Below are 57671 nucleotides of genomic sequence, written 5' to 3' on the forward strand. Positions count from 1 at the left end.
CTAACTTTAATCACCAAAGTTGAATAGGGTTATTTTACAAAGCGATAAAAATTGTTTTAATGGAAATTTTAGGATTGGATATAGGAGGCTCTGGCATTAAAGGTGCTCCAGTTAATATAGAAACAGGACAGTTAACCGCCGAGAGATTCAGGATCCCAACCCCTTTACCTACCAAACCCGAAAGTGTAGCTAATACCGTGAAAGAATTAGTTGATCATTTTAACTGGAAAGGACCTATTGGTTGTGGCTTTCCAACTGTAGTTAATAATGGCAAATGCATGACCAAGAGCAACATTCACAAAAGCTGGGTTGGTGTGCAGGTTGATCAATTGCTTTCAGAAAAAACAGGCTTGCCTGTTACGGTTATTAATGATGCAGATGCTGCTGGTTTGGCAGAAATGACATTTGGCGCCGGCAAAAACAAAAAAGGCTTGGTGGTTACCGTAACAATAGGTACCGGCTTAGGAACAGGTGTTTTTTATAATGGTATCCTTATCCCAAACTTTGAGTTGGGAAGAATCTATTATAAAAACGGGGAAATTATAGAATATTTCGCAGCTGATTCTGCTCGTAAAAAGGACAACCTTACCTACAGTGAATGGGGAAAACGCTTCAATAAATTCTTAAAACACACTGTAAGAATAATCTCACCTGATCTATTTATTTTAGGTGGAGGTGCAAGTAAAAAAATGGACAAATTTGAAAATGAGATTACTGTAGATGTCCCAGTAATCGTCGCAGAAAACAAAAATGAAGCAGGTATTATAGGTGCTGCCGTTGCAGCCTATTTAAAAGACAAATAATACAGACAAAAGGCCAGCATTTTTTAATTTAGATCCATCCATAAAATCTAATATAAACCCATGTTTTATAAAGGGTTTATATTAGATCATACCCCTTAGTTAACGCATTGGCACTCTCCTTTAAACGAATGGGTTTTTATCAAACTTTTTAAAGCCTTATAACACCCCTCGACAATCAATTAAGCCATGGTGAATTGCCGCAAAAAGCAGTCTATTGAATTAGGAATTCACCATAGAAATCTATTAAGTGGTTACATAGTCAGAAAACGTTAATTGGTAATAAGGTTTAAAATCCCAGGTCATAATTTAAAGCTCTTCACCAACCTCATAACTTGATCTAAAATAAAGAATATATTAAAGAAAAGGTCATAATTTGATTTAACCCGGATTATGTAATAGGATTCGTAATAGCCTGTCCCGTGTTTACGGGAAGTGTTGCAATCTCAAGAAAACCGGTCTGTTTGGAGATTTTAGCATAGCACCGCTATGGTGAAATTGAAAACAACAACGAAGTGGCTGATTTTGAAGCGATTTCAGCACGTAGATTGTCTATTGCCTATTTCGGGATTAAATAAGAATTAGCCACCCCCCTTTTAACCCATCTACTTTTTTGAGTGGCCTATATTTCTAAGTAATTTTTATTATTATTGTCTACCTGAATTTGAAATACTCCCCTTTAAAAGATTGAAGGCCGAGAGAAAAACAAAACAAAATCTAATAAAACCTAAATAATACCACAATGAAAATGAAATACCTACTCCCTAGTCTTTTAATGATTATTTTGATCGCCAATCAGGGCTTTGCACAAAAAGTCAAAATGAAGTCGATCTTTAATGGGAAAAACTTAAAAGGATGGACTGTAAACCCTGAAGACAACATCTGGTGGGAAGTCAGAGACGGAAATATCTATACAGAAAATGACCCTACAAAAACAGGTTCTACCCTTTGGACTGAAAAGGAATACGGTGATTTTATTTTAGAGCTGGATTTCCTAATGGGTAAAGGAACAGTAGATTCTGGTGTATTTTTGAGAACAGACAAGGACCAAATACAAATTGGAATTTCCGGATCATTAAAAAGAGACATGACCGGTTCACCTTATATCCCTGGAAAATCATACCCTAAAGAAGCAAAAGGAGTTAAAGACCTGCTTAAACAAAAGGATTGGAATACCATGAAAATTAAAGTGGTGGGACAAGCCTATACTGTATGGCTAAACGATCAAGAAGTAGTTACTTACCAGTCAGAAAACATGCCTGAGAAAGGTCCAATAGGCCTACAGTTACACCCAAGTAATGAAATGAGCATTGAGTTCAAAAACATTAAAGTGGGTAAATTATAACACCTCTTCAATGAATGTCTTCTGTAAGAAAAATATCATGAGCTAAGATGATTTTTATCATGTATTGTTAATTTAAATTTTGTTTATTTTGAGTAATTACCAAATTAAAAATTCATTATTTATGATTTGGCGCTATTATCAAGGTTTTAGAAATTTAGAATATACTGGTCATGAAAAGAATCATTGTCCCAATTGATTTTTCGCCCTATTCAGAAAATGCATTTTATAGTGCCGCGAAGGTTGCAAGTAAAGGTGATGCGACTATCACTTGTCTAAATGTCATCCAATCTGATCTAGATTGGAACAATTTGTCGACATCTGAAAAAATAAAAAACCAGGAGATCTTAGATCTTGAAGCAGAAGCAAAGGATAAATTAAAAACCTTTGTCGCTACACATAAAATTAAAAACACACCAGTAGAAGCACTGGTGGAGGTGGGTGTCCCTTCCCAGGTTCTCGTAGACCTTGCGCACAAACAGAAGGCTGATTTAATTGTCATCGGTGCATACGGTAAAAATCGAGAACCTGGGAAATTTATTGGGTCTACTACCCAGAAAGTCCTCAGGAATGCTCCATGCCCTGTCTTGGCTGTTCAAAAAATCGTGGATGGCCGAGCAATGAAAAAACTGGTTTTTGCCTCCTTGTTCAATGAAGTCAGCAAACCAGCATTTGTCAGGTTAAAACCCTTTATTAAAAACATACGGACAGTAGTTCATTTTTTATTTATTAATACCCCAGAAAAATTCATTGACACAGGTACAGCCGAAGCCCGTATGGCTGAGTATGCTTATGGGCAGGAAGAACTATTGATTCATCGTCATATTTATAACCACGAAGAAGTAGAGAAAGGCATTATCGCTTTCGCAGAAAAAGAAAAGGCTGGAATTATAGCCATTGCATCTAACTTACGAAAGTCAAATTCAGCCTACCAGATAGGTGTTACTGACACCCTACTCTACAAAACTGATATACCAATCTTAAGTGTGAAGTTTGAATAAAAGATAAGATTATATTTTCAGGCACTTTTCGTGAAAATTTCTTTCTCCAACTTTGCCTCAAGAAAGGCTAAATAAGTAACTGTTACTAGTAATAATCAAGCCATTCCCTGACAAAAAACCGATTCCATTTTATGGTGGTCAGTTTTTGTTGGGGAATGGACTATTTAGCAAATCATGATTGTTAAAAACTTAAGCTGAAACAATTTTGAAAGCAACCATCCTTGACTTATTCAAAAGTACCTCATAAAAAATCTCCTCTCTCCCTAATAGCTTTACACTTTGATGCAGAAGGTTTATTTTAAAAGGTAGAGCCATTTCAAAGCATTTAAACTCCTTCCAGCCTAGGTCCGTAAAACACTTCATTACATCAAAGGGCATAAAACATGAATACCCTTTGGCAAATAGCATTTATACCTTTCTATTTACAGATTGCAATCGATTGCCTATAAATTATATTTTTATGAGATATTGCTTATCTTTACGCTCCTTATATAATTTACAATTATTGAATCAAATTGAAATTTATACAAAAAAAACCCATAACATGAACAAACAAATTTTAAGTCTTTTTGCTTTGGCTTTTTTCATTCTAGCTTCTTGCGGAAAACCAACAGCAGAAACAGAAGACGGATGGATTAATCTATTTGATGGAAAAACCTTAAACGGTTGGCATCAATTGGATGGCGTTGCAGAATTCGAAGTAGTTGACGGTGTGATCGTAGGTACATCAGTTCCCAACACCCCCAATTCTTTTCTTGCTACAGACAAGACCTATGGTGATTTCATCTTAGAACTAGACATTAGAGTAGACGATGAATCAAGTAACTCAGGCGTAATGGCCAGAGGGCAACATAATCCTGATGCCAATGATGGCGCAGGAAGAGTATTTGGTTACCAAGTAGAATGTGACCCCAAAGAAAGAGCATGGTCTGGTGGTATTTATGACGAAGCCAGACGAGGATGGCTTTATCCACTAACTTATAACCCTGATGCAAGAAGTGCTTTCAAACTAGGAGAATTCAATACATATAGAATTGAATTTATTGGTAATAACCTAAAAACGTGGGTAAATGGTCAAGAAGTAGCTTATTTAGTAGATGACATGGACGCTACAGGCTTTATTGCTTTGCAGGTTCACGGAATAGGTAAACACCCAGAAAATGCTGGTAAGAAAACTTACTTCAGAAATATCCGAATTAAGACAGAAAACCTTACTCCTACACCTTTTGAAAAAGATGTATTTGTAGTAAGTACCATCGACAATAAATTAACTTCTTATGAAGAAGATAATGGATGGAAACTTCTTTTTGATGGAAAAACCAGCGAAGGTTGGAGAAGTGCCAAAGGAGAATCTTTCCCTGAAGGAGGCTGGACCATTAATGACGGTGTATTAACAATAGAGGCTACAGACGGCAGGGAATCAGCTAATGCAGGCGATATTGTCACTATGGACCAATACAGTGCTTTTGACCTGGCCTTTGACTTCAAAATCACAGAAGGAGCTAACAGTGGTGTTAAGTACTTTGTAACCCTTAATGAAAACAACACTGGCTCAGCTATTGGATTAGAATACCAAATTTTAGATGATGAAAGACACCCTGATGCTAAGAAAGGAAAAGATGGAAACAGAACACTTTCTTCTCTATATGACTTAATTAAAGCTGATAAGCAAGACCGTTTCGTTCGACCAGTTGGGGAATGGAACAAAGGAAGGCTTATTGTCTATCCAGACAACAAAGTTGAACATTACATCAATGGTCTAAAGGTGGTAGAATACACCAGAGGATCTGATGAATTCAGAGCATTGGTAGCTGAAAGTAAATATGCGAAGTGGGATAATTTTGGAGAAGCAGAAAAAGGCCATATCCTCCTACAAGACCATGGTGATGAAGTTCATTACAAGAACATCAAAATCAAGGAATTAAAATAAAAGAATTTTATAAAGTAAAAAAGGTAAGCTTCACTACAGCTTACCTTTTTTTTATTTAGTCCCCCACCTTCACTCTAATCTAAGGCTTTCTTAACATCTTTAAGGAAATTTTTCACCTTTTCAAAAGGATCACCTGGACCTAAAGTCTCTATCGGTAGGTAGCCATTGTAATCACTACTTTTTATAATTTTCATCAAGGTTTTCAAATCAACTGGTTTTTGAGTTCCTAAGTAGTTTACATTTTCTTTTATTTGCCAATTTACAGCATGGTATACGTTTCTACTGATTTCCTCATAGGGATCTTTCAAGGAATAACTCCCCACATCCAACACCAATCCAAACCATTCTTTATTTACATTTTCCATTATATAGTTCACCTGGTCAGCAGACTTTATAAAATCATTGTGGTTTTGCATGGCTACAATCACACCATTCTCAGCACCGAATGAAGCGCATTCCTGCATTGCTGAAATCACACCATCGGCAACCTCTTTCCACGCTGCACCTTCCACCTTGGATTTTCCTGCAAAAACCCGCAATACTGGAGCACCCATTTTTGAACTGGCTACAATCCATTTTTTTACTAGATCTATTTCTTTTTTCCTTAGGTCCGTATTTTGTAAGGTAAAGTCATTTCTGACACCCGAACCACTAATATCCAAGCCCCAGTGATGCGCTTGTTTTTTAATACCATAGAGCACCTTATCTTCAGGCACCTCTGGATAATTAGAAATATAATAAGCTGTCAGATCAATAGCTGGAATACTATTTTCGGCACAATATCTAAATAACCTTTCTAGTGAAAGCGTTCCGTCACGCAATGAAGCATTAAAAGAAAAAGCATTTAAACTAAGCTTAAGGTTTTTCTTTGGGTCTTTAGGAAGTGGGTTTCTAGAGCTTAAACCCAATAAAGGCAAAGTAGCCAATCCCACTCCTTTTTTTAAGAAACTTCTTCTTTGTTTACTGTTCATGATTTTTAAACAACTAGATAGATAATATGGAACTTTCACTTATGACGAATGTTTTTACTGTCAATCAACCTTTAAATAAACAAACATACCGCTTACACACTAAGATAAACAACAAAACAAGATTCTCATTAGATTTGAGACAATTTTAATTTATGCAATCGATTGTCTAAATCAGCTAAAAGTCTGGAATAAGCAAAAATAAATTTTTAATATTACTATTAGATTAAAAGAATAGATAATGCAAAACACAGCAAAACCTTCAAATAACACCTTCCTAACTGAGGATTTTCTTTTAAAAAATGATTTTGCCAAAGGCCTATATCATGACCACGCAAAGAAAATGCCGATAATTGATTACCACTGTCACCTTTCGCCTAAAGACATCGCCGAGGACCGTCAGTTTGATAATATGTCTTCAATCTGGCTTCATGGTGACCATTATAAATGGCGCGCCATGAGAACGCTTGGAGTCAATGAAAAATACATTACAGGAGAATCCACTGATCAGGAAAAATTCGAGAGTTGGGCTAAAATCGTCCCTCAAACAATGAGAAACCCATTGTTTCACTGGACTCACTTAGAATTAAAGGGGTACTTTGGTGTTGATCAATTGTTGAATGAAAATACAGCATCTGATATCTATGCGCACACTACTAATCTCCTTCAACAAAAAGAATACAGTACTCGTGGGTTGCTTTCAAAAATGAACGTAGAAGTGGTTTGTACCACAGACGACCCTATAGACAGCTTAGAATATCACCAAAAAGCCAAAGCGGACAAGCTTGAGATAAAACTTCTTCCAGCATTCCGTCCAGACAAAGCGTATGCTGTAGAAAGCCCCGCTGATTACTTGAAATACCTGGAACAGCTTACAGCAGTAAGTGGCATTTCTATCAAAACATTCGAAGACTTATTGGCTTCATTGGAAAATAGAGTAGCTTATTTTCATGAAAATGGAGGAAGGCTATCTGACCATGGCCTTGAGCAGTTGTATTTTTATGACAGTGATAAATACGCAATAGATGATTTATTTGCTACTATCAAAAAGGGACAAAAAATCCAACCCGATGAGGTAAGGTTCTTTAAATTTAAAACCCTCACTGCATTGTCTAAAATGTACCATGCAAAAGGATGGACACAACAATATCACCTTGGCGCACTTAGAAACACTAATGAAAGGATGCTAAGGGTATTGGGTCCTGATACAGGATTTGATTCTATCGGGGACTTCCCGCAAAGTGTAGCCCTTGCGAAATACCTGAACAACCTCGACAGTACGGATCAATTGTCAAAAACCATATTGTACAACTTAAATCCTGCTGACAATGAGGTAATGGCTACAATGGTTGGGAATTTCAATGATGGATCTGTCAAAGGAAAAGTACAGTTCGGATCCGGCTGGTGGTACCTTGACCAAAAAGATGGTATGGAAAAGCAAATCAATACGCTTTCCAATATGGGAATCCTTAGTTGCTTTGTCGGCATGCTAACAGACAGCAGAAGCTTTCTCTCTTTCCCACGCCATGAGTACTTCAGAAGAATTTTATGTAACCTCATAGGTCAGGATGTCGCCAATGGTGAACTGCCAGCTGATGAGGAATGGTTGGGACAGATGGTTGAAGACATTTGCTACAGAAATGCTAGAAACTATTTCGGTTTTTATTAAATAGCATCTGATGCATTAGCAATTTAACCCGGATTATGTAATAGGATTCGTAATGAGTGTTGCAATCGCAAGAAAATCAGACTGTTTTTAAAGTGAATTCGGCACGTAATAGATTGTCTATTGCATATTTCGGGTTTAATCTCCTAGCCCTTGTTTTTTATCCGATGATATTACACTAGTGTACAATAAAAAAGCTTCATGCGGTTTATGCATGAAGCTTTTTTTATAGATCAAGTAGATAGGTCAATTAAGCTACTTCCACTTTCTTATTATCAGATTTTTGGAAATAGTGTGCAAGACCAAAATACATTACCACAACAAAACATAGCATAGGTACATAATAGGATAAACGAATACTTCCACTGATATCAGAAACTTGTCCCTGAATAGCTGTGATGAGAGCTCCTCCCAATATGGCCATAATCAAACCAGACCCTCCAAGTTTGGTGTCATTACCCAAACCTTCTGCTGCCAAACCATAAATGGTAGGAAACATCAAAGACATACAAACGGATATTAACACCAATGCTATAACGGCAATCATCCCACTACCATATATTACCACAAAACTAAGTAGAATGGCTAATAATGAAGAAAACGCCAATAATATAGATGGCTTAAAGTACTTCATTAGTATAGTAAATAGAAAACGACTACCAGCAAAAAGCACCAAAGAGATCAAATAATAATCAGAGGCAGCACTTTCCATCACATCAAGCTCTGTCATTACATACCTTATGGTAAATGACCAAACGCCAATTTGGGCGCCTACATAAAAAAACTGAGCCATTACCCCACGGACATAATTCTTGTTCTTAAACAATCTTCTAAAACCACCGATCACACCATCTTTTTCTGTCTCTTCAGAAGCTACTGGCATTTTAACAGCACGAATAACAAACCATACTACTATCAGAAATAAAGCAACACCAACATAAGTACTTACAACACCTGCCAGTTCATCAGCTTGAATAGCCGCAAGCTCCTCTGGAGCCATGTTTGTTCGGTCTGTTGCCTCAGCGGTATTGAGTTTAGAGAGAATAAATATTTTACTTAAAAACACACCAATAACAGACCCAATTGGGTTGAACGATTGGGCAAGATTAAGCCTTTGAGTGGCCGTTTCTGGTGGACCTATCACTAAAATGTATGGATTGGCTGCAGTCTCTAAGATAGAAAGACCTCCTGCTAATACATATAAAGCCAGGAGGAAAAAGCCGTAGGACATCATCATCCCCGCAGGATAAAATAACAGAGAGCCCAAGGCAAAAAGCCCTAACCCCAGAAGAATCCCAGATTTATAAGAATATTTTCTAATGAAAATTGCTGCGGGTAAAGCCAAGCAAAAATACGAACCATAAAATGCCAACTGAATCCAGGATGTCTGAAAATCAGTCATGCTCATTATCCTTTTAAAAGCTGCCAAAAGGGTATCGGTCATGTTGTGGGCTACTCCCCACAACATAAACAGGCAGGTAAGTAAAAGGAATGGCCAGAAATTCTTTTTGGAAATTAATTCTGTCTTTACTGGGTTTACTGTTTGGCTCATTGGTGATTTAGATTATTTGGTTTCTTATATATAAGGGAAATCCGAAATTAAGGATTTATCTTTTAATTCCTTCCAAAATTCTTTAGGCAAGGATGTTTCTGAGGCAAGAATATTCTTTTCTACCAATTCGGGTTTATTGACACTTAGGGCTACACTTGACACGCCGGGTACCATAAGTGAAAATTGTATGCATGCATGAAAAGGAGCTACATCGTATTTTTGACAAACTTCAAAAAATGCAGTTCTCCACTGAATTTTCATTTGGTCTTCGGGATCGGAAGAGTTAAGTTTTTTATAATCAAAATAATCCTCCCCTGTTAAAAAGCCGGATTGAAAAATAGCTGCTATGATTATGCCTACATTATCCTTTCTCAATAATTCTAAAAAATCCATTAATTCAGGAGGATGTTGAATGAGTGAAAGACTATTGGCAACCATCACATAGTCCAATGGCACCCGCGAATAGATCTCTCTGATAGTCTTCCAGTCCTTAGCCCCCACGCCGACACCATTTACCTTACCTGCCTCTTTCAATTCCTTCATGGCGGTTATGGCACCTATTAGCTCTTCCCATAATAAGGCTCGCTCTTCCTTAGTCTTTGCCTTAGCTAAAAATTCATCAGGATCATGGAGGGAAATCAGCTGTGGAACATATCCTTGCAGGAGGGCATTGTCTTTTTCGAAACATTCCAGAATTCCCTCATAACTTATCTTTTGAACCGCATCATGATGAATGCCTTTCCAAATATTGGGTTCAAATTGGGGCTCAGGAGTAGTAAGAGGCACTCTGGTCCAGCCGAGTTTATTTGTAATAATAACATTACTGCGAGGAATACGCTCCTCCGCTAAAAACTCTCCCAATACCTCAAGAGCCAAACCCGCCCCATATTTACCTGCAGTATCGAAGACCGTATTAGGGCTCGTTCTATTGAAAGCTTCCTTAAGGATGGCTTTTTTATCTGCTTTTGAATAGGCTTGGAAAAGGTTTCCCAATGCACTGCTCCCAAAGATAATTGATGGAAAATATAAGCCTGTTTTACCAAATGGCTTCGCATTCATTTCTCAATGGGTTCAATGCTTCTCAATTTTTAATTTTGTTTTGCACCATAGTGCTTGTCTCTTGCGAATGTTTCGAGATGGCGATGTTTTTTTGATTCGTATATATCTGCGATAGTAATAAGAATCCCAGTCTCTTCTACAGCGCCAAATTCATAATTCATTGCTGTACCAAAGGTCTTCATCGTTGAGGACAAATTCATATAGGTATTGATCAAAGGAGGAATGTTCTCTCCTAAAGTTCTCACCCTTGAATTGAGTAATTTATACCCTTCCTTATAAGACAGCCCATCAAAAACTCCTTTAAAATTCTGGAGATCTGTTTTATACTCTAAAGGCACTATAGGTAAAATCAACTGGTCATTGTCTGGAAAATAATGATTCATGAAATAAATCAATAAATCTCTGGCCTCCGCATTATAATGTGGGTACATGGTAACCTTTCCAAAAAGATATTTGACATCGGGATTGATCATAACCACTGCTCCCAATCCATCCCACAAATTGTCAAGAGAAAATATCCCTCTTCTATTGTCAACACTTGGTTGGTACTTTGGTTGGACAAAAGATCTGCCCAATTCTATGGTATATGGAAGGTAATCCTCAATAAACGAATCTGAGAAATTAAACAGGTGTGCTGTAGATAGGTTAACAGAGCCCTTATCTGTAAAGCCTGCATCCGAACATTTGATCAATCTGTACCCTGCAATGATTTCTTCGTCTTCAGGATTCCATGCGATCAACTGCTCGTAGCACTTTTCGCAAGTATCATTTTCGTCTATATCTATTGACAGTCCTGTGCCTCCTCCTGCTGCCCGAAAGGAAATCTCCCGTAGCCTACCGATTTCTTTCAACACATTTGGTGCATTGTGCTGATTAATCAGATAGATTTCATTTTCCCCATTGTTTACATATCTTAAAAATCGATCGGGTGTCAATTCATTCTTAATCGCATCCCTCTCAATCGGGTTGATAATGTCTTGCATAAATCCTACTTGTCTTGGACAATATTGTAAACTATATTTTTGACCTCTTGTGCCCAATATTTATCCGTCTTAGAAGCATCAAAATACTTGTAAGAAATCGGTTTTCCTATATGGACTACAATTTTTTTGTTTTTTTGGGCAAACATTTCGTCCGCCAAATAAAACATTTCAATATTGGCCTTTACTCCCAACTTTTTCCTAAGGTTCGCCAAATTATAAAAAAAAGATGAATTTCTCCCTTCTATATATATAGGAACTACATCTTTTTTATACTTCTTTGCTTTATTTATAAAGCTTTTTTTCCACTCTAAATCTTCAATACCATTCGGCTGTTTGCGAGAAACAAGACCAGCAGGAAAGATAATAACCCCATTATCTGATGCATAGGTAGCCTCTATAATCTCCACGCCTCTTTTGCCATGCCCTCCATGTTTGTTGACCGGCACAAATAACTTACCGAAATTGGGGATATTCATCAACAAATCATTGACTAAAAACCTTAAATCTTCCCTGTAGGCACCTAATACATGCATCAACACAATGCCATCTAAACCTCCCAAAGGATGATTCGCAGCGAAAATAACATTGCCCTCCAAAGGAATATTTTCTGCATTCCTCACCTCTATCTTCATCCCAAATTCAACTATTAATGCATTCACGAAATCCAACTCCTTTAAGTTAGCATTCCGTTCCATCACATCATTGACCTCGGTTTCGTGAACAATTCTCTGGATATACGATAGAAGAAAGCCCGGCATCCACTTTAATAAACCTGGATTTTTATCACCTATAACCTTCTTTATTTCAATGAATTTTTTCTTTGCCACCTACAACTTGTTTAATTAAGGATGTTATCCTTTTTCTTTCTGAAGATATCTACCTGAAAAACAGATCCATAAACTTCCTACTGAGAAACTTAGACACTAACCATTGAATATCTTAGTTGAAATCAATAACAAAAATACAGAAATTAATTTATCAGTTTCAATTGATTTGGGATTCCCCGCCTCGAATTTTACGCTCCTTCCTTTTAATTATAGTTATAATATCTTTAATTTCACCTACATTCATTCCGCATTATTGAAAATTCAACAACCCTAACAACCTACTTTATGAAAATAGCAATAACTGGAGCAACATCTGGAATTGGTGCAGAAAAAGTAAAAGCCTTGGCTCCCTTATGTGAACAAATATTTCTTTTGGTTAGAAGTGAAAAAAAAGCCCTGTCTCTGATAGAGTCACTCCCCTCTCCATCAAGTAAATTCACAATCATATATTGTGACCTTTCTGATTTAAACTCTGTTGCCAAGGCTGCGAGATCCCTTGCCGATAAGACCAAAAACCTTGATGTACTTATCAATAATGCGGGAGGGATTTTCCCTGAAAAGGAAATTACTAAAGACGGGCATGAACTCACCTTCTCGGTAAATCATTTGGGACATTTCCTATTGACCCAGCTAACCCTACCCTTACTTATCAGTGGAAATGGTGGGAAAATAATTAGCGTTAGTTCAGAGGCACACAAAGCAGCAGGGATCAATAAGCAGGATCTGGAACTTAAAGAAAATTTCAGCTCATTTAAAGCCTATGCCAATGTAAAACTCTATAACATTTTATTTACAAAAGCCTTGGCGGAGAAATACAGTCATGAAAAAATAGCTGCCTATGCATTACACCCAGGAGTGGTCAATACTAATTTCGGTAATCAAAGCCTTGGACTATTCAAAGTGTTAATTTTCCTCGCTAAACCATTTATGATAAGCCCTAAAAAAGGTGCTCAAACAGGTATCTTTTTAGCTACAAACGAACAAGACCCAAGTAAAAATGGTGCATACTATAAAAAATCAAAAGTCGCAAAAGACAATTCCTTGACCTCTTCCAAAGCTCTAAGAGATCTTCTTTGGGATTACAGCGAAGCCCAAATTCAACCATTTCTCACAGAAACCGGCACTAAATAAGCTTATTTTTTTCTCCGCCTATTGAATTTCAGCGAGTAATAGATGGCCTAATTCAGGCTCACCTATTGCTCGCTTTCTTCAATGGTTATGGTTTTCGAAATAATTGAACCTGTCATAAAATACCCCAATACTTGCCCCTCACCCTTAGAGGCTATAATATTCGATATGGGGTTTTCAGGTGGAGGGCTAAAAAGGCCTCCATCATTGGACAACAAAGACACGAATTGGACTAAGTAATCATAGGCATTCTCATTCAATCTGATCAACTGAAGCTTAACCTTATCATTCTCCTCAAAAGCAAACCCATTCAATTCGAATCCATTGTCCAGAATATTGGTGCCAAAGGTATCATCAAAGAGGAAATAATCGTCAGTACCATTTAAAAGCGTATCATTTTTTGTCACTAGTAACCTATAGAAATTACCATCTTCAAAAGGGATTTTACCGTATAAAGTCAAGTAATAGCCTTCCTCAGCAAAAAACCTCTCTTCTCTAAACCTTGAAGTAATGCTGTCTAAAACTGGAGGTTCTTTTGTAATTCCCTCACTTGTATATGCTACATCATCTAGCAAAACCTTCATCGTATATTGGTGTCCGGTAATTGCTACCTGATTATTTATTGGTAGATAATAGCCCAATTCTTCAACATAATTAAAGTCAACCGTTTCGCCAGAAGAATTGTCCTTAATACTGACGGAGGCATTTTTGGCCACCTCATTGTCTAAAGTATCATAGTAATCTCTGGTATAGGTAATCCTAATAAAATTATCCGAAGCATTGTCCGTCCATATTGCCTCAATGATAGGCTTTTTCGGGATATCCCCTAAATCAAGTTGCACTTCTTCCTGGCAGGACAAAAGTGAAATTAGGCAAATTATTATTCCAAAATTTTTCATATATCTTAAAAAGTAAAATTGTAGGTTACCGATGGCAAAATCCCAAATAAATAAGTTTTGACTACTCCTGGTCTTTGTGAAACTACAGGTATACCTTCACTGGAATCAAAATTAATGTCATTGTTTTTAATGTCTGAAAATTGGTAGGAAAATGGATTCTTCCTTCCATAGGCATTGTAAACACTAAAGTTCCAACTCCCCTTCCACCATCTACCTTTGTCTTTGTTCTTAAGCGTTAATGATAGATCCATCCTATGATAATCAGGGAAACGGCTATTGTTACGGTAAGCATCATATAAAGGTATGCGTTGATTGTCCAGCACATACGAGCCGACAGGAAAGGTTACAGCTACTCCTGTGGTGTATACAAATGTCCCTGAGAAAGACAATCTTTCATTAAGCTGATGGGTAAGTACCAAGCTCAAATCATGAGGTCTGTCATACCTCGGATTATAAGGCAAATCCATGTTGATTCCTTCAATTTGCCTATACACCCTTGACCAGGTATAACTTAGCCAACCAGTAGTTTTGCCAATGTTTTTTCTCAACATAAATTCCAAACCATAAGCCCAACCATCTCCAGTTAGAATCTCAGTTTCCACATTGTCTTTAAACAATACATTTGCATCCTGTTTGAGATCAATTATGTTTCTAAAATCACGGTAATAACCTTCCAATGACAATTCCCATCTATTATCATTAAGGTTTTTGAAGAGTCCTAGAGAAACCTGATCACTTCTAATAGGTTCTATATATTTACCAGCTGGAATCCACCTATCTATAGGGAGTCCTGCTGAAGAGTTTGATGCCACCTGAATGTATTGGTAATTCCGGTTATAACTTCCTTTCAATGCTAAACCGTCGGTAAGGAGATATCTAAAAGCTACTCTAGGTTCAAGTCCATCAAAAAACTTCATCCTTTCTCCAAAGCTATAATTTAAGGTGTCTGAAATTGCAGCATCTCCAGTTGGTTCACCTCCTTCGTATAGGTAATTTGTACCATTGCCAATCTGTTGGTAAGCACTCCAACGAAGGCCAGCCTCAACGCTCAATTTTTCTGAAACCTCTGATTTTCCCGCTATGAAGAAACTGTTCTGAAAACCAATTCTAGTAGTAGACTCAAAGGGTAGCAAGTTTTCATCATTGCTAAATTGTAAGTCTACAGGTGCAAAATAATACAGTTGGCTATGCATTCCGAATTTCAATTCTGTATCGTCTTCAGGTAGATAAGTAAAGGCAATTTTGCCCCCGGTTTCAGAAAAGTAATTGGACCAATCAAACCCATTGTCCTCGTCGGAAACAGTGATTTTATATTTGTAAAAACTGTAATAAGCTGTTACATCAAGAAACAATTTGTCGTTGATTTGCCTATCCCAATTGAAAGAGTTTATCCAGTTGTTCCAACCCAAACCAAATTGTTCTGACAAACCCAAAAAATCGCTTCCATAATAGGTGGAAAAGGTGAATTTATTTTTTTCTCCTTTTCTCCACATAAGCTTACCGCTCAAGTCATAAAAATACAATTGATTTTCTCTGAGAGATTCATTGGAAGAGAGACCTAAAAAAACGTCTGCATAAGTTCTCCGAGCTGAAATTAGAAAGGAGGCATCATCAGAAAACAAAGGGCCATCTACAGTAATCCTCGAACTAATACTTCCAATTCCTCCATCTCCTTTCAATTTCTGTGTATTTCCTTCTTTCAAGGAGATATCAACTAAAGAAGAGGCTCGTCCACCAAAATTAGCAGGTATATTCCCCTTGTAGAGGGCCACATCACTAATGGCATCAGGATTGAAAACAGAGAAAAACCCAAAGAAATGAGAAGGGTTGTATATTGGTGCTCCATCTATTTGAATCAAGTTTTGGTCTGAAGACCCGCCTCTTACAAACAATCCTGTAGTTCCTTCCCCTGCAGTGTTTACCCCTGGAAGAAGTTGAATACCTCTTAGCAAGTCCACTTCACCAAATAGGGCTGGAATTCTCCTCAATTCATCGCCAGAAATCTCACTCTTTCCGATAGCTGTACTTTTCACATTATAATCCTCCCTCCTTTCGGAAACCACCACCTCAGAAAGATTCATTTCATTGGGGCTTAAAAAAAACTTCAGCTCAGCCAATTCATCTTTTTTATTAAAAGATCGGCTAACAGCTTCATAACCTAAAAAGCTTATTTTTAAGCTATTTGGAAGAGGCTCTACTGGAAAAGAAAAGAATCCATTTACATCCGTCACTGTACCTTTGGTGGGCTGGTTTTCCCAATAGATAGCTGCTCCAGGCAATGGTTCACCAGACTGGCCATCTAGGACCTGCCCACTTATCTGGCCTATACTCTGAGCAAATGAATCGAGCTCCGCTGATAAAAACACAAAAATGAATAAAATACAAACATACCTGAAAGCCACAAAGTTAAAACCAAGCATTATTTAAATCGAAAGATTATTGGTGGAAAATCCCCAAAACATTAATAAAGGATATACGAACATAACGGTATCACAACAAAATAGTTAAGTTTGCAATAAATATTTAACAGCAATTAACTTTATGGTTTGAAAAAATCAATAATTCTTCTTCATCCATTTCGTTTTAAGTTATAATGATTAATTTCAACCTATGATTTGGGCATATCCTGACAATAGTTTTATAATAACCTTGGCAATAGTATTCATTTTGTTGTACGGGTTTTATCTATATCGATTTTGGAAAATTAACCAGAAGATCACCGTTAAAAAGCGGCGGTTGGTATGGAAAATGGTTTTAAGAAGTCTGTACTTTTCTTTATTTCTTATCGCTTTGGCTGGTCCCTCAATAGGCAATGCAATGAAAGAAATTAAGCAAGAGGGAAAAGACCTTTTTCTCGCCATAGACCTTTCCAGGTCTATGAATGCGGAAGACATTAATCCAAGCAGATTACAAAGGGTCAAGTTTGAATTGAAAAACTTAGTGAAGAATTTCAGTTCGGACCGCTTAGGAATAATTATATTTTCATCTGAGGCATTTATACAATGCCCTTTAACTTTCGATCAAAATGTGATTCAACTACATTTAGACGGATTGAATAGTGGCCTAGTTCCTAATTCAGGGACGGATATAGCTGCTCCTCTAAAATTGGCGCTAAGCAAATTTCAAACAGATGAAAGTCAAGAACCAAAATCCAAAGCCATCGTTTTGATTAGTGACGGAGAAGATTTTGGAGATGGACTGGAGCAAACCCTTAATGAGTTGAATACAGCAGGGATAAAAGTCTTTAGTATGGGGGTAGGTACATCCAATGGGAGTACTATCCCAAGAGGCAGTGGTGTAGTGATTGATCAAACCACCAATAGGCCAGCTATCTCTAGACTTACTTCGGACAATCTTAGAAAAATAGCCAATGATACAGGTGGAGACTATTTTGAATTAAGTGGGGAACAGAACGACATCCCTCACTTAATTGACACCATCTCAAAATTAGAAGGTACTGTGATGGCGAGCAGAACTGTAGAAGCCTCTTCCAACAAATATTTCTATTTTCTTTTGGCGGCTCTCCTTTTGGCAATTATTGATGCCGTTTTACCCGTCAGAACCTTATCATTTTAATTCAACTGAAAAACAACCAACACAATGGTATCCAGATATTTACTATGGATTTTGTTATTATTACCGAGTGACTGGAAGAATATAGCGATTACCAATGAAGCGATCGCTACAGCAGAAAGGTCTTTTAAGGAAGCTGATTATGAAAATTCAGTTAGACACCATCTTGCCCTAGTTGATGAGCATGGGCTAACACAGCCTGAAATAAAGTTTAACCTGGCTTTAAGCTACCAAAGTAACGGGCAAGAAGAGGATGCAAAAAAAACATATGAAAGCCTTTTGAGTAGTGAGAAAGCTCAAATATCTTCTTATGCTTCCAATCAGCAAGGAGTAATGCTGGGTAATGAGAAAAAATACAAAGAGGCACTGGCCTTTTTTAAAACCTCCTTATTAAAGGATCCAACCAATGAAAAAGCACGGTATAACTATGAACTACTAAGCAGGTGGTTAGATGGCAATGAAGAAAATCAGGAAAACGAGGAAAACCAAGATCAGGAGGACAAACCAGAACCCTCCAACTACGCCAAGAGGATGAAGGCTCAGGCAGACGATTTGGTGGATAGGTTCCAGTTTGACGAAGCGCTTAACACAATGAATCGGGCTTTAGAAATCGATGAAACAGTAGCTTCTTATCAGCAATTTATAGACCATTTAAAGGACATCAATGAAATCAATAAATAAACTATTTCTAATCATCCTTCCTTTAATCGTGTTATTGCCGTATGAAGGAAAATCCCAATCTCAAGCAGATTATTTCAATAAAGCTGCAAGACAATACGTAAATGACGACATACAGGGCACCAGCCAATTGCTGGCAGAAGGTCTTGAGAAATACCCTCAAGATGCCAAGCTCAATGCACTTTGGGAGAAATTAAAAAAAGACCAGGAAGAGCAAGAGAAGAAAGACCAGGAGAATCAGGATCAGCAAGACCAAGAGCAACAAGAACAAGAGCAAAACCAAGATCAGCAGGAACAAGAGAAGCAGGATAGCGAAAAGCAAGAAAATGGTGAGGGGGAAGAACAAACCCCAGAGGATGGTGCTGATGAGTCTGACGAAATGGAAGAAAAGCGTGGGGAGAAAACAGAAGAAAATGAAAATTCTGAGGAGCAGAATAGCATGGAAAGTGATCTGAGCGAACGGGAAAAGGCGATGGAAGAACTGAAGCAAAGGTTAGAGCAAATGAACATTACACCTGAACAAGCTGCACAGATCCTGGATGCCATGAATAGTAATGAGCTTAGGTACATTCAACAGAACAAAAAGAAGCCTACTCAACAACCTAAAAGAGGGCTTCCTGATTATTAAAACAAATGACCCATAATATGAGAGAAGTATATATTATAGCCGCCACAAGAACTCCTATTGGTGGATTTGGGGGACAACTCTCTTCTCTCTCGGCCACCGAACTGGGAGGATTTGCCATTCGATCCGCCATAGAGAAATCTGGGATAACAGACCTTAGTTTAATCAGTGAGGTATTGATGGGAAACGTACTCTCCTCAAACTTAGGACAAGCACCCGCCAGACAAACGGCACTAAAAGCTGGTCTAAGCATTTCAACACCCTGCACGACAATTAACAAGGTATGTGCATCCGGCATGAAAGCAGTAATGCTAGGCGCTCAAGCCATAATGTGTGGGCAAGCTGAAATCGTAGTTGCCGGAGGGATGGAAAGCATGAGTAATGTCCCCTATTACCTTCCAAAGGCTCGTTTTGGCTATAAATATGGAGATGGAAACCTGGTAGATGGACTTCAAAAGGATGGCTTACACGAGGTTTATCACGATTTTCCTATGGGGAATTGCGCTGAAAACACAGCCAAAGAAATGAAGATAAGTCGTGAATCTCAGGATCAGTATGCCATAAAAAGCTATCAACTGGCCGCTGAAGCATGGAAAAAAGGCTTATTCGATAATGAAATATGCCCCATTCAGGTCAAAGGCAGAAGGGGTGAAAAGAACCTTATTTCAGAAGATGAGGATTTCAAAAAGGTCAATTTCGAAAAAATACCAACATTAAAACCTGTTTTTTTACTGGAAGGAACAGTTACTGCAGCCAACGCATCAAACATAAGTGATGGGGCCTCAGCGCTTATTTTAGCGGATAAAAAAACAGCCATGTCAATGAACTTACCGATAATCGGTAAAATACGTGGATTTTCTGATGCTGCCAGTGACCCATTATGGTTTACAACAGCGCCCTCCTTGGCTATTCCAAAAGCACTAAAAATTGCAGGAGTCAATTCAAGTGACATCGACTATTATGAAATCAATGAGGCCTTTGCAGCGGTGGCTCTAGCCAATCAAGAACTGTTGAGTATTCCTGAAAAAAAATTAAATGTTTATGGTGGAGCTGTGGCTTTGGGCCATCCACTTGGGTGCTCAGGTAGCAGAATCATAACAACTTTACTTTCCATTCTTCATCAAGAAAATGGAAACTTGGGAGTTGCTGGAATATGCAATGGTGGAGGCGGTGCATCTGCTATTGTCATAGAAAAAATGTAATCAGCAATAAAACGCTAGGCTTTTAAAGGAAAATGGCACCAAATGAAACTCTTCACTTTTGTATTCTTTCTACTTTTGCTTTACTCGGTCACTCCTGGATTTGCACAAGTTCACACCACTTATTATGATGCAGGTGAGACCATTATAAAAGAGAATTTTGAAACCTCAGAAGGAATGGCACATGGGGCCTATAAACTTTACAATACTTTAGGCCAATTGATTCAAGTAGGCCAATATGAAAATGGACAAAGGATGTCAGATTTTTATGACCTACACCCTATAACACAAGACACGCTTAAAATAACACCTTACTATAAAGATTTACCTCATGGTGAAGCCAAGTCTTATTATCCAAATGGGAGTCTCTCACAAATTGCTTCGTTTAAGAGCGGAGCTATTGAAGGTTTATTAGAAAGTTATTTTCCTTCCGGAAAACTTAAGAGCAGAACTGAGTTTTCAAATGGAAAACCAAATGGCTCCCATATCAGCTATTATGAAAATGGCGAAATTCATCAAAAACAAACTTTCAAGGACGGAACCTTAGATGGAATTCAGCAGGAATTCACTGAATCCGGACAATTGATAGAGGAAAGTAATTATAATAAAGGAAGTCTTGAAGGGCCTTTTATCACCTATTTCCCTAATGGATCGAAGGCCACTGAAATCAATTACAAAAACGGTATCAAGCATGGAGATTACTTAGGTTACCATGAAAATGGAACCATTGCCATAGAGGGGAAATACAACAGAGGATTAAAAAACGGCCGGTTTGTCACCAAAGACGAGTCTGGTGCAATCATAGGAGAAATGACTTACAAATCAGGAAAAAAAGAATAACAAACCTTACTTGGACAGGGTGAAACCCGCTAAACAAAGGTAGTTCTCAGCTAAGAATTTTCGGGATAGATTTTCAGGAAGATTGAAAAATTAGAACAAGCATCAGATTATTTTCTATTTTTGTGTTTAAAATCTAAGGCACAATGAACCAAGGTATAAAAAGCACACAATTCGAATTCCCAGGACAATTAGACTTTTACAAAGGAAAAGTAAGAGACGTCTATATATTTGATAAATTAATTGCTGTAGTTGCAACAGATCGCATATCAGCATTTGACGTAGTGCTACCAAAACCAATCCCTTTTAAAGGGCAGGTTCTTAACCAAATCGCGTCCTACTTTCTTGCCTCCACCGCTGATATTGTGCCTAACTGGGTCACCTCTACCCCTGATCCTAATGTCACCATTGGTAAAAGATGCGTTCCTTTTAAAGTGGAAATGGTAATAAGAGGCTACCTAGCTGGACATGCTTGGAGGGAATATAGGGATGGCAAAAGAAGTATTTGTGGTGTTGATCTTCCTGATGGTTTAAAAGATAACGATCCACTTCCAACACCAATCATCACTCCTACGACTAAGGCCGACCAAGGACATGACGAAGATATTTCAAGGGACAAAATCCTTAGTCAAGGTATTGTCAGTGAAAAAGATTATATCCAATTAGAAAAATACACCAAAGACCTATTCCAATCAGGCACTGAAATGGCCAAAAGCAAAGGGCTAATATTGGTGGATACCAAATATGAATTTGGGAAGTTTGGAGATCAGATTCTCCTTATTGATGAGATCCATACACCTGACTCTTCAAGGTACTTCTACCTAGAAGGCTATGAAAAGCGACAAAAAGCCGGTACTGTACAAAAGCAACTTTCCAAAGAGTTTGTCCGACAATGGCTTATAGAGAATGGATTTCAGGGAAAAGATGGACAAACTATTCCGGAAATGACACCTGAAATCATTGAATCGATATCAAAGAGATACATTGAGTTGTATGAACACATCACAGGGCATGATTTTCAGCCTGCAAAAAGTCAAGGTGCACGTGAAAGGATAGAAGAAGCTATACTTGCAAATATTTAAAAGAACCGAACATTTTGGCCGCATCAATTTTTAAGCTAATTTTAAATCGGTATCGAAAATAACCACCTATTTGGAACAAAAAATTTTCACTGATGTTCAAGATAGGTAAACACACTAAAAATAATGAAATACGCAGTAGATAAAAAAGAACAATTTGTTGTTTTTACCATAATGGAAGAAAAGCTTGATAGCTCACTCTCTCCCCAATTAAAATCTGAATTACTTACCGTTCATGCTGAAGGCTATAAAAATCTGATATTGGATATGGGAAGTGTGAAGTATGCCGATTCCAGTGGGCTAAGTGCCCTTTTGGTCGGGAATAGAACCTTTAATGAAGATGGAGGTGTCTTTGTATTGTCTTCTCTTCAGGAGCATGTTGTCAAATTATTAAAGATATCTATGCTGGATAAGGTCTTCAAAGTAGTGGATGATAATGAAGCAGCAGCAGAAGCTATTTTTATCCACGAAATAGAAAATGGCCCTGAGAAAGATGAAGAAGAATAACTGATAAAAGCCTTTGGATTTCAATATCACCATTCTGGGTTCAAATTCAGCCATTCCTGCGCATGGCCGTAACCAAACATCTCAATTGATTACCTGGGATGGTGAATCTTTTTTGATTGATTGTGGGGAATCTACTCAACAACAACTGAGAAAATTCAAGATAAAGTACTCCAAAATCAACCATATATTTATTTCCCACCTTCATGGAGACCACTATCTGGGATTGATGGGATTACTTAATACTTATAGCCTCAATAACAGAAAGCTCCCTCTTCATATTTATGGACCTAAGGGCCTTGATGAAATTATTACCATCCAGTTAAAGTACTCAGCCAACGTACTGAATTACCCATTAATTTTTCACGCAACTGTTCCACAAGGGAAAATAAAATTGGTGGATTTTCGAAATCTATCCATTTATTCCATCCCTTTGCAACATAGGATACCCTGCACAGGATTTATCTTTGAAGAAAATAAACCAAGGATACACCTGAATAAAGAGATGATGAGTAAACACCGACCTAGCGTTACGGATATTCACATCCTACAATCAGGCCAAGATGTAAAAGACAAGGCTGATAATGTGATTTATAAAGCCTCTGATTTTTGTGAAATTACCCCTCCTCGGAAATACAGCTACTGTTCGGACACAGCCTTTAATCTAGATTTGGTCCCTTTCATTAAAGAGACCGATTTACTCTATCATGAGTCTACCTTTATGGAGTCAGAAAGAAAGCGAGCCAAACAAACCAAACACAGTACCGCCAAGGAAGCAGCCCTAATTGCCAAAGCGGCTAATGTTAAAAACCTTCTACTGGGACACTATTCGAGCAGGTATGATAAGTTGGATCTACTCCTTAATGAGGCCAAAGAAATTTTTGAAGCCAGTTTATTGAGTGAAGAAGGGACCACCTACACTATTAAATAAATATGGACATTAGCGAAAAGGTTTACCAATCCAAGAAAACCAATCTATTTATCATCCTAGCCGGAATCTTTCTAACGAATGCAATCCTGGCAGAAATAATCGGCGTAAAGATCTTTTCAGGGGAAGGTACAATTGGAGTGGCACCTGCTAATTGGACTTTTTTTGGAGATTATATTTTAGATTTCAACCTAACTGCAGGGGCAGTAATATGGCCTGTTGTTTTTATCACTACTGATATTATCAATGAATATTTTGGCAAAAAGGGGGTACGGCAAATCAGTTTTATCACAGTAGCCCTAATTGCTTATGCATTTATTGTAATCTCCTTAGTCACAAAACTCCCTCCGGCTACTTTCTGGCTTGAAGTAAACGCCGAAGACAACACTGGCAACCCTTTCAATATAGATTATGCATTCAACACCATCTTTAGGCAGGGCCTTGGTATTATCATAGGTTCTCTTATTGCTTTTTTAATTGGTCAGCTTCTTGATGTATATATCTTCCAAAAATTAAGGCGCATTACTGGGTCCAAAATGATATGGCTTAGGGCTACCGGCTCTACTTTAGTTTCCCAATTCATTGACTCTTTCGTAGTACTGGGAATTGCTTTTTATGTTTTTGGGAATTGGTCAATTGAACAAATAATAGCGGTAGGGATAATTAATTACTTGTATAAATTCTCAGTGGCCATAGCTTTGACTCCACTACTTTACCTAGGTCATGGACTTATTGACCGTTATTTGGGCAAATCTTTTGCCGAAAGATTAACTGCCGAAGCTTCCGGAGATGAGTCTTTCACCTAATTAGAATTAAGCCCGTCTTACCATCATTGACAGCTAAATATTTAGGTGTTTACCTGCCCTAAAACAATGCCATTAACCCACAATATTATTTTAAGGTGTCTTTCCTTGAAAGTGCCAACCTTTCGGCCAATGCACTACCAAGAATCAGCTGTAAGGTGTGATAGAGCATCAGTGGAAGCAACACTACGCCGAAAATCACAGGGTCAGGAAACAAAATCTTCCCCATTACAGCCCCTTGAACCAATGATTTTTTGGACCCACAAAACAAAACAGTGACCCTATCCACCCTTTCAAAAGAAAGCCATCTGCCCAATAGGTACATTCCTCCAGCCATAAAACAAAATAATAGTAGCATCCAAAAGCCTAAACTCAGGATGTTTTGACCTTCGAACATATTTCCACCAAAAGATTGCGAGAAGGCAGAAAACACGATCAACAGGATTACAAGTTGGTCAAAGTTTTTAAGTAGTTTAAGGTACTTCTGCACCCAGTTGATTAACCAATTGTGTAGAAAAAAGCCAATGACTACAGGTATGAGAATTTGCTTTACAAGCTCCCACACAGTACTCAACAGCTCAAAACTTGCCTGTTCAGCACTTAGAAAAAGCCCCATCCATAATGGGGTGATTACGATACCGATTATACTTGAAATACTGGCATTAAATATAGCCGCAGGGAGGTTACCTCCTGCAATAGACACCATCACTACTGAGGAAGAGACAGTAGAAGGTAGGGCTGCCATATAAAAAGCGCCCAACCAAAATAAGTCTCCCTCTATTCCAAAAAAACCATAGAGTAATAAAATAAATAATGGGAAAATTATAAATGTAGTGCCTTGAATCAATAAGTGGAGCTTCCAGTTGGATAAGCCAATCTTTAAGGTAGAAGGACTAATCTTTATCCCATAAAAGAAAAAGATCAAAGAAACACCGTAGTAGGTTAACTTGTCAATAGTAAAATCACCTTTTAGTTCCCCCCATTCAGGAAACAGGTAGGCCAATAGAATAGTGAAAAGCAACAAAAAGAAAAATGTATTGATCCCAGCCCTCGCTAGTTTTGTTTTAATTGAAGCCATATTTTCAAATAGTGGGAATTAAGGTCCGGTCTCAAATCTGGAGTGATTTACCTAAAACATTATAACTGTTTTGCCAATTGATTTTCCAGACTCCTGCATCTCATGGGCTTTTTTAAAATTTTCCACTGAGAACCCTTTCAGCTCTGTTTTCAAGGTTGATTTCAAAATCCCTTTGTCCACCAAATCAGCAATCTCATTGAGAATTTCATGTTGTCTAATAATATCTTCTGTGGTGTACATGGAGCGTGTGAACATGAATTCCCAGGAAAAAGACACACTTTTATTTTTAAGCAACATCAGATTCAAGGGCTCATTGCTTCCAGTAATCGTTACGATATGACCCTGCGGTTTGATAATATCGTTTAGCGCTTCCCAGTACCCATTTATATCTACACAATCCAAAATATAATCTACCTCTTTGTGCCCAGTCCTTTCCATCTCAGATTGAAGGTCATGGTGATTTACAACAAAATCCGCCCCCATTGACTTGCACCAGTCTTGAGTTTCATCCCGTGAAGCGGTGGCAATCACTGTGAGTCCAGCAACCTGCTTTGCAATTTGTATCGCTATGGATCCAACCCCTCCAGCACCTGCAAGGATTAGAATTGACTTCCCCTTAGCTTTATTTGGATCTACCTTCATTCTGTCAAAAATAGCCTCCCAGGCTGTCAGTCCTGTCAACGGAATTGCTGCAGCCTCCTGTATACGCAAAGATTTTGGTTTGGTTCCTACAATTCGCTCATCAATCAATTGAAAAGCAGCATTGCTCCCACTTCTGGTAAGATCTCCTGCATAATACACTTCATCTCCTTCTTTAAAAAGGCCAACCTTCTCACCTACTGACACGACTGTTCCTACTGCATCATATCCGATAATCTTGGGTTCATCCAAGATGATATCTTTTGCAGCACTTTGTCTTACTTTAAAATCGACGGGATTCATAGATACAGCCCCAACCTTTACCAACAAATCAAAACCTGAAGGGCTTGGTTTGGCTGTTTCAAATTCAATAAAACTATCCTTTTCAGCTATGGGTAGCGATTTTCTGAATCCTATGGCTTTCATATTATTTCTTTACTTTTGTATATACAGTTCATATATAAGAACTTTTATAGCTTAAACCCGAAATATGCAATAGACATTCTATTACATAATCCGGGTAAAATGTTCTAATTCACATAGAACTAGTCATTCCAGTGCTCATCAATTACCTTTTGAATATGCGGGTAATTCTGATCAGTTTCATTTAGCTCCACCCTAGAACGCTTCAATTCCTCCTTCAATTGAGCAATCGTTTCCTTGTATTCAGGATCCGCATACCTATTATTCATTTCCTGAGGATCCTTTTCTAAGTCATAGAACTCCCATGCCACAGGGGTGTGCGTGGTGAAATCATTTCCCCAACTGCTCTTGTTCCATTCGGCTTCAGGCTTATCGGTGTCCACCCAGTATTTTCCGTAATAAAAAATCAATTTATACTGCTTGGTCCGTATACCGAAATGGGCAGGATTTCCATGCCTATGCGCCAAATGCATCCAATACCTGTAATAGCTAGACTTTGGCCAATCATCTGGCTCTTCGTTTGTTTCTAAAATGGCCTTAAAACTATTTCCCTGCATATAATCAGGCTTTGTTCCACCCGCAAGTTCAATTAAAGTAGGTGCAAAATCGGTATTGTTAATTATAGCATCAGTTCGAGTATTGGCCTCAATTTTTTCTGGAAACCTTATAAAGAAAGGCATCCTCAGAGACTCCTCGTACATCCAGCGTTTGTCTATATAGTCATGCTCTCCCAGCATAAACCCCTGGTCACTGGTGTAGACTATAATGGTGTTTTCTAGCAATCCATTTGTCTTTAAATAGGCCAGGAATCGCTTCATATTGTCATCAATACCTTTCACACATCTCAGGTATTTCTTAAGGTAACTTTGGTAAACCTCTGAAGTGTATTTTTTCTCTTCTTCATCCATTTCCCATTTAACCAATTCATTGGGCAAAATGTCTTCAGCGTTACGATAATTCTTATAATTCGGACCCTGCCAAATATTCATGGCTTGATTTCTTATCAGGTTTCTGTGGGAGACGGACGATCCTATATACCTAGTCAAACTATCCCTTTTTCCTCGTGTAGCGACTGAACCATTGTTTCCATTATCATAAAGGCTTTCAGGTTCAGGTATGAAAACATCCTCCAGATAATCTTCATACCTAGGGGCGTTTTCAAAATCATCGTGCGGAGCCTTAAAATGGTACATCAGAAAAAAGGGTTTATCTTCTACTCTTTCCTTTTCAAACCAATTGATTACCTGGTCTGTAATCACATCAGAAGAATGCCCCTCATATTGAACTTCGTTTAAAGGCCAAGCATCCATCCCTTGAATCCTGAAAACCGGATCAAAATAAGTACCTTGTTGATTAAGTACTTTATAATAATCGAAAGAAGCAGGCTCCTCTTTTAGATGCCATTTGCCTATAATGGCTGTTTGGTAGCCGAGTTTTTTTAATTCCATCGGTAAAAACTGCTTTTCCGGTGGAAGACTGCCTTCTAAATCTAAAACTCCATTGGTTTGAGCACGTTGACCTGTCAACACCGCAGCTCGACTAGGAACACAGATAGAATTGTTAACAAAACAGTTTTCAAAGAGCATGCCCGATTTGGCTAAACTATCCAAAGTGGGAGTTGGGTTGAGACCTGCCAACCGACTTCCATAAACACCGAATGCCTGACTAGTATGATCATCAGCCATTATATATATTATATTGGGCCGTTTGCCTTCATTTGCGACTTCATTGTTTTCCGAACTGCAGGAAAATAAGAGTAATAAAACCCACAATGATATGTTCAATGTAAAACAAGAAGGATAGTTATAATGGGATAGCAAACTTTTAAAAGACATAATCCATTTCATTTAATGTCAACTTATCATTTAATTGCCCCTGTTGTTTTTGGAGTGCTGCAAACAAACTTTTTCTCAACTCCATATATTGAGGCTGATCTGCTAAATCATTCATTTCTAAAGGATCATTTTCCATATCGAATAAAAGCAATTTCTTGGCATTTGGATAAACGGTTAGTTTAAAACCACCTTTTTTAATCATTCGCTGATTATTCAAATAAGCACCATATATATCCTCTCGAATCAAGTCCTTATCACCATTTATTAAAGCCAAAAGGCTTTCAAACTCAACGTAGTCAGGTTTATCTACCCCTGCGATTTCCAAAATTGTAGCCATGGCATCTTGTATATAAATGTCCTGATTTAGCTTTTTCCCTTTTGGTATACCTGGTCCTGATATAATAAAAGGAGCCCCCATACTATGATCGAACATCGTCTGTTTTCCCAATAACCCATGTTTCCCCATGGCAAGTCCATGATCTGCCGTAAAGATGATATAGGTATTTTCCCGAAAACCTTTCCTATCTAATTCTTCAAAGATTTCTCCAATTTGATGGTCCATATGAGAAATTATCGCATAATACTCTTGCAAATGTTTTTTGATCGCATAGGGAGTTCGTGGAAAAGGAGCCAAAGCTTCATCTCTAAGTTCAGGCCCATTACCTATGGCTTCTTTATAGGGATAAACAGGTAGAAAGCTCTTTGGAACTTTTATATCATCTAATACATACAAATCCAAAAAACTACCTGGAGATTGCCGGGGGTCATGTACAGCATTAAAGGCCAAATACATGAAAAATGGGTTATCCTTTTTTGCTGCACTTCCTAGGAAAGATTTGGCATCGTCTCTCAGCACCTCACTCCAATGCGTACCACCTTCCCAAAAACCTCCTAGAGAGCGATCAGTTGGCGACCAGTTATCATTTTCTCCAACAAGTGGTCTGTTATAGCCTTTGGGCATGATTGTCCCTAGATCACCTTCTATTTTCTTTATTGAGTCAAATTTCGCTCCCATATTGCTTCCAGCCCATGTATCCTTGGGCATTCCTCCCCGAATATTAACCGTATGGTCAAATATATCAGAAGCAGGAACATCTACATGCCACTTGCCAGTCATATAGGTTTCATATCCGGACTTTTTAAGAAGTTGAGGTAAAGTCAAACTTGTGTTTTCACCTTTTCTCCACTCTTCCTTTATAGCAAAGGCATTCCAAACGCTTCTACCTGAAATCATCATACTTCTGGAAGCTGTACATACTGCACCAGACCAACTCCCCATATTGTATGCTTTGGTAAAAGAAGTGCCCTCAGAAATTAATTTGTCCAGATTGGGTGTATGCACATCATTTTTTTCGAGCTCATCCAAAACTGTAAAGGTCATGTCATCGGCAAAAACAAATAAGATGTTTGGTTTTTGCACATCATCCTCATGTTGAATTTTATCTGGTGCACAACTGAGCAAGTTCATGCTTAGCAAGAACATACAGAAATTGGAAATTCTCATTTTTCTAATGGTTATTGTGAACGGATTTATCGTTAATTAAAAGGAGTTATTTATTCTCCTTCCAATCTTCATTGCATTTAATACACCTTTTTCGTGCCCCCTAAAATAAAGATCTCCGAAATTTCTGCATCAATTTTAGAGTTCCCTTAAAACGTAGGCAGCATAAGCTCTTCTACATTTATCAATAGAAACCTTAATTAAAAGTAAAAGGTCTCGATTTGGATTCATCCTTAGTAGGGAAATCTTTCGGGATTGGTAAGGTCACTTTTCCTGTGGCTGCCCATTCTACTCCTCTAGTAAATGAACTAATAAAGCCAACTCCCTCAAGAGACCCCTGATCATGCCCCAAAGTGGTATGAAAAACCCTTCCTTTTCCATAATCAATCACCATTAACACAGGTTCATGCCTTCCATCTCTATTTTTATTAGTCAAATCTTCTCCTGTGGCTAAGATGGTCATATTTTCCGCAGGTCCTCTTAATCGGGCATAGCATTCGTCTTTTGCAGACACCCAGGTATCTGGCATTCCCGCTGTGATAGGATGTTTTTCGGTCCGAATATGAATGGTAAAGTTGTTTTTTGCTCCATGCGAACCCGCAGATCCAGGACTATTGTCCTTTACTAATTTTCCTTCTGCATTATAATAAACATAGGGTCCATCCTTTTCATTGCGGCCTCCCCAGCCACCAATTCCTATCATCTGGTTGTATGCCAACCATTCCGGAAAAGAATTATCTGCTGCGTGAACACTTACAAACCCACCCCCCGATTGAACAAATTGTTCAAAATTTCTCATCGTTTCTACCGGCCATGGGGCAGCTTTCCAACCAAAATTAGAAACGATTACATCATACGCCTTAAAATCTGGACTAAAATCCGGGTCTGTCTTTGGTTCTTTCAAATCTTCCGTTTCTCCCACATCTGCCAAGCTCAAAAAACTACTGTTCTCTTCACCATTCCAAGTATATTTGGTCCGTTGAATCTTCACTTCAAAAAGTCCTGTTTCTTCCAACTGGCTTTTCATCATTAAGCTAGTTTTAGGCCAATCTGAATGGTTATTTTGCCCATCTATGATAAGAACCTTTATCTTGTCCTTTGCTATAGTTGCATGAGCGTACTGTGACATTATGGTCAATGCCATTATTAATAAAGATTTTAAAAACATAACTACAAACGATTTTTTTAGCTTAAATACCGACTACTCTAGCAGGATACAGTATCTGTAAAATGACTTTTATTGTAACACAGGGTTTTTCACTATCCTGAAAAGGAATCCAATTTACTAATCTAAAAATTATTTAATAAATAACAGTGACTTTAAGGAAAAGGATTAATTATTCTGAACCATAATTCATTGAAATTCAAAACACCAAAAAATATTCAGAATAGCTTGTTTAACCCGGATTATGCAATAGACATTCTATTACATAATCCGGGTTAAACAAAACTATTTAATGAAATCATTTGTGAATTAATATTTCACAGGCTGTCTTCCTCTTACTAAATTTACCATGAGAATAGATAAAAAATACCCTCTTACCTGCTTGCATTCAAAGGTTTTTGTCTGAAAATTAAACTGTTAATTGGGTTTTAACAATATTACGCCTAAGCTTTACTGCATAATTTAGGCTTGTACTTTCCTGGAAAGCTGATGCTAATGGCTAGAAATTACCGCATTCAATTTATCAACATCATCTTTTAATTTTAAAAGTTCCTGAATTTGCTTTTCCTGATGTAAAATATAGAGTGTAAGCTCTTCTATTTTTTCCAGCAATTTTGTATTCATTTCACCTAAATCAATCCCTTCATCCTTTACCCTACTTTCATCAGGAATACCAGGTAAATGTCCATTTTCGGCAATAAATAATTCGAGTTGCCCAAGATCCATTAAGGGGTAGCCCTCCTCAAAAACATGGTCTGCCCAATTCCTCATCGTAATGTTTACTTCTTCTGCCTGAACCTTACCCCTAACTAAAACTCCGCCGCTATTGAATTCCGCCTGCAAATTATTATTAGAATACCCCCTTATTATCCAGCTCACACTAGTACCATCATTTCCATATTGACGAAGGTATTGACCATAATTATTGGAATTAATCTCTGTATAATTAGCATGGGTTCCCAAGAATTTCCCTGAACCCACCACAGTCAATTTATGACTAATATCACCAGTGCCTACCCCTGCTCCTTTATCCGAAATTGAAAAAACTGGAGTAGTTGATCCGCCATAATAAAAATTACTTCCACCTTGATCATACCAAACCTGATTATAAGCTCTTGAACCACCTCCCCATTTCCTATACCTGGTTTTTAATCCAAAATCATTTACACCTATAGCAACCCCTCGTTTGTCAGCATCTTTTCCCTGAATAAATTGGGCAAACTCTTCCCCCCTAATCTCTAAAAGACCTCTTAATCTTGTTTGCCCAACAACATCCAACTTTACTTTTGGATCAGTAGTCCCAATACCAATATTACCATCTGATCCAATTTTGTTACCTGTGGATTGACTCATCCCATATCCACTAATCAGCACTAACAGAAATACTAAAGAACACCTCATATTAAAATCAACTTAGATTAACATAAAATATTTCATATAAAAAATATTGCCCATCAATTAAAAAAACACTATTAATTGAAAAATACAATATGAATATATAAAATTATTTAAAAATTTCCTAAACTATTTAACCTAATATACCGCAACTGTTCAAAGACTAAACAAAAGTAATGTCATTATATTACAACTAAAAACCAACCATCCTACATCTACAAGCATGTTAAATTCTCTAAAACCCAAACCATCCACAAACCCATTTTTAACTATTAAAATAATTTTCTCCTCATGGTAAATAAAGAAAATTTGAAATTACCCTTCCTACAACTTCAACACCCTTCGATTAAATACTAAACCAACAACTAAGTTAACCCCTAGCAATTCAAACCTTTATGATTTACAATTATGGAATATGCATGAAATGATATGAATAAAATATTGACTTATAATTACCTCATTAATTTTATATATTAAAAAAATACTGAGAAACATTACTATATTATATCATCTAGTAAATCCTTTTAGACTCACTCCGTAAGCATACAACAATTGATTATAAGCTAAATTTTACAACAGCATATATTCTTGAGTAAATCGATAATTAATCGTTTAAATTTAGGATTACCAGCTTGATTCTTTACATGTTTATCTTCTTTTTTAAAACTTGGAGTAAAAAAACCAAGAGAAATGAGACTATTTAAAACGAAATATTTTACTATTTTAATTTGCATTCCATATTTTTTATTAAATTGTATTAGCTTAAACCACGTTTTCTACTCTAATCAATATACAAACTAAACTCTTTACTGAATGGAAGAGAAAGATTCGGATGCCCCCAATTCTGCTAAAAGCCATTTAAAGGATTTATTACCCGATGGGGAAGCAAATCACCTAATAAATCGGTTTCAAGGCTATGCTGCAATTTTTAATGGCTTGGGTATAGGCCTATTTTTGGGATTGCTACTTGGACTGTCTGTATCCCCTGTAGTAAGCGGAGTGATTGGCACTATCTCTTCATTACTCGCTATTTTAGTAGGACTCAACGAAAAGTTCCTAGACCCAATAAAAAGTCTTCGAATTGGCGCCTTTGGTTTATTCTCTGTCCTCGGTATTCTGTTGGGCTTGTATATACGCGCCAATGACCCATTCTCCCCTAGCTTGGCAGATAAAGTGAAAACTTTCACGGATATAGGATATACCGAAAATGAGGCCCGAGGGTTCGTGACCGGCTTTATACAATCCGACTCCACCGCTGCCATAAGACAAGCTAACGTGCTTTATAGCTCAGCGTTAAAAATCCAAGCTTGTGACTTTCTGGTATACGCAAGTTCGGAAACACCTGTCCCAGAGGTTTATAATACCTTCAATACAGCAGGAGGAATATGGGCTCAACTTTCTTCTCTTTTCAAAAAAGACCTTTCCGATAAAACAGGTGCAGAAGCACTGTTAATCCTTAGAGATGAATTTTGTGAAAACAGCACATTGGATGGAAGAACCATCATGGTTGAGGGAGAAATCACCAAACTTAACCAACAAAGTAATCTGGAAGAAATGACTGAAGCCTTTGAAAACTCCAATGCCCCCTGGTCTAAAATAATAAAGAAGCTAAATACCCAATTCAATCCCGATGAAAGAGTATTGGTAATTCATTCTTTGATTAAAATTTTCAACCATGAATAAATTATTTTGGTGCATTGTATTGATTTTCTTCCTTACCTATGGAGGATTTGCCAGACAATTTAATCCTGACAACGCAAAAAATGCATTAGTAAAAGTTATTGTCTCTACAAACAACAATGCATCAAATGCGCTAACAGGATTTGTCTGGAAATCACCAAACCAGGTTGTTACTTCTCTTCATGGAATGAGCCGTACAGGTAATATCCGCATTTTATACCAGGGACAGGCATGGAGAAAAGCCAAAATAAAAAAAGTGCTTCAAAAGGCAGACCTCGTACTTCTGGAACTGATGGAAGGAGAACCTTCACCACCCTCTGGTGTAATACCCATAAATCAATTCAACACTTCAAAAATAGAATTTGGAACAGATGTTTTTGCCTTGGGTTATAATGGAGGTGCAACCGGAAGTTCATCCAGGCAAATGAAAAAGGGATATGTAGATCCTGAAAAACTTAGCCATTTGATTCCAAAAAAGGACAAAGATGCACTGGCAAAAATTGGATTTCCAGCCCTTGATCTCAACATCCTTTACCTTGAAGGAAGCCTGCTGCCTGGCTTTTCGGGTGCACCGGTATTTGACTCGAAGAGCCAACTAATCGGAATAGGAGATGGTGGGCTTGAAAAAGGAGCTAGTAATGTTAGCTGGATTATTCCTGCAAGCTATCTTACAGAATTGGAGCAGTCTAACAACACCACACTACCAATTGGCTTTGAGAACCTTACCCAACTTTTTTCTGCTGCTGCAGTAATTGAATCTCCCAGCACTGAGCCTGCCTCTTTGGAAACGGAAAAATTAATTTTATATGAATCTAACTTCAAATCATCGAACGTTGCGCCCGTCAATGCCATAGGTTTTGAATTTTATCCTACAAAAAACAGGTCTTTGACTGAAATGATCGAATCTTCTGACGATCCGGAAAATTTGCTTAAACTTTCTGATGAGTTTGAGTTGGACATGAACATTCAGTTGGATTATGATGCGATGCGATTTGACATTTATGAAGACATTAGTAATGGGGTGGTAGTAGCTGTACCAGAAGGAATGACACTCACTTATAACCCTGCTGAAGAAGCCTTTCAAGTAATCAATCCAGATAATAACGACATGCAGCTTTATTTTTATGGTATACAAAATGATTTCACACAGACTAATTTCGAAGATCTTTTGATGTCAGTAGGTCAGATCATCAATCAAAATTTTTCTATGCGTTATGGTGTAAGTGGTTTTACAATTGACACCGACTACTCAGTTTGGGATGAATATCAGGGCGGACGAAAAATTGCTTGGATATTGTCTCTAGGAAATGAATACCTAATGGGGCAGGATGGATTGCAATACGGCCTCTATGTATACATAACCTTGCTTATGACTGAAGAAAAAACTTTTATGGCAATCGCTACCATCCCCGTACCTGTAGAGATGGTAGCCCTAGCTATATCCACAGGAATAGACTGCAATAACCCGGGGATTTTTTCTGAATACTGTGTCTATTTCAATAAGATGTTTAAAACATTTTCGGCAGCTCATTTGGTGAATTTCGCCTATTGATATGACGTTAAGTTAAAATGCTAAACATGTATTATATATTTCTGGTCAGACAGATTAAATCGTCATTGCAACCTCTTTTTTAGGGCTGCTGAGAAAGGAAAACTTGTAGCAGTCGTGCTTTCCGTGAAATAAATACGATTTCCGCCCCTACTACTTCTTCACTAACGTATAGGCGCCGGAAATACACCCAAGCTTTCTTCGCCCTCTTTGCTTACTGCCTGAACAGCAAAAAAATAATTGTCCTTTGAATAAGGTATTTCGATGGACCTGTCCCGGGTGTAAATTTTCTTTTCCCACATAGCCGAACTGGTTTCCCTGATTAACACATAGTAGCCATCTGCCTCACCAAATGCTGGTGGCTTCCATTTAAGCCGGGAACTATTGGTGAGTTCACTTATCACAATCCCCACCTCTCGTGGAACGGAGGGTGCCCTAGCCAAGCTAGCCAGAACCACCAAATTTACAGCTGTATTTTTTCGCAGGTACTCGAAATCAATGTGTTCGGGTTTATCACCATAGGCTATCCCTTCCTCCATTCTAATATCCTGATGCTGTTGATTGTAATTTTCATTCATCTCGCAAAGTCGCACTGCTGTAAACCCTTCTCTTGAAAAAGGGGTATGGTCTCCTCCTCTTAAAAAACGATCGTTCCGGTACAATAATTTGATTTCAAGATGATCCACATACCGTTCACCTACCTCTTTAATATACCTTGCAAGTTGCCTCGACTTGCTGTCATTTTCAGCGTTCGTTTGTCTCCTTAAGGTGGCCATCTTATCAGTTTCAAAAAGTGGAACACCTTCACTAAAGACCCTAAGTTTGGTATTGTCTCGTATTTCTGTTCCACTGGACCTGCTATTACCAATCATATCATTGTTAATCATTGCCACAAGGTTCCATTGCTCTTCTTTGGCTCTTTTTGCTAAATGCGTAGCACCAATCAAGCCTTGTTCCTCTCCTGAAACAGCTACAAAAACGATGGTAGCAGGAAAGGATTTCCTCGACATTATTCTTACCATCTCTATCAATGCTACCACGCCCGAACCATCATCATTGGCTCCAGGAGCATCATTTTCGTGGTCCATAATGTCAGTAACTCTGCTATCTATATGCCCACTGACCACAAAGACTCTGTCATCTTTTGGATCGCTACCTTTGAGTGTCGCCATGACATTGCCCATTCTGGTTTTCTGAGCTACTCTTTTCCCATCCGCAGCAACGGTGAAATAATCAATTTCTGATGTAAGCCTGCCTCCCGCTAGCGGTTCAAATGAGCGAAACTTCCTCAAAACATATTGCCTTGCAGCTTCTATTCCCCTTTCCCCGGAGTCCTGACTAAGCGAATGCCTTGTTCCAAATGCCAGGAGACCATAAAGATATTCCTTCAAACTATCTGAAGAAACTTGATTGGCCATCCTAAGAATCTCAGGGTTTCGATGAATGGTAGTGACCTGAGAATAACTCAAAGGAGACCAAATCAAAAATAATAGTACATATATAAGTCTCATTGCTTTATTTTAAAATAACGTGAAACTAAACAAAACCTAATTCAGTATAATCTCGGCCTTATTAAAAGCACTTTGAAAGAAATACAAAATACGGAAATAGAAATAAATTAGATCAATTTTACAAAAAATACCCTATAAATAGAAACTACTGAAATAAATCACATCTCTTATAACATGATATATTTATTTACCAATAACATTCAAACACAAACTTGTTAACTGAATTTTATACAAAGGAACTCTCACAAAAGATTCAAATTTTACTGATTAAAGAAGAGGATTATTTCAAAACCTTTTATATATTGTACTACCCTGACAACCAATGACAAATAAAAATTATGCCCAAACTCTCAATTGGAATTTCCGGACACATAGACCTTATACCCGGAGATTTTAATTTTATTAAGAAAAGAATAAAAGAGAAAATAGAGAAAATCACCAAGGGGCTTTTACCATCAGATGTAGTTTTATACACGGGAATGGCTAAAGGCGCAGACTGCTTAACAGCAGAAGTTGCTCTCGACTTAGGAATCAGGGTAGTGGCCGTAAGGAGTATTCTGAATAAAGATGAACCGTTACCCGATGGTATAGAAAAAAAAGTGCTTCCATATCATTTCCTCGAAAATGAAGCGCAATTATCGTATGTTGCTTTGGGGGACTTTCTCGTTCATAATAGCGACCATTTGTTGGTACTTTGGGATGGTATATACAATGGTAAAAAAGGAGGCACATCTGAAGTTGTTCTTAAAGCATTGAATAGCCAACGTAAGTTTTCCCTCCACCAATTGGTCGTTCCGCGAAAACAAAACCCTTATCCCCTAGCAAATCTCCTAAAAGAAAGCCTAAATTTTAGAAATGAAAAATTTCAAAGAATACCATTTACTGTCCATTTTAGCTGGATTGAACTGGTATTACCTTTGGAAAAAAAAGAATCACTGGTAAAAAAGTGGCTAAGGATTTCATTACATTTTTTAAAATCTAAAATTTTTCTATCCTTCTGTTTGCCCATAATATTAGTGGTTTTAACGATTAGCTTGGGAGCTTTGGGGTTTTCGGAAATCTCCCCGTGGATTACCAGTGAAAACGCATTTTACAAAGCTGTTAATCTTTTGACCTTAAGCGAATCAGTAATTATATCGCCCAAGAACTTACCCACTAGCCTTCAAGTCGCTAGATTATTGGGGCTTATTACAACAATGTCAGCCTTTGCGATCGCCTTTTTTCTGGCGCTAGGAAATGAATGGAAAAGGGTAAGACTGAGTATTTTTAGATTGATCTATAAAGCTCGCTATACTTTGGTAATAGGCTCTGGAGAAAAGAGTTTTGACCTTATCAAGGACTTAAGCCAAGCTAGAAAAAAAATAGTATGGCTTGTTTCAACAGATTCTGTGTTATTTGCAGAGGAGGTTGACAGAATGGGTGTTATCCTTATAAAAGGTCAGTCTCATTCTGAAGACACCCTCAAAAAAGTCCATTACCAAAGCGCAAATGAAATATTCTTAATGGATGATGATGACACGAAAAACATTCGTGGAGCATTGGAATTGGATAGATTAACACCAAGCGGATCTCTAAAACAAAAATGGTATGTACACATTCAAAGCAAAAGTCAACGTCAGCTCTTAACCACCCATATACGAAAAGAATTTTGGGCAAATATTCATGTTTTTGACACCAATGAGAATACCGCCAGAAGACTCCAACTCTATTATCCCTTTGATAGGTTTTACCAAAGTCCGGGTACAAATGCCACCCATGTTGTGGTATTTGGTTTTGGGAAATTGGCTCAAGAAATTGTTTTAAGTGCACTTCGGCTTGGACATTTCCCTTATGGGAAGCGGCTTAAAGTAAGTGTGTTTTGTAAAAATGCCAACGAAGAAAAAATTCAATTTGAATCGCATTATCCTGCTTTAAACCCTCACGCATCTTCACAATATCATTTAAACCTTCTTAAGGAAAATTTATGGGAAGATGAAAGTTTGTCTTTTCATGAGCTCCCGAATGCCGACAGTGAATTATTGTCAAACCAAAACCTTTTATTTACCCAAATATTAAAGGAAAAACATATTGTTAGTCTATATGCATGCCTGGAAAACGGGTTCGAATCCGGTGCGATATTGTCTGTATTACTGCCCAAGCTTAACTTTATTAAAACACAGAGAAATTGTAACCTACAGGTTTTCTGTTTTTACAATTTTCCAGATAAAAATGAAGAGAAGGCGACAGAATACCGTTTCAATTGCCTTGCTCCCGACATACCTGTGGTTTGTTTTGGTAATTTACTGGATGAATGTTCAGCAGTTGCCATTCGAGACAGGGCACTTGATGCCCTCCCCAAACAAATTGCCTATTGGTATACAAAAAAATATGGAGACAGTTCCTTAAATATAGAACAGGCTTGGTTGCTAACCAGTGAACAAGAAAAAGAATCCAATCGCAATGCTGCAGATCATCTGTGGATCAAAATTAGGTCCATTTGGCATATTATAGACTGGAAATTTAACCCAAAAACCTTTGAATTATTGCCTGATGTGGTCATAACTCCAGAAAATGAACTTCCATTATGTGAAACCGAGCATAGAAGATGGTGTGCTGAACTTCTTCTAAAGGGATTTAGGCCTTTACAAGACGCTGGCCTTACTATGGAAGAGATCGAAGACCTAAGGGAATTATGGTATAAACCCGGTGGAAAAGACTTGCTTAAAGCTCAAAAATTGCATATAGATTTACTGCTATTTGAAGACATTGAACCTTCCGAACAGGAAAAAGATTTAAACCAAATTCGCAATATCCCTAAATTCCTTAAAGCTATAATAAATACCGAATAATCTTTTACTTCTTCCTATATGTCTAGTCAAGAATTAATAAAACGCTGTTTTGTCATCGGACCCATGAAGGACATTGATAAGCTCCGGTTGCTGGCGCATCAAATAGTAGCTCCTCTTGTTCAACCCTATGGTTTTGAAATTATTACGCCAGATGAAGGTAATATTGGCTCCGTGATGGACCAGGTGCTTCTCTATTTGGAACAAGCCGACATCCTAGTCGCAGACATCACCGGGAATAATCCTAATGTGATGTACGAGTTGGGAATTTATCACTCCTTCGGTAAACCTTCAATAATAATAAAGAACAGTTCTCAATCTGTTGAACAAGAACAAACCCCATTTGACATTGCGGCCTATCGGTTCACAGCACTCCCCTTTGATGACATAGCTGAATCGAAAAAAATTCTGAAGCCTAGTATAGATGCTATAATCAATGTTTTGGGTGAAATCGATTGGTTCCCTAATCCTGTTACCCGGTTTTATGATTCCCCAATAGCCGAAATTCCCACCGCAGTAGGTCTTTCGAAAAATTACCTTAAAAATTTTATGGGAATGATCCTACCCAAGGTATTTATGCGACAAGAGGACAATGATAATTTTGAGCTGAAAGTATCTGAAGCCGATGGTATTGACGACAAAGGCAACCTTAAATACCATCTATTAACCTATCAGGAAAGAGAAAATATGCGCTTTGAAATACTGGTCCCCATAAAAATGCACATGGCCAGTCATGAGTATATCCGCAATCTCAAAGAAAGTAAGCTGATTGAATACAAGGAAGCAAAAGTAAAGCTAAGAACAAGAGAATTTAACTTGCATATCCGACGTGATGAAAACGGACACCCCGTATTGATCGATATCCCTACTGTACTTGTTACTTTAAACGAAAGCATTCAGCGAAGAAGAGGATTGCAACAAACACAAATAGACAATACTGAATGGATTTTATTAGAGGCACAGGAATTAGAGCGATTTGCCAACAAATGTGAACTGTTTCAAAAGAAATTAGCAAAAGATTTTCCAAGTGTTAGAAAAAAAATAATTATCAATTGGAGGTGGAATCCTGAATCAGATTTGGATTAAAAGCCAAAAAAAGAAATTATAAACCCCGTAGGGATAAAAAATGTATACCCATTGGTTGAAAAAAACAAATGCAAAACCATTTTAGGGGAATTGTTGCGAAAAAAGGCAACAATTCTCCCAAAAACCTCTCAAATAAGCGCAATTACATTGTATCTTCAATGTCCTCCATTCTGGGTATAGGAAACAATAACGCTACTTCAAATGCTCTTTGAAAAAATCAATCGTTCTTCCCCAGGCAAGTTTTGCAGCAGCCTCATCATATCGAGGCGTGGAATGATTGTGGAAACCATGGTTAACTTCAGGATACATATAAGCCGTATAGGTTTTGTCATTTGCCTTTAACGCTTTCTCATAATCTGGCCAACCTGCATTTACCCTGGTATCTAAGCCTGCAAAATGTAACATCAAGGGAGCATTTATGGCCGCAGTTTCTTCTGCCGTAGGTTGACCTCCATAAAATGGAACAGCTGCCGAAAGATCAGGCACCCTAACTGCCATCATATTGGAAACCCATCCTCCAAAGCAAAACCCTACTACCCCTACTTTACCCGTGCATTGCTCATGCGTTTTCAAGGTTTCAAAACCTGCAATAAAATCCTGCAACATTTCCTCTCTATCTCTTTTGCCTTGCATAGTTCTACCCTCATCATCTGTACCCGGGTATCCTCCCATAGGTGACAAGGCATCAGGTGCCAAAGCAATAAACCCATCCAAAGCAGCCTGACGCGCAGTGTCCTCAACATAGGGATTAAGCCCTCTGTTTTCGTGCACTACAACTATCCCCGGCAATTTCCCTGATACCTCTTTTGGACGTACAAGTAATCCTTTCATGGTGCCTGCTCCCTTTGGGGATTTATAAGTAATGGTCTCTTCAATTAGACGAGGATCGGCTTCAGAAAACCGACTTGTCTTGGCATAATTGGGCATCAAAAAACCCATGATAGCGGCGACTGTTAAACCTCCTACTGCAAAGTTGGAAAGCTTATTAACAAATTCTCTGCGATCTATCCTACTGTGGGCATAATCATCATAGAGGTCAAAAACTTCTTGGTTAAGGTCTTCTTTTTTCAGGGGTTTCATGGCATGGTATTTTAGGTTATTATTGAAATAGGCAATTCTAATTCATTTTTTTAATAAAATTTATGAAAAATACATTTTTTCATGCTTTTAAGAACCTGCTAAGTAATGTCGCTCTTCGGTAAGTCTTAGGCAGGATTATCTTTTTTTCAAATGCCTTTATAGCTTCTATTCGCTATTCCGCATTATGGAATTCAATATAAAAAATATTACAGATATTAATTCTTTTTTTCTCTGTCTTTCAACGTTTTAACCCGGATTATGTAATAGGATTAGTGATAGCCTGTCCCGTGTTTACGGGAAGTGTGGCAATCGCAAGAAAATCAGGCTGTTTGGATATTTTAGCATAGCACCGCTATGGTGAAATTGAAAACAGCAACAAAGTGGCTGATTTTAAAGCGATTTCAGCACGTAATAGATCGTCTATTACCTATTTCGGGTTTAACACGTTACAAAATCAGAAATCACTACAAAATTCTAACGTTTGCCCTATATCCTTTTTTCAATATAAATAATTTAGGAGGTAAGTTATTTATAATGGTAACAAAAAATGTAGACAGGATTGGATTTATTCTGAGCCCAGCTCACAATTTTCAATATCTAATTCAGTCTCTATGGTGAAATGTTTGAAATGGTATTTTTTCAAATGAGCCTTCGCTTCATTTTTCACTTCTAATAATTTTTCAAAAGAGCTGATTCGCTCCAGTTTCAAATGAGTAGAAAAAACATGATGCTCCCCTTCCAGGGACCAAATATGGGTATGATGTAGGGACTGTACGTGCTCAATCGAAAGCAATTCCTTTTCAATTTTAACCAAGTCGATTTCCTTTGGCACTCCCTGTAAAAATACGTACAGGGTCTCCTTCAATCTTCCAACTACACCCCAAAGAATATAGGCCGTAATAAGCAAGGAAAGTGCTGGATCTAGAAAAGGGATATCCTTGAAATTCAACACGATTGCGACTATCATAACGGCCACCCAGCCTAGTACATCCTCTAGTAGATGCCAGGAAACCACTTTCTCGTTCAATGTTTTTCCCCCGCTCATTTTCCAGGCCGCATATCCATTAACAAGGACACCAATAACTGCAAAATAAAACATCCCTTTCGCATCTGCTTGTTCAGGATTCAGTAAGCGACCAAATGCCTCACTAATCACATAAATTGACCCGCCTATCAATACAATGCTATTAATTAGTGCCCCCAATAGCGAAAACCGGGCGTAACCAAAAGAAAATTTTTTATCCGAGCCTTGTTTGGACTTTTTATCCAAATACCAGGCAGTACCAAGTGACAGACTGTCTCCCAAATCATGAACTGCATCAGAAATAATGGCAATACTATTTACAAATAGCCCTCCAACGATTTCCAAAAGGGTAAACCCCAGATTTAGAAAAAACGCAATTTTTAGATTTTTACCGGATTGATGGTGGTGGTGATGTGCTGCCATAATTATTCTTTAACAAGCCAAAATAGGTTCGCAATATTTATTCAACCTAGCCATGTAAAGCGATTTAAATAAGCAGGATGAAAAAGATGAAACCTGCGGATAATACGCTATTGAAATTTTTATTAAAGCCAAAACCCAGCTCAATTCTTTTAATTTTTTACTTGTGCCTACTTGCTGAAGGTTAACCTTTAGCTAGTAGGCACTTCAATCCCAATTAAAATGAATTGACCTGCAATTCTATTTCATTTTTCCCAGGAGAAAGTCGAATAGATCCGAAACGGGTATTGACTTTTTCACCATTAAGGGAGATGGCATCATTGGCATTGTATTTAAGAATTAACTCTGCAGAAACATTGGCAGGCAATTCAAAAACATAGCGTTGCAAACGATTATTTACTTTTCTATAAGAAGCACTAACCTTCCCAGTGATAAAGGGAACGGTTATTTCCGTTTCTGTCAAGCTTCCTAATTGAGGTTTTATTTCCAATAATGCTGCACCTGGAGATTTGGGTTGAATTCCCCACATTTTTCGTGCAACAATATTTCCTGGCACAGCTCCCCAGGCATGGTTCCAATCTGAGTTAGGCTTGTACTTCATGTCCCAAGCCTCCAAAGTTACTGTTGATCCAATAGCAATCATGTTCCACCAACTCCGGTCATGGGTAGCAGTCATCAGTTCTAGAGCATAGTCTGCTTCACCAGCATTGTACAAGCCATCCATTAGGTATTGGGAACCATAAACACTACAGGCCATCCCTCTAGATTTTATAAAATCGACCACTGCATCCACATTTTCTCCCGGCACCATATTAAATGCCAAAGGCATCATATTGGCGTGAAGTGAGGAATGACCTGCACCTTCACCGTCTAGATAAATCCCTTTTTCAGGATCCATTAGTTTTTCATTGACAGCCTTTTTTACTTTAATGGCCATCAATTCGTATTCTCTGGCTTCATCATTTCTATTAAGAAGACGAGCAAATTCACCCATGATTTCCAGGTTACGGAAGTACAATGCATTGATTACTGTATTGATTGGAGTGAAGACAAATCCATCTCTTTCTCCTTCCGCAGTCGCTAACTTCCAACCTGTATCCTTCTGTGCTGGTGGCCAGTCAACAATGTCTTTCATTTTGATTTTGGGATCCTTAAAACCGAGCTTTTTCATGAATTCAGGACTTGCATTTGCTGAACTAATTAAGCCATCTTCCCTCGCCAATTCCATTAGCGTTTTATGCTTCAGTTTATCATAATATTTTTCTATAAGCTCTGTATTTCCTGTGTACATATAATCCTCGTAAAACATCAAGGCTACATGCAATTGCCACTCGGTGGGCCAAGTAGGGTTTTCCATAAAATACTCAATGGTCCTTCTGGCAATTGGGTATTCCCAATCTACAGCATAGTGACTAAGCTGATTGATATAGGCATCCGCTTCGTAAGGAATTCTCTCCCTGTCACCGTCTACATATATTCCGGCGAAAGAAGTGGCCTTCATGGAGTACTTACATAGCTCCCACACTTGATTCAAAACAGTGTCTGAACTGCTAAAACTACTTTGACTGCCATCAAAAAAACTAAAATAAGCTTCTTGAGTAAGCCCTTGTGGTTTCTTTTCTCCTACAATTTCCACATAACGGAATGGGAGTAACACAGGAAAACTATCAGGAAGGGCAACGGCAGCAGGCCCAGTATTTCTTTTGTCTTTTGGCAATGCCAAGGTATATGCAGTTTGACCGGGACTAACTTTAACTTCTATCTCCTCAAATCTAATATTCCCTTGAGGTTCAGCATTTAACCTTCCCTCTTTGAGTTGTTCACCTATCCTCACGGTTAAGATCTCATTTTTTGAGGCTTGATAATCGAATGATAAGTTTGCAAAAGCAGCTTTTCCAAAATCAACCAGCCAGGTATTGGTTGCTACTTTTTGAATTGATTTTGGAGAGATTTCTTCCTTCTCAAATATATTACCTGTGGAAATGTAATTATCAGGTTCCCCTACCTGAAAACTTTGACTGTCTGAATACCTTCCTGTCCGATTGTCCTCGTCCCAAATCCTCACCTTCCAATAATAAGCCTTACCTTCCGTCAGTTCAGGTCCCATATAAGCAATATCAGACACCTCGCCACCCAAAACTTTTCCACTGTTCCAAACATCTCCAATATTTTTCTTACTCTTCTCTGCTGAGCTACTGACCAATATTTGATAAGCCGATTGAAAGTCCAATCCTTCTGGCACCTGCCAGCCAAAATCAGGGGTTTTATCAATAAGTATTTTTTCAGATGGTTTCCTTACCATTTCGATATGCCTATTGATTGGGGCAGCCGTAGTATTGTCCGAGAACTCAGCTGTCATGGCGTCCAATTTTTTGTCAAATTGCGCCACTTTACTAGCATATCGAGGATCCTTTGCCAAGTTGTTTATTTCCATCGGATCTTCCGCCAGGTTATACATTTCGGCTATTGATTGGTCATTAATATAGCGAAAATACTTCCATTCTGCAGTTCTAAGTCCCTCACTTGGTGGTATGTTATCAAAATCCCATAGATGTTCTATTAATACAGTATCTCTATTAAGCTTTTCTCCTTTGATCACTGGAACCAAGCTCTTTCCTTGATATCCCGATGGAACATCAACTCCAGCCAAATCCAATATCGTAGAAGGAACATCCACATTGGCTGCCATTTCTTTGGAGTCTGATTGTTTTTTCAATCTTGGATCCATAACGATCAATGGTACCCTGACTGAATTGTCGTACAACAACCATTTCCCAGCCAATTGACGCTCGCCCAAAAAGTAGCCATTGTCTCCCATCAGGATGATGACGGTATTTTTATCCATCCCTTTGGCTTTTAATTGTTTTCTAATTTTAGCAATTTCAAGATCAATCCCAGAGATCATTCGGTAGTAACCTTTTACACTATGCTGGTATTTATCTGGTGTATCGTACCTCCAAGTCCACCTAAGCCTATTAAATCCGCTTTTAACAATCTCAGGCTGAGCATCAAAATAACGATCTTCAGATATTTTCGCCTTAGGGATAGTTACCCCATCAAGTAGTGGAGCTGTCTCATCTTGCCAGAAGTATTGTTTTTCTGCGGAATCATGAGCATGTGGTGCACTAAAAGAAAGAGAAAGACAGAAAGGCTGATCAGCATCTGCTTCATCAATAAAATCAAGTGCCTGCTGTCCAGTATAACGTGTCAGGTGTACGGTATCCGCTCCAATGGTTTTGTAATAATAGCCACGTCGATCTGAAAATCTCCCATTCCTGTCATAGGATTCGAAGGAATCAAACAAGCCATCCAAATCTTTATAGTTAACACCAAATTTGCCAAAAAATCCTACTTTATAACCTGCCTCTTTGAGCAATTTCGGATAGGCCGTTTCCATATAGGCTGATTTTATCGGGCCTGTTTGAAAAGTGTAAGCATGGCTACGTTCATATAAACCAGTAAAAATGGTCGCTCTACTTGCAGCGCAAATAGGTGTAGTCACCAATGCATTTTGAAAATAAGTTCCTTCTTGAGCCAATTTATCCATCTCAGGTGTATGGATTAAATCATTCCCTGAATAGCCTAAGGCATCCCACCTTTGGTCGTCAGTAAGAATAAATATAATATTTGGCTTTTGATCTTGAGCTTTACTTTCAAAAGAATTGAAAACATTAATGGCTAACAGAAGTAGCACAAGTCTTGTTGAAATGAAGTACATGGGAGTATAATTAATGAACGATAAATGTACTGTTTTTCGATCAAATAGCCATACTGCACTTACCTGTACAGAGATAAATTTATCTCAAAACTACGCTCTTCTTTTTTAACTTAAGCCTGCTTCAATAACAAAAATTAAAGGTAGTTCTTTATTAAATCAGTAGGTGAAAAAATATTATTAATCCTAACTCAAGCACCCTCCAATGTCCTAAATCAAAGTTCCGCCGTTATTTTATTTAAAAAAATTACTGTTTTTTTCGGAACAATGAATCAACAAATTCTTTCCTATTAAAAACCTGTAAGTCACTCATCTTCTCCCCTACACCTATGTATTTCACTGGTATTTTAAATTGGTCCGAGATTCCAATTACCACTCCACCCTTGGCTGTACCGTCTAATTTGGTGATAGCAAGCGCACTAATTTCAGTTGCTTTCGTGAATTCCTTGGCTTGAATAAAAGCATTCTGACCAGTAGACCCATCAAGAACCAGTAAAATTTCATGTGGAGCATCTGGGATAAACTTTTGCATCACTCTTTTGATTTTAGTAAGCTCGTTCATTAAGTTTACTTTGGTATGCAATCTTCCCGCGGTATCTACAATTACCACATCAGCCTTCATTTCTACGGCCTTTTTGACAGTATCAAATGCTACCGAAGCTGGGTCTGTATTCATTCCATGCGAAATAACAGGGACGTCTACGCGCTCTCCCCAAAGGATCAACTGATCCACTGCTGCAGCCCTAAAAGTATCAGCAGCACCAAGTACAACCGACTTGCCTGCTTGCTTAAATTGATGGGCCAATTTTCCAATAGTAGTGGTTTTCCCTACACCATTGACTCCTACCACCATAATAACGTAAGGCTTTTTGTCGGTAGGAAGATCAAAACTACCAAGATCTTGAGTATTGTTCTCTTCTAACAAGCCGGCAATCTCTTCCCTAAGCAAGACATCAAGTTCTCCGGTGCTTATATATTTATCTCTAGCAACCCTCTCCTCGATTCGTTGGATGATTTTAATGGTAGTATCTACCCCAACATCGGATGTGATAAGAATCTCTTCTAACTCATCCAAAATGTCTTCATCCACTTTAGACTTGCCTACAATGGCTTTTCCTAGTTTTGAAAATAGGTTATCGCTGGATTTTTCCAGTCCCTTATCTAAACTTTCTTTTTTCTCTTTAGAAAAAAAATCAAATATTCCCATAATTTTTTAAATCTGAGACGAATATACGCAAAAATCCCTTTCGGATGGAACCGAAAGGGATAGTAAAAGTTTTGTATGCCTTGAAAACCTTATTTCTTCAGGATTTCCTGAACCATTTGGCTTGGCACCATTTCTTCTTTAAAGGTATAAGCTCCAGTTTTTTCAGATCTAACTGCCTTAATTACCTTGGCATAAGTCACGCCACCTTCTTTTTTCAGTGTTGCTACTACTTTCTTAGCCATAATATTATCGTTTTACCCTTGGGTTGTGTGATTACTTGATTTCCTTGTGAACAGTCACCTTTTTCAAGATGGGGTTGAATTTCTTAAGTTCCAACCTTTCTGTAGTGTTTTTTCTGTTCTTAGTAGTGATGTACCGAGAAGTCCCGGGCATTCCACTTGTTTTATGTTCAGTGCACTCTAAAATCACCTGAACTCTATTACCTTTCTTAGCCATTTCCTGTTATTTTAATATTGGTGTGAGGCAAGTCTTATTTAATAATAATCTCTCCTTTTTTCTGCGCCTCTTTTAATACAGCGCTGATTCCTTTTTTATTTATCGTTCTCAAAGCTGAGGACGACACCTTTAAAGTGATCCATGCGTCTTCTTCAGGGATATAAAAGCTCTTCTTATGCAGGTTAGGGTAAAATCTACGCTTAGTTTTATTATTGGCGTGTGATACGTTATTTCCTACCTGAGGCCTTTTTCCAGTAATGTCACAAATTTTTGCCATGATATATATGTATCCAGTAATGATTGACTTTTTTCAATTGGGTTTGCAAATATCGGAAGATTTCATTAAATAACAAAAGTGTACCCCATAATTATTTAATAAATCCCTGCGCTCCAAGTTTTTGGTTTTGATTAATGATTCCAAAACCCTTTTATTATATTTGCCAAACAGTGCAATTGTGCTGCAAATATATATTTAAATTGAACAAAAAAAAGGAATCCAGAATGAAGAAAATCAGCTCAAGTCAGGAAGCCATTCAGCTAGAAAATAAATTTGGTGCACACAATTACCACCCCTTGCCAGTGGTCCTTAGTAAAGGCGAAGGGGTTTACCTTTGGGATGTAGAAGGTAAAAAATACTACGATTTTCTCTCTGCGTATTCTGCTGTAAATCAAGGACATTGCCATCCTAAAATAAAAGATGCTCTTGTAGAACAAGCCGGAACACTCACCTTAACATCAAGGGCATTTTACAATGACACACTAGGGCCTTATGAGGAATACATCACCTCCTATTTCGGTTTTGACAAAGTACTCCCAATGAATACTGGAGCGGAAGCCGTAGAGACAGCCATCAAGATTGCTAGAAAATGGGGATACGATAAAAAAGCAGTACAACCACATCAAGCTAAAATAATTGTTGCCAAAGAAAATTTTCATGGTAGGACCACTACTATTGTTTCTTTTTCCACAGATGAAGATGCACGTAATAATTTTGGGCCTTATACACCAGGTTTTATACAAATCCCTTACAACGATCTGGAAGCACTCAGTGCGGTGCTAATCAATAATCCTGACACCGTCGGCTTTCTAATAGAACCGATCCAAGGGGAAGCGGGTGTAATCACCCCTAACGAAGACTATATTAAAGAAGCCAAAAAACTTTGCAAGGAACACAATGTATTGTTAATGGCGGACGAAATACAAACCGGCATAGCTAGAACAGGTTCTTTACTTGCCGTTTGTGGGAATTGCAGCTGTCAAGGACATTGCGAAAAACAAGACAGCTATGTAGAACCTGACATCCTAATTCTTGGAAAGGCACTTTCCGGTGGCTTTTTCCCTGTTTCTGCTGTACTTGCCAACAATACCATTATGGAGGTTATCCATCCAGGACAGCATGGGTCCACCTTTGGAGGTAACCCACTAGGCGCAAAAGTAGCCATCGCTGCACTGGAAGTCGTGAAAAACGAAAGATTAGCACAAAATGCCCGGCATTTGGGGGATATATTTAGGAAACGCATGGATCAGCTAATAATGAAGACCCAACTCATCAAGCTCGTAAGAGGTCGTGGCTTATTAAATGCTATAGTGATCAATGACACTGCAGACAGTACAACAGCCTGGGACATTTGTGTCGGGTTAAAAGACAATGGACTCCTCGCCAAACCTACTCATGGAAATATTATCCGCTTTGCCCCTCCACTTGTAATGACTGAAGAAGAACTTCATGATTGCTGTGACATCATTGAACGCACAATTTTAAATTTTAAAAAATCCTGAAAAGCTAAAAATGAGAAACCAAGCGGTAATTTTTGATATGGATGGTGTGATTTGCCACACCAACCCCTTTCACTCTGAAGCCTTTAAAGTGTTTTTTGGAAAAAGGGGACTCAACCCCACTGAAGAAGAATTCGAAAAACACATGTACGGCAAAAGTAACAAGTACATTTTCAACCATTTCTTAGGGAGAGAAATTGTAGGGGAAGAATTCACAAACCTTGAAAATGAAAAAGAAGGCCTGTTTAGAGAAATATATGCAGACAATATTAAAACGATCCCAGAATTCCTTCCATTTCTCCAAGGATTAAAAAATGAGGGGTACCGTACAGGTGTGGCTACTTCAGCACCGAGAGCCAATTTAGATCTCATCATGGGTCACCTGAAATTTTCACCTAATATGGAATCAATTTTAGCTAGTGAGAATGTTAAGAACCACAAGCCTGACCCTGAAGTCTACCTCACCTCCGCAAAATTACTGGATGTAAACCCTGCAAATTGTCTGGTTTTCGAAGATTCTTTTTCAGGGGTTTCTGCCGCCATCAATGCGGGGATGCAAGTGGTTGGGGTTCTCTCTTCACATGCCAAAGAAGATCTACCTCCTTGTCAGTTGTATATTAATGACTATTCAGAAATTGATCTACAAACTGTAGATCAACTTTTACGATAAGGAATACCTAATAAGCTCCCTTTTTAGTAGGAGAGTGATCAATTATACCAATACTATTAAATACCTAACCTTAAAACAAAAGCCATGTTGAGAAGGCCCAGAAGAAATAGAAAATCTCCAGCTATTCGTGCGTTGATTGAAGAAACTAGACTGTCTGTCAAAGATTTTATTCTACCATTGTTTTTAATTGATGGAATCAACCAGAAGGTACCCGTAAAGTCTATGCCTGGAATATATCGGTATTCCTTGGATCAAATGTTAATAGAAATTGAAAGCTGCCTTAAATTAGGCATCACTACCTTTGATATTTTCCCAGCATATACTGAAGATAAAAAAGATCGATGGGCTACAGAAAGCCATCGAGAAGACACCTTTTACTTAAAAGCACTCTTTACCATTAAGCAAACTTTCCCGGAAGCATGCGTTATGACAGATGTAGCCATGGATCCCTATAGTATAGATGGACATGACGGACTTGTCGAGAATGGGAAAATACTGAACGATGAAACTCTGGAAATTTTAGGGGAAATGACTCTTGCCCAAGCAAGGGCTGGTGCAGACATAATAGGCCCATCCGACATGATGGATGGACGAGTAGGCTATTTGAGAAGATTACTTGATAAAAATGGTTTCCAAGACGTATCGATTATGTCTTATACAGCAAAGTACGCAAGCGCTTTTTACAACCCTTTCCGAGATGCACTAGACTCTGCCCCTAAAGCTGGAGACAAAAAAACTTACCAAATGGATCCTTCAAATAGCCAGGAGGCTTTGATTGAAGGCCAATTGGATTTTGATGAAGGCGCAGATTTTCTAATGGTGAAGCCGGCCCTAGCCTATTTAGACATCATTAAACTATTGCATGACCAGTTTCCCCTCCCAATAGCAGCTTATAACGTAAGTGGTGAATACGCCATGATCAAAGCTTCTGCTGCCAATGGCTGGCTGGATGGCGAAAGGGCAATGACTGAGTCATTACTTAGTATAAAAAGAGCCGGAGCAAAAGTCATTCTCACCTACTTTGCTAAAGAATTTGCCCTCCTACAACAATAACATATGTTTTAAAATCAATAACAAATCCCTACTTTCATTGCAAAACAGCTATTAAAAACGGAATTAAAATTCTTAATAGTTAAAGTTATTGCAATTATTTTAAAAAAATAGGAAAATAAATTTTTTATTGGAATAATACCAATCTCCTGGACAATACTGAACACTTAAAAACCATCACTTATTCAAAATAGGTGATGGTTTTTTTATTATAAATCCATTATATGTATTGCAGAAAACAAACATTACCACTTATATATTCTATACAACTCGTTTTTTACAAATATTAGTATTGAAAAATATAAGGTGTAATATTACCCTTGAATACATTTTAAAACATAATAAATCTATTTTTAAGGTCATTTTTAACCCTTGTTTTGTAAATTTTACACTTATCAGAAATAAATTAGTTGTTTTTTTGACTATTAATTGTCTAAATTTGTATCGAATTAAAATTGAAAGTAAAAATTCAACCTGTAACACATTAATTCTTTGGAATCTATGAAAAACATTTTACCACCTTTATTACAAGTCAGTTCTAGTGGAGTTGACTATGCCGACGCAATCGCTCAGAACCTCCTTACAACAAACAATGTTTGGATGATGCTGGCTACGGCTCTTGTATTCATTATGCACCTTGGGTTTGCCGGTGTAGAAGCTGGTTTTGGCCAGGCAAAAAATACTGTTAATATTCTTTTTAAAAATACAGTAACACCTATTATAGGTATTTTGTCTTACGGCTTACTTGGCTTTTTCCTAATGTACCCTGGATTTGACGTTCCAGGTTGGTTTGGTTTTGACAGTGCCGGATGGAGCATGTTCTGGTTTAGCCCTGCAAGTGCAGATGTTAGCACTGAATATGCAGACGCTGGATACACTTACTGGACAGACTTTCTTTTTCAAGCCATGTTTGCTGCTACTGCCGCTACAATTGTATCAGGCGCTATTGCAGAGAGAGTTAAGCTTTGGGCTTATCTAATTTTCACAGTGATCTTTGTTGGAATGGTTTATCCAATAATTGGTAGCTGGAAATGGGGCGGAGGAGCTCTTGACGCCATGGGCTTTTATGATTTCGCAGGTTCAACTTTGGTTCATTCTGTAGGTGGCTGGGGAGCATTAGCTGGAGTTATTATGGTAGGTCCTCGTATAGGTAAATATGTAAATGGTAAAACAATAGAAAAGCCAGGATCAAGTGTTCCTTTGGCAGTGATTGGTGTTTTCCTACTTTGGTTAGGTTGGTTTGGATTTAATGGAGGCTCTGTTCTTTCTGCTGATCCTGGATTAGTGTCTTTCGTACTTGTAACAACATCTCTTGCGGCTTGTGCAGGTGGACTAGGAGGTTTTTTCGCTGCCTATATCGCTTTCAAACGACTTGATTTAGGGATGGTATTGAATGGAATCCTCGCTGGACTAGTTGGTATAACAGCAGGCGCTGATGTTATCAATCCCATATACGCACTATTGATAGGCTTTATTGCAGGTATACTTGTGGTATTGTCAGCAATCTTACTTGACAAATTAAAACTTGATGATGTGGTTGGTGCTGTTTCTGTCCACCTTACTTGCGGTATTTGGGGAACCTTAGCAGTTGGTATTTTCTCTAACAATCCTGAGCACACCGTTTTAACTCAACTAATAGGTATCGTTATCTGTGGCGTGGTAGCCTTCTTTTCTGCACTTGCTATCTTTTTCGTATTGAAGAAGACAATAGGAATAAGAGTATCTGAAGAACATGAGATATCCGGACTTGATAGTCATGAGCACGGTATCAGAGGTTACACTATCGTTTATGACGAATAGATTTCAATCAAAACTTTAACCAGGGTCCTGCGATTCTAAGCACAAACTAGAAGAGCAGGCACCCATTGGTTCTAATTATATTTTCAAATTCAATCAAAATACAGATGAAAAGATTTTATACAATATTAACAATCCTATTTTTATTGCCAGTTACATTTATCTTGGCTCAGGAGACAGAAGAAACCCAATCAAAATTTGCACTTTCAGGCTCAGTAGACGCCTACTTTAGAAGTAATTTAAATGCACCGAACAAGGGTGATGCTGCGCAGGCTCCTGCCACTTCATTTGCCAACTTATCTGGATTTTCATTGGGAATGGCAAATGTAATTGCCACTTATGAAGGTGAAAAAGTCGGTTTTGTTGCTGATTTGGTTTTCGGACCTAGAGGGGAAGATGCCGTTTTCGGATCTCCGCTTTACGCTGGTGGAATGGCCGGTAGTTCTCAAATTGTAAACCAACTTTACATGTACTACAATGTAAGTGATGCGGTTACTTTCACGCTTGGTAATTTCAACACTTATTTAGGCTATGAAGTTATTTCTCCAACTGGAAACTTCAACTACTCCACTTCTTATATGTTTTCATATGGACCATTCTCGCATACAGGACTAAAAGCTGACTTCCAGCTTTCTGACAACTGGTCTTTAATGGCTGCTATCATGAATCCTACAGATATGACGGAATTCAACTTTTACGGTTCTTACACATTTGGTGGGCAACTGGGTTATTCTACTGATGCAGGTGGAACATACTTAAACGTATTGTATGGAGACCAAGATGGAAAACTAGATATGAACACTTTACCTTCTTTCGGTCCAAGCTCTATGGGAAACACTTTTCAAATCGACCTTACAGCTGGTTATGACGTCACAGAAACCTTGTATCTAGGACTTAACACTACCTATAACACTACCGCTGCTGGCCAAATGTATAGTGGTACATCTATACAGGATGCCACAGGAGATGGATATGGTTTTTATGGAGTTGCTGGTTACTTACAATTTGCCACTTCTGATAAATTTTCCCTTGGAGCAAGAGGAGAATATTTCAAAGTATTCAATGATGGACTTGATGGTGTTGTTGGTTTAAATACAGTTGGTGATGGCAGAGTGGTAGCAGGCACCCTTTCTGGAAACATCAAAATCACAGATAACTTTACCATTATCCCAGAAACTAGACTGGATATGATGTCTGATAATTTCTTTATCAACAATGATTACCAAAGCTCTAAAAATTTAGCTTCATTCTTAGTCGCAGGTGTGTTCTCCTTCTAATCTAAGATAAGAGATAAAACTTCAAGCATAAAAAAAGCCATGGTTAACAATGTTACCATGGCTTTTTTTATGCTTTTATTTTTAAGCAGATGAATGCAAACAACTGCTCTGTTCTCAACTTTTATCACTTAACATCAAAGTGTTATTAATTTTTATCATCTTTAAGAAGAAACACGCTAAATAGCGCCCCTTCTCCTACTTTACTTTCCACACTCACACTTCCACCGATACTCTCAATTTGATTTTTAGTGATAAATAGGCCTATTCCTCTAGAGTCCTTATGTCTGTGAAAAGTCTTGTACATACCAAACAAAGATTCTCCATTTTTTTCAAGGTCAATTCCTAAACCATTGTCTTCAAATTGAATTTCAACTGTATCTTCGTGAAATTTTAGGCGAACTTTTAAATAACTATCTCTTTCTTGCGACTTGTACTTAATCCCATTCGTGACAAAATTTAGCACTATACTTTCAATATATGCCGAAAAACCTGACACATGCACTTCACTTTTCACTTCATTTATTATCTCCACTCCTTCCTGCATGGCGATAGGGTAAACACTCTCAATCGTTTTATTTATAATATTAGACAATTCTACACGCTCCAATTCCGCAGTCTCATTTAAGTTTATGTTTACTATTTCTGTTAAGTGTTCAATGGTTTCTGAAAGATTGACTCCTCCTTTTTTAAGTAAACCAATAATCTCCATGTCAAATAAATTTGGGTGCTCAAATTCCAATAACTCAAGTAACATGTTCATTCCTGAAGAGTGTGACCTTAAGTTATGAGAAACTATGTGAGCGAAATTTTTCAAGCGATCATTTTGTTTCTGTGTTGTTTGGAGAAGCGTAGAAATTTGGTTTTGCGCATTTTTTAAGGCCGTGATATCTATAAGTTGCGAGATAAAATACAAGATTTTATTATTGGTATCTTTCACAACCGAAACGACTAAAATGGCAGAAACTTCATGCCCCATTTTATGAACATACCTTTTCTGTACCTGATAGGTCTGCCTCTTACCGGCTATTACCTCTTTAAGGAAAGCTAGATCAGAAGCCAAATCATCAGGATGGGTTATGTCTTGGAAAGTCAGTTCTTGAAATTCTGACTTACTGTATCCAATCATATCACAGATTTTGTCATTGACATTAAGCCATTTCCCTTCTATAGACACGATGGCCATTCCAATCCCCGCATTCTCAAAATTCCTTTGAAAGGCATTTAAAGAAATCGATAGCTTTTCGCTCACAATCTTATTTTCTGTAACATCCTCAGTATTCATGATTATACCTCCAATATTGTTTTCCTCATCATACCAAGGCTTCACTTCCCAAGACAACCACTGAACAGTACCATCATCTTTTACAAATTTATCCTCTTTTTTACTTCTGGTTGCACCCGCAAGACATTCCCTATGGATTCTTTTCCAATCCTCATCTATCTCAGGAAAAACTTCATAATGAGACCGCCCTATCACAGACTGGTCTTCAATTTTATTATCTGACAACCATTTTTCGGAGACTGCCAGGTATTTAACTTCCCTATCAAACATTGCTATTGCAATAGGTGCCTGTGAAATAAAAATAGCTTGTTTTTGGACCTTTAACTTTGAGAAATTAATGTCCTGATGGGTTCCAAACATTATTTTTGGCTCACCATCATCTGTGTAGGATATTACCTTCCCCCTTGCATGAATCCACCTGCTGGATCCATCCTTATGCCTCATTTTGAATTCACATTCATAATAATCGGTTTTCCCTTCAAAACAGGCTTTCAAATTGGTTTCTGCAACTTTCAAGTCCTCAGGATCCATTAAGTCCACCCAAGTTTGAAAATTAAGAGGCTCTAATTCACTTACTTTATACCCGAGAATTTCCGCCCACCTATCATTAAATATGGTCTCACCAGTTTGAATATCCCACTCCCAAATGCCCAAATTAGTCCCCTGTACCGCATATTTAAATTTTTCTTGTTCAGCAGCCCAATTTAACTGAGCAATTTTCTTACTATGTATATCTTGAAAAGTTCCAAAGACTCTTACGGGCTTTCCATCAATAAATTCTGCCTGACCAATTGCCCTTACCCATTTTTCTTTTTTGGTATAAGTAATTAATATTAGATCAAGCTCATA

General features: G+C 38.0%; 46 protein-coding genes (1 of these 46 running past the window's edge). 24 read left to right on the forward strand and 22 right to left on the reverse strand.

Annotated features, from left to right (window positions below):
• Positions 1-59 precede the first annotated feature (59 nt).
• From ppgK to AC13EX_RS22905, 4 genes are all read left to right on the forward strand, one after another.
• Positions 60-803, forward strand: coding sequence for a polyphosphate--glucose phosphotransferase (gene ppgK, locus AC13EX_RS22890; RefSeq protein WP_339717079.1), 744 nt, complete (start codon positions 60-62; stop codon positions 801-803).
• A 745-nt stretch (positions 804-1548) separates the two neighbouring features.
• Positions 1549-2145: a 3-keto-disaccharide hydrolase gene (locus AC13EX_RS22895; protein WP_482894493.1), complete on the forward strand. Its 597-nt coding sequence runs from the start codon at positions 1549-1551 to the stop codon at positions 2143-2145.
• 170 nt (positions 2146-2315) lie between these two features.
• The gene (locus tag AC13EX_RS22900; protein WP_482894494.1) at positions 2316-3143 is read left to right on the forward strand and encodes a universal stress protein; all 828 of its coding nucleotides are present in this window, start codon (positions 2316-2318) and stop codon (positions 3141-3143) included.
• 544 nt (positions 3144-3687) lie between these two features.
• Positions 3688-5073 (forward strand): 3-keto-disaccharide hydrolase, encoded by a 1386-nt coding sequence (locus AC13EX_RS22905; protein ID WP_482894495.1) that lies wholly within the window; start codon positions 3688-3690, stop codon positions 5071-5073.
• Positions 5074-5147: 74 nt separating this feature from the next.
• Here AC13EX_RS22905 and AC13EX_RS22910 read toward each other — a convergent pair whose 3' ends face one another.
• Positions 5148-6044, reverse strand: a complete 897-nt coding sequence (locus AC13EX_RS22910) for a sugar phosphate isomerase/epimerase family protein (RefSeq protein WP_482894496.1) — start codon at positions 6042-6044, stop codon at positions 5148-5150.
• A 238-nt stretch (positions 6045-6282) separates the two neighbouring features.
• Here AC13EX_RS22910 and uxaC point away from each other — a divergent pair, with 238 nt between their 5' ends.
• Positions 6283-7710, forward strand: coding sequence for a glucuronate isomerase (gene uxaC / locus AC13EX_RS22915; RefSeq protein WP_482894497.1), 1428 nt, complete (start codon positions 6283-6285; stop codon positions 7708-7710).
• Positions 7711-7957: 247 nt separating this feature from the next.
• Here uxaC and fucP read toward each other — a convergent pair whose 3' ends face one another.
• Genes fucP through glsA form a run of 4 tightly spaced genes read right to left on the reverse strand, consistent with a single transcriptional unit; the run spans position 7958 to position 12128 of the window.
• Positions 7958-9259 (reverse strand): L-fucose:H+ symporter permease, encoded by a 1302-nt coding sequence (gene fucP, locus AC13EX_RS22920; RefSeq protein WP_482894498.1) that lies wholly within the window; start codon positions 9257-9259, stop codon positions 7958-7960.
• A gap of 24 nt (positions 9260-9283) precedes the next feature.
• Positions 9284-10318, reverse strand: a complete 1035-nt coding sequence (locus AC13EX_RS22925) for an aldo/keto reductase (RefSeq protein WP_482894499.1) — start codon at positions 10316-10318, stop codon at positions 9284-9286.
• Between the two features lie 29 nt (positions 10319-10347).
• Positions 10348-11301 (reverse strand): glycine N(alpha)-acyltransferase GlsB, encoded by a 954-nt coding sequence (gene glsB, locus AC13EX_RS22930; RefSeq protein ID WP_048642311.1) that lies wholly within the window; start codon positions 11299-11301, stop codon positions 10348-10350.
• Between the two features lie 5 nt (positions 11302-11306).
• On the reverse strand, positions 11307-12128 hold the full coding sequence (gene glsA, locus AC13EX_RS22935) for a lyso-glycine lipid O-acyltransferase GlsA (protein WP_048642310.1): 822 nt from the start codon (positions 12126-12128) through the stop codon (positions 11307-11309).
• Between the two features lie 285 nt (positions 12129-12413).
• Here glsA and AC13EX_RS22940 point away from each other — a divergent pair, with 285 nt between their 5' ends.
• On the forward strand, positions 12414-13259 hold the full coding sequence (locus tag AC13EX_RS22940; RefSeq protein WP_048642309.1) for an SDR family NAD(P)-dependent oxidoreductase: 846 nt from the start codon (positions 12414-12416) through the stop codon (positions 13257-13259).
• Positions 13260-13321: 62 nt separating this feature from the next.
• On the opposite strand, the gene AC13EX_RS22945 is transcribed toward AC13EX_RS22940, so the two are convergent.
• The gene (locus AC13EX_RS22945; protein ID WP_048642308.1) at positions 13322-14155 is read right to left on the reverse strand and encodes a DUF4249 family protein; all 834 of its coding nucleotides are present in this window, start codon (positions 14153-14155) and stop codon (positions 13322-13324) included.
• A 5-nt stretch (positions 14156-14160) separates the two neighbouring features.
• Positions 14161-16575 (reverse strand): TonB-dependent receptor, encoded by a 2415-nt coding sequence (locus tag AC13EX_RS22950; protein ID WP_482894500.1) that lies wholly within the window; start codon positions 16573-16575, stop codon positions 14161-14163.
• Between the two features lie 190 nt (positions 16576-16765).
• On the opposite strand from AC13EX_RS22950, the gene AC13EX_RS22955 reads away from it, so the two are divergent.
• The 9 genes from AC13EX_RS22955 to AC13EX_RS22995 all read left to right on the forward strand — a co-directional run bounded on the left by AC13EX_RS22955 (position 16766) and on the right by AC13EX_RS22995 (position 24384).
• Positions 16766-17731 (forward strand): vWA domain-containing protein, encoded by a 966-nt coding sequence (locus tag AC13EX_RS22955; RefSeq protein ID WP_482894501.1) that lies wholly within the window; start codon positions 16766-16768, stop codon positions 17729-17731.
• A gap of 24 nt (positions 17732-17755) precedes the next feature.
• On the forward strand, positions 17756-18409 hold the full coding sequence (locus tag AC13EX_RS22960) for a hypothetical protein (RefSeq protein ID WP_482894502.1): 654 nt from the start codon (positions 17756-17758) through the stop codon (positions 18407-18409).
• Positions 18393-19034, forward strand: a complete 642-nt coding sequence (locus AC13EX_RS22965) for a hypothetical protein (RefSeq protein WP_048642305.1) — start codon at positions 18393-18395, stop codon at positions 19032-19034. Before AC13EX_RS22960 ends, AC13EX_RS22965 begins: the two co-directional genes overlap by 17 nt.
• Positions 19035-19051: 17 nt before the next feature.
• Complete coding sequence (locus AC13EX_RS22970; protein WP_048642304.1) at positions 19052-20233, forward strand: acetyl-CoA C-acyltransferase; 1182 nt, start codon at positions 19052-19054, stop codon at positions 20231-20233.
• 42 nt (positions 20234-20275) lie between these two features.
• Entirely contained in the window at positions 20276-21070 is a 795-nt protein-coding gene (locus AC13EX_RS22975) for a toxin-antitoxin system YwqK family antitoxin (RefSeq protein ID WP_482894503.1), read from the forward strand.
• 143 nt (positions 21071-21213) lie between these two features.
• Positions 21214-22149: a phosphoribosylaminoimidazolesuccinocarboxamide synthase gene (locus AC13EX_RS22980; protein ID WP_482894504.1), complete on the forward strand. Its 936-nt coding sequence runs from the start codon at positions 21214-21216 to the stop codon at positions 22147-22149.
• A 123-nt stretch (positions 22150-22272) separates the two neighbouring features.
• Positions 22273-22653 carry an STAS domain-containing protein gene (locus AC13EX_RS22985; RefSeq protein WP_048642301.1) on the forward strand — a complete coding sequence of 127 codons (381 nt, stop codon included), beginning with the start codon at positions 22273-22275 and terminating at the stop codon, positions 22651-22653.
• 13 nt (positions 22654-22666) lie between these two features.
• On the forward strand, positions 22667-23581 hold the full coding sequence (locus AC13EX_RS22990) for a ribonuclease Z (protein WP_482894505.1): 915 nt from the start codon (positions 22667-22669) through the stop codon (positions 23579-23581).
• Between the two features lie 2 nt (positions 23582-23583).
• Positions 23584-24384 (forward strand): queuosine precursor transporter, encoded by an 801-nt coding sequence (locus AC13EX_RS22995; protein WP_048642299.1) that lies wholly within the window; start codon positions 23584-23586, stop codon positions 24382-24384.
• Positions 24385-24469: 85 nt separating this feature from the next.
• On the opposite strand, the gene AC13EX_RS23000 is transcribed toward AC13EX_RS22995, so the two are convergent.
• The 6 genes from AC13EX_RS23000 to AC13EX_RS23025 form a co-directional block, all read right to left on the reverse strand.
• Positions 24470-25459, reverse strand: a complete 990-nt coding sequence (locus AC13EX_RS23000; protein ID WP_482894506.1) for a bile acid:sodium symporter family protein — start codon at positions 25457-25459, stop codon at positions 24470-24472.
• Positions 25460-25510: 51 nt separating this feature from the next.
• The gene (locus AC13EX_RS23005; protein WP_482894507.1) at positions 25511-26524 is read right to left on the reverse strand and encodes a zinc-binding alcohol dehydrogenase family protein; all 1014 of its coding nucleotides are present in this window, start codon (positions 26522-26524) and stop codon (positions 25511-25513) included.
• 119 nt (positions 26525-26643) lie between these two features.
• Positions 26644-28356: a sulfatase family protein gene (locus AC13EX_RS23010; protein WP_482894508.1), complete on the reverse strand. Its 1713-nt coding sequence runs from the start codon at positions 28354-28356 to the stop codon at positions 26644-26646.
• Positions 28346-29860, reverse strand: coding sequence for a sulfatase family protein (locus AC13EX_RS23015; protein ID WP_482894509.1), 1515 nt, complete (start codon positions 29858-29860; stop codon positions 28346-28348). The genes AC13EX_RS23010 and AC13EX_RS23015 overlap by 11 nt, the downstream gene beginning before the upstream one ends.
• A 193-nt stretch (positions 29861-30053) precedes the next feature.
• Complete coding sequence (locus tag AC13EX_RS23020) at positions 30054-31001, reverse strand: ThuA domain-containing protein (protein ID WP_240477792.1); 948 nt, start codon at positions 30999-31001, stop codon at positions 30054-30056.
• A gap of 513 nt (positions 31002-31514) precedes the next feature.
• Entirely contained in the window at positions 31515-32423 is a 909-nt protein-coding gene (locus AC13EX_RS23025; RefSeq protein ID WP_482894510.1) for a hypothetical protein, read from the reverse strand.
• 807 nt (positions 32424-33230) lie between these two features.
• Between AC13EX_RS23025 and AC13EX_RS23030 the strand changes: the two genes are divergently transcribed.
• Positions 33231-34100 carry a hypothetical protein gene (locus tag AC13EX_RS23030; protein WP_482894511.1) on the forward strand — a complete coding sequence of 290 codons (870 nt, stop codon included), beginning with the start codon at positions 33231-33233 and terminating at the stop codon, positions 34098-34100.
• Positions 34093-35649, forward strand: coding sequence for a S1 family peptidase (locus tag AC13EX_RS23035; RefSeq protein ID WP_482894512.1), 1557 nt, complete (start codon positions 34093-34095; stop codon positions 35647-35649). Before AC13EX_RS23030 ends, AC13EX_RS23035 begins: the two co-directional genes overlap by 8 nt.
• Before the next feature lie 161 nt (positions 35650-35810).
• Here AC13EX_RS23035 and AC13EX_RS23040 read toward each other — a convergent pair whose 3' ends face one another.
• The gene (locus AC13EX_RS23040; protein WP_482894513.1) at positions 35811-37157 is read right to left on the reverse strand and encodes a M28 family metallopeptidase; all 1347 of its coding nucleotides are present in this window, start codon (positions 37155-37157) and stop codon (positions 35811-35813) included.
• A 338-nt stretch (positions 37158-37495) separates the two neighbouring features.
• Between AC13EX_RS23040 and AC13EX_RS23045 the strand changes: the two genes are divergently transcribed.
• On the forward strand, positions 37496-39985 hold the full coding sequence (locus AC13EX_RS23045) for an NAD-binding protein (RefSeq protein ID WP_482894514.1): 2490 nt from the start codon (positions 37496-37498) through the stop codon (positions 39983-39985).
• A gap of 18 nt (positions 39986-40003) precedes the next feature.
• Positions 40004-41068, forward strand: a complete 1065-nt coding sequence (locus AC13EX_RS23050) for an STING domain-containing protein (protein WP_482894515.1) — start codon at positions 40004-40006, stop codon at positions 41066-41068.
• A 192-nt stretch (positions 41069-41260) separates the two neighbouring features.
• Here the strand turns inward: AC13EX_RS23050 and AC13EX_RS23055 are convergent, their stop codons facing one another.
• From AC13EX_RS23055 to rpmB, 7 genes are all read right to left on the reverse strand, one after another.
• On the reverse strand, positions 41261-42148 hold the full coding sequence (locus tag AC13EX_RS23055; protein WP_048642290.1) for a dienelactone hydrolase family protein: 888 nt from the start codon (positions 42146-42148) through the stop codon (positions 41261-41263).
• 565 nt (positions 42149-42713) lie between these two features.
• A complete protein-coding gene (locus AC13EX_RS23060; protein ID WP_482894516.1) occupies positions 42714-43595 on the reverse strand; it encodes a cation diffusion facilitator family transporter in 882 nt (293 codons plus the stop codon).
• A gap of 214 nt (positions 43596-43809) precedes the next feature.
• A complete protein-coding gene (locus AC13EX_RS23065) occupies positions 43810-47310 on the reverse strand; it encodes a sulfatase-like hydrolase/transferase (RefSeq protein WP_482894517.1) in 3501 nt (1166 codons plus the stop codon).
• Between the two features lie 244 nt (positions 47311-47554).
• Positions 47555-48514 (reverse strand): signal recognition particle-docking protein FtsY, encoded by a 960-nt coding sequence (gene ftsY / locus AC13EX_RS23070; RefSeq protein ID WP_048642287.1) that lies wholly within the window; start codon positions 48512-48514, stop codon positions 47555-47557.
• Positions 48515-48603: 89 nt separating this feature from the next.
• Positions 48604-48756 carry a DUF4295 domain-containing protein gene (locus AC13EX_RS23075; protein WP_084011759.1) on the reverse strand — a complete coding sequence of 51 codons (153 nt, stop codon included), beginning with the start codon at positions 48754-48756 and terminating at the stop codon, positions 48604-48606.
• Between the two features lie 31 nt (positions 48757-48787).
• Positions 48788-48970, reverse strand: coding sequence for a 50S ribosomal protein L33 (rpmG, locus tag AC13EX_RS23080; protein ID WP_014020702.1), 183 nt, complete (start codon positions 48968-48970; stop codon positions 48788-48790).
• 34 nt (positions 48971-49004) lie between these two features.
• Entirely contained in the window at positions 49005-49247 is a 243-nt protein-coding gene (gene rpmB / locus AC13EX_RS23085; protein WP_014020701.1) for a 50S ribosomal protein L28, read from the reverse strand.
• Positions 49248-49471: 224 nt separating this feature from the next.
• Between rpmB and rocD the strand changes: the two genes are divergently transcribed.
• The 5 genes from rocD to AC13EX_RS23110 all read left to right on the forward strand — a co-directional run bounded on the left by rocD (position 49472) and on the right by AC13EX_RS23110 (position 55540).
• Positions 49472-50749, forward strand: a complete 1278-nt coding sequence (rocD, locus tag AC13EX_RS23090) for an ornithine--oxo-acid transaminase (protein ID WP_482894518.1) — start codon at positions 49472-49474, stop codon at positions 50747-50749.
• Positions 50750-50759: 10 nt separating this feature from the next.
• Entirely contained in the window at positions 50760-51416 is a 657-nt protein-coding gene (locus AC13EX_RS23095) for an HAD family hydrolase (RefSeq protein WP_482894519.1), read from the forward strand.
• An 84-nt stretch (positions 51417-51500) separates the two neighbouring features.
• On the forward strand, positions 51501-52469 hold the full coding sequence (gene hemB / locus AC13EX_RS23100) for a porphobilinogen synthase (RefSeq protein ID WP_482894520.1): 969 nt from the start codon (positions 51501-51503) through the stop codon (positions 52467-52469).
• Positions 52470-52967: 498 nt separating this feature from the next.
• A complete protein-coding gene (locus tag AC13EX_RS23105) occupies positions 52968-54266 on the forward strand; it encodes an ammonium transporter (protein ID WP_482894521.1) in 1299 nt (432 codons plus the stop codon).
• Positions 54267-54370: 104 nt separating this feature from the next.
• Positions 54371-55540 (forward strand): porin, encoded by a 1170-nt coding sequence (locus tag AC13EX_RS23110; RefSeq protein ID WP_048642283.1) that lies wholly within the window; start codon positions 54371-54373, stop codon positions 55538-55540.
• 145 nt (positions 55541-55685) lie between these two features.
• Here the strand turns inward: AC13EX_RS23110 and AC13EX_RS23115 are convergent, their stop codons facing one another.
• Positions 55686-57671: the 3' portion of a PAS domain S-box protein gene (locus tag AC13EX_RS23115; RefSeq protein WP_482894522.1), read on the reverse strand. It continues 618 nt past the right edge of the window; 1986 of the gene's 2604 nt are visible here — the last part of the coding sequence; the start codon falls outside the window, past its right edge; it ends in the stop codon at positions 55686-55688.

The sequence above is a fragment of the Cyclobacterium sp. L-R genome, assembly GCF_056859355.1.

Coding starts and splice junctions, on each gene's coding strand:
- ppgK (WP_339717079.1), top strand. CDS start 60: ATGGAAATTTTAGGATTGGATATAGGAGGCTCTGGCATTAAAGGTGCT.
- AC13EX_RS22895 (WP_482894493.1), top strand. CDS start 1,549: ATGAAATACCTACTCCCTAGTCTTTTAATGATTATTTTGATCGCCAAT.
- AC13EX_RS22900 (WP_482894494.1), top strand. CDS start 2,316: ATGAAAAGAATCATTGTCCCAATTGATTTTTCGCCCTATTCAGAAAAT.
- AC13EX_RS22905 (WP_482894495.1), top strand. CDS start 3,688: ATGAACAAACAAATTTTAAGTCTTTTTGCTTTGGCTTTTTTCATTCTA.
- AC13EX_RS22910 (WP_482894496.1), bottom strand. CDS start 6,044: ATGAACAGTAAACAAAGAAGAAGTTTCTTAAAAAAAGGAGTGGGATTG.
- uxaC (WP_482894497.1), top strand. CDS start 6,283: ATGCAAAACACAGCAAAACCTTCAAATAACACCTTCCTAACTGAGGAT.
- fucP (WP_482894498.1), bottom strand. CDS start 9,259: ATGAGCCAAACAGTAAACCCAGTAAAGACAGAATTAATTTCCAAAAAG.
- AC13EX_RS22925 (WP_482894499.1), bottom strand. CDS start 10,318: ATGAATGCGAAGCCATTTGGTAAAACAGGCTTATATTTTCCATCAATT.
- glsB (WP_048642311.1), bottom strand. CDS start 11,301: ATGCAAGACATTATCAACCCGATTGAGAGGGATGCGATTAAGAATGAA.
- AC13EX_RS22940 (WP_048642309.1), top strand. CDS start 12,414: ATGAAAATAGCAATAACTGGAGCAACATCTGGAATTGGTGCAGAAAAA.
- AC13EX_RS22945 (WP_048642308.1), bottom strand. CDS start 14,155: ATGAAAAATTTTGGAATAATAATTTGCCTAATTTCACTTTTGTCCTGC.
- AC13EX_RS22950 (WP_482894500.1), bottom strand. CDS start 16,575: ATGCTTGGTTTTAACTTTGTGGCTTTCAGGTATGTTTGTATTTTATTC.
- AC13EX_RS22955 (WP_482894501.1), top strand. CDS start 16,766: ATGATTTGGGCATATCCTGACAATAGTTTTATAATAACCTTGGCAATA.
- AC13EX_RS22960 (WP_482894502.1), top strand. CDS start 17,756: ATGGTATCCAGATATTTACTATGGATTTTGTTATTATTACCGAGTGAC.
- AC13EX_RS22965 (WP_048642305.1), top strand. CDS start 18,393: ATGAAATCAATAAATAAACTATTTCTAATCATCCTTCCTTTAATCGTG.
- AC13EX_RS22970 (WP_048642304.1), top strand. CDS start 19,052: ATGAGAGAAGTATATATTATAGCCGCCACAAGAACTCCTATTGGTGGA.
- AC13EX_RS22975 (WP_482894503.1), top strand. CDS start 20,276: ATGAAACTCTTCACTTTTGTATTCTTTCTACTTTTGCTTTACTCGGTC.
- AC13EX_RS22980 (WP_482894504.1), top strand. CDS start 21,214: ATGAACCAAGGTATAAAAAGCACACAATTCGAATTCCCAGGACAATTA.
- AC13EX_RS22985 (WP_048642301.1), top strand. CDS start 22,273: ATGAAATACGCAGTAGATAAAAAAGAACAATTTGTTGTTTTTACCATA.
- AC13EX_RS22995 (WP_048642299.1), top strand. CDS start 23,584: ATGGACATTAGCGAAAAGGTTTACCAATCCAAGAAAACCAATCTATTT.
- AC13EX_RS23000 (WP_482894506.1), bottom strand. CDS start 25,459: ATGGCTTCAATTAAAACAAAACTAGCGAGGGCTGGGATCAATACATTT.
- AC13EX_RS23005 (WP_482894507.1), bottom strand. CDS start 26,524: ATGAAAGCCATAGGATTCAGAAAATCGCTACCCATAGCTGAAAAGGAT.
- AC13EX_RS23010 (WP_482894508.1), bottom strand. CDS start 28,356: ATGTCTTTTAAAAGTTTGCTATCCCATTATAACTATCCTTCTTGTTTT.
- AC13EX_RS23015 (WP_482894509.1), bottom strand. CDS start 29,860: ATGAGAATTTCCAATTTCTGTATGTTCTTGCTAAGCATGAACTTGCTC.
- AC13EX_RS23020 (WP_240477792.1), bottom strand. CDS start 31,001: ATGGCATTGACCATAATGTCACAGTACGCTCATGCAACTATAGCAAAG.
- AC13EX_RS23025 (WP_482894510.1), bottom strand. CDS start 32,423: ATGAGGTGTTCTTTAGTATTTCTGTTAGTGCTGATTAGTGGATATGGG.
- AC13EX_RS23030 (WP_482894511.1), top strand. CDS start 33,231: ATGGAAGAGAAAGATTCGGATGCCCCCAATTCTGCTAAAAGCCATTTA.
- AC13EX_RS23035 (WP_482894512.1), top strand. CDS start 34,093: ATGAATAAATTATTTTGGTGCATTGTATTGATTTTCTTCCTTACCTAT.
- AC13EX_RS23040 (WP_482894513.1), bottom strand. CDS start 37,157: ATGAGACTTATATATGTACTATTATTTTTGATTTGGTCTCCTTTGAGT.
- AC13EX_RS23045 (WP_482894514.1), top strand. CDS start 37,496: ATGCCCAAACTCTCAATTGGAATTTCCGGACACATAGACCTTATACCC.
- AC13EX_RS23050 (WP_482894515.1), top strand. CDS start 40,004: ATGTCTAGTCAAGAATTAATAAAACGCTGTTTTGTCATCGGACCCATG.
- AC13EX_RS23055 (WP_048642290.1), bottom strand. CDS start 42,148: ATGAAACCCCTGAAAAAAGAAGACCTTAACCAAGAAGTTTTTGACCTC.
- AC13EX_RS23060 (WP_482894516.1), bottom strand. CDS start 43,595: ATGGCAGCACATCACCACCACCATCAATCCGGTAAAAATCTAAAAATT.
- AC13EX_RS23065 (WP_482894517.1), bottom strand. CDS start 47,310: ATGTACTTCATTTCAACAAGACTTGTGCTACTTCTGTTAGCCATTAAT.
- ftsY (WP_048642287.1), bottom strand. CDS start 48,514: ATGGGAATATTTGATTTTTTTTCTAAAGAGAAAAAAGAAAGTTTAGAT.
- AC13EX_RS23075 (WP_084011759.1), bottom strand. CDS start 48,756: ATGGCTAAGAAAGTAGTAGCAACACTGAAAAAAGAAGGTGGCGTGACT.
- rpmG (WP_014020702.1), bottom strand. CDS start 48,970: ATGGCTAAGAAAGGTAATAGAGTTCAGGTGATTTTAGAGTGCACTGAA.
- rpmB (WP_014020701.1), bottom strand. CDS start 49,247: ATGGCAAAAATTTGTGACATTACTGGAAAAAGGCCTCAGGTAGGAAAT.
- rocD (WP_482894518.1), top strand. CDS start 49,472: ATGAAGAAAATCAGCTCAAGTCAGGAAGCCATTCAGCTAGAAAATAAA.
- AC13EX_RS23095 (WP_482894519.1), top strand. CDS start 50,760: ATGAGAAACCAAGCGGTAATTTTTGATATGGATGGTGTGATTTGCCAC.
- hemB (WP_482894520.1), top strand. CDS start 51,501: ATGTTGAGAAGGCCCAGAAGAAATAGAAAATCTCCAGCTATTCGTGCG.
- AC13EX_RS23105 (WP_482894521.1), top strand. CDS start 52,968: ATGAAAAACATTTTACCACCTTTATTACAAGTCAGTTCTAGTGGAGTT.
- AC13EX_RS23110 (WP_048642283.1), top strand. CDS start 54,371: ATGAAAAGATTTTATACAATATTAACAATCCTATTTTTATTGCCAGTT.